Origin of the sequence: Pseudomonas sp. AS2.8 (genome assembly GCF_014190935.1) — a bacterium.
Classification (GTDB): Bacteria; Pseudomonadota; Gammaproteobacteria; order Pseudomonadales; family Pseudomonadaceae; genus Chryseomonas.
On the sequence record NZ_JACHVV010000003.1, the window covers coordinates 169,795 to 227,465 of the forward strand.

At 66.2% G+C, this 57,671-nt stretch carries 47 protein-coding genes (2 of these 47 only partly in view); 29 read left to right on the forward strand and 18 right to left on the reverse strand.

What is annotated here, in order from left to right; genetic code table 11:
- The 18 genes from FHR73_RS13205 to FHR73_RS13290 form a co-directional block, all read left to right on the forward strand.
- Window positions 1–884: the 3' portion of an undecaprenyl-phosphate glucose phosphotransferase gene (locus FHR73_RS13205; RefSeq protein WP_183631833.1), read on the forward strand. It extends 526 nt beyond the left edge of the window; 884 of the gene's 1,410 nt are visible here — the last part of the coding sequence; the start codon falls outside the window, past its left edge; the stop codon is at window positions 882–884.
- 154 nt (window positions 885–1,038) lie between these two features.
- On the forward strand, window positions 1,039–1,479 hold the full coding sequence (locus FHR73_RS13210; RefSeq protein WP_133860422.1) for a low molecular weight protein-tyrosine-phosphatase: 441 nt from the start codon (window positions 1,039–1,041) through the stop codon (window positions 1,477–1,479).
- 15 nt (window positions 1,480–1,494) lie between these two features.
- On the forward strand, window positions 1,495–3,711 hold the full coding sequence (locus tag FHR73_RS13215; RefSeq protein ID WP_183631835.1) for a polysaccharide biosynthesis tyrosine autokinase: 2,217 nt from the start codon (window positions 1,495–1,497) through the stop codon (window positions 3,709–3,711).
- 200 nt (window positions 3,712–3,911) lie between these two features.
- Window positions 3,912–4,787 (forward strand): glycosyltransferase family 2 protein, encoded by an 876-nt coding sequence (locus FHR73_RS13220; RefSeq protein WP_183631838.1) that lies wholly within the window; start codon window positions 3,912–3,914, stop codon window positions 4,785–4,787.
- Window positions 4,780–5,520, forward strand: a complete 741-nt coding sequence (locus FHR73_RS13225) for a WecB/TagA/CpsF family glycosyltransferase (protein WP_183631840.1) — start codon at window positions 4,780–4,782, stop codon at window positions 5,518–5,520. Before FHR73_RS13220 ends, FHR73_RS13225 begins: the two co-directional genes overlap by 8 nt.
- Before the next feature lie 84 nt (window positions 5,521–5,604).
- Window positions 5,605–6,882: a hypothetical protein gene (locus tag FHR73_RS13230; protein ID WP_183631843.1), complete on the forward strand. Its 1,278-nt coding sequence runs from the start codon at window positions 5,605–5,607 to the stop codon at window positions 6,880–6,882.
- A 55-nt stretch (window positions 6,883–6,937) separates the two neighbouring features.
- Window positions 6,938–8,209 carry a flippase gene (locus FHR73_RS13235; protein WP_260175701.1) on the forward strand — a complete coding sequence of 424 codons (1,272 nt, stop codon included), beginning with the start codon at window positions 6,938–6,940 and terminating at the stop codon, window positions 8,207–8,209.
- A gap of 59 nt (window positions 8,210–8,268) precedes the next feature.
- Window positions 8,269–9,303 carry a glycoside hydrolase family 5 protein gene (locus FHR73_RS13240; protein ID WP_183631845.1) on the forward strand — a complete coding sequence of 345 codons (1,035 nt, stop codon included), beginning with the start codon at window positions 8,269–8,271 and terminating at the stop codon, window positions 9,301–9,303.
- A 284-nt stretch (window positions 9,304–9,587) separates the two neighbouring features.
- The gene (locus tag FHR73_RS13245; protein WP_183631847.1) at window positions 9,588–10,700 is read left to right on the forward strand and encodes a polysaccharide biosynthesis/export family protein; all 1,113 of its coding nucleotides are present in this window, start codon (window positions 9,588–9,590) and stop codon (window positions 10,698–10,700) included.
- Window positions 10,701–11,029: 329 nt separating this feature from the next.
- Window positions 11,030–13,786, forward strand: coding sequence for a bifunctional glycoside hydrolase 114/ polysaccharide deacetylase family protein (locus FHR73_RS13250; RefSeq protein WP_260175722.1), 2,757 nt, complete (start codon window positions 11,030–11,032; stop codon window positions 13,784–13,786).
- Entirely contained in the window at window positions 13,767–17,363 is a 3,597-nt protein-coding gene (locus tag FHR73_RS13255) for a tetratricopeptide repeat protein (protein WP_183631850.1), read from the forward strand. Before FHR73_RS13250 ends, FHR73_RS13255 begins: the two co-directional genes overlap by 20 nt.
- Before the next feature lie 22 nt (window positions 17,364–17,385).
- The gene (locus FHR73_RS13260) at window positions 17,386–17,901 is read left to right on the forward strand and encodes a penicillin-binding protein activator LpoB (protein ID WP_183631853.1); all 516 of its coding nucleotides are present in this window, start codon (window positions 17,386–17,388) and stop codon (window positions 17,899–17,901) included.
- Window positions 17,901–19,274 carry a PelD GGDEF domain-containing protein gene (locus FHR73_RS13265; RefSeq protein ID WP_183631856.1) on the forward strand — a complete coding sequence of 458 codons (1,374 nt, stop codon included), beginning with the start codon at window positions 17,901–17,903 and terminating at the stop codon, window positions 19,272–19,274. The genes FHR73_RS13260 and FHR73_RS13265 overlap by 1 nt, the downstream gene beginning before the upstream one ends.
- Window positions 19,252–20,241: a HEAT repeat domain-containing protein gene (locus tag FHR73_RS13270; protein ID WP_133860414.1), complete on the forward strand. Its 990-nt coding sequence runs from the start codon at window positions 19,252–19,254 to the stop codon at window positions 20,239–20,241. Before FHR73_RS13265 ends, FHR73_RS13270 begins: the two co-directional genes overlap by 23 nt.
- Window positions 20,238–21,761: a GT4 family glycosyltransferase PelF gene (gene pelF, locus FHR73_RS13275; protein ID WP_183631858.1), complete on the forward strand. Its 1,524-nt coding sequence runs from the start codon at window positions 20,238–20,240 to the stop codon at window positions 21,759–21,761. The genes FHR73_RS13270 and pelF overlap by 4 nt, the downstream gene beginning before the upstream one ends.
- A gap of 1 nt (window position 21,762) precedes the next feature.
- Window positions 21,763–23,133: an exopolysaccharide Pel transporter PelG gene (pelG, locus tag FHR73_RS13280; protein WP_183631860.1), complete on the forward strand. Its 1,371-nt coding sequence runs from the start codon at window positions 21,763–21,765 to the stop codon at window positions 23,131–23,133.
- A gap of 80 nt (window positions 23,134–23,213) precedes the next feature.
- Entirely contained in the window at window positions 23,214–23,825 is a 612-nt protein-coding gene (locus tag FHR73_RS13285; RefSeq protein ID WP_183631862.1) for a hypothetical protein, read from the forward strand.
- 104 nt (window positions 23,826–23,929) lie between these two features.
- Entirely contained in the window at window positions 23,930–25,423 is a 1,494-nt protein-coding gene (locus FHR73_RS13290; protein ID WP_183631865.1) for an aldehyde dehydrogenase, read from the forward strand.
- Between the two features lie 48 nt (window positions 25,424–25,471).
- Here FHR73_RS13290 and gmk read toward each other — a convergent pair whose 3' ends face one another.
- Both gmk and FHR73_RS13300 read right to left on the reverse strand, forming a co-directional pair.
- On the reverse strand, window positions 25,472–26,092 hold the full coding sequence (gmk, locus tag FHR73_RS13295; protein WP_183631867.1) for a guanylate kinase: 621 nt from the start codon (window positions 26,090–26,092) through the stop codon (window positions 25,472–25,474).
- A gap of 10 nt (window positions 26,093–26,102) precedes the next feature.
- A complete protein-coding gene (locus FHR73_RS13300) occupies window positions 26,103–26,963 on the reverse strand; it encodes a YicC/YloC family endoribonuclease (protein WP_183631868.1) in 861 nt (286 codons plus the stop codon).
- Window positions 26,964–27,135: 172 nt separating this feature from the next.
- Between FHR73_RS13300 and rph the strand changes: the two genes are divergently transcribed.
- The 3 genes from rph to FHR73_RS13315 all read left to right on the forward strand — a co-directional run bounded on the left by rph (window position 27,136) and on the right by FHR73_RS13315 (window position 29,811).
- Complete coding sequence (rph, locus tag FHR73_RS13305) at window positions 27,136–27,858, forward strand: ribonuclease PH (protein WP_017639344.1); 723 nt, start codon at window positions 27,136–27,138, stop codon at window positions 27,856–27,858.
- A 13-nt stretch (window positions 27,859–27,871) separates the two neighbouring features.
- On the forward strand, window positions 27,872–28,234 hold the full coding sequence (locus FHR73_RS13310; RefSeq protein WP_017639343.1) for a DUF4870 domain-containing protein: 363 nt from the start codon (window positions 27,872–27,874) through the stop codon (window positions 28,232–28,234).
- A gap of 284 nt (window positions 28,235–28,518) precedes the next feature.
- Window positions 28,519–29,811, forward strand: coding sequence for a hypothetical protein (locus FHR73_RS13315; protein WP_183631870.1), 1,293 nt, complete (start codon window positions 28,519–28,521; stop codon window positions 29,809–29,811).
- Between the two features lie 85 nt (window positions 29,812–29,896).
- On the opposite strand, the gene garD is transcribed toward FHR73_RS13315, so the two are convergent.
- The 10 genes from garD to FHR73_RS13365 all read right to left on the reverse strand — a co-directional run bounded on the left by garD (window position 29,897) and on the right by FHR73_RS13365 (window position 44,009).
- Complete coding sequence (gene garD / locus FHR73_RS13320; RefSeq protein ID WP_183631872.1) at window positions 29,897–31,453, reverse strand: galactarate dehydratase; 1,557 nt, start codon at window positions 31,451–31,453, stop codon at window positions 29,897–29,899.
- Window positions 31,454–31,474: 21 nt separating this feature from the next.
- The gene (locus FHR73_RS13325; RefSeq protein ID WP_183631873.1) at window positions 31,475–32,833 is read right to left on the reverse strand and encodes an MFS transporter; all 1,359 of its coding nucleotides are present in this window, start codon (window positions 32,831–32,833) and stop codon (window positions 31,475–31,477) included.
- 166 nt (window positions 32,834–32,999) lie between these two features.
- Window positions 33,000–34,037, reverse strand: a complete 1,038-nt coding sequence (locus FHR73_RS13330; protein ID WP_183631874.1) for a LacI family DNA-binding transcriptional regulator — start codon at window positions 34,035–34,037, stop codon at window positions 33,000–33,002.
- Window positions 34,038–34,369: 332 nt separating this feature from the next.
- Window positions 34,370–35,410: a low specificity L-threonine aldolase gene (locus FHR73_RS13335; RefSeq protein ID WP_183631875.1), complete on the reverse strand. Its 1,041-nt coding sequence runs from the start codon at window positions 35,408–35,410 to the stop codon at window positions 34,370–34,372.
- Window positions 35,407–37,218 carry an aminopeptidase P family protein gene (locus tag FHR73_RS13340; RefSeq protein WP_183631876.1) on the reverse strand — a complete coding sequence of 604 codons (1,812 nt, stop codon included), beginning with the start codon at window positions 37,216–37,218 and terminating at the stop codon, window positions 35,407–35,409. The genes FHR73_RS13335 and FHR73_RS13340 overlap by 4 nt, the downstream gene beginning before the upstream one ends.
- Before the next feature lie 120 nt (window positions 37,219–37,338).
- Window positions 37,339–37,509 carry a hypothetical protein gene (locus FHR73_RS13345; protein WP_183631878.1) on the reverse strand — a complete coding sequence of 57 codons (171 nt, stop codon included), beginning with the start codon at window positions 37,507–37,509 and terminating at the stop codon, window positions 37,339–37,341.
- 118 nt (window positions 37,510–37,627) lie between these two features.
- Window positions 37,628–38,569: a LysR family transcriptional regulator gene (locus FHR73_RS13350; RefSeq protein WP_221191545.1), complete on the reverse strand. Its 942-nt coding sequence runs from the start codon at window positions 38,567–38,569 to the stop codon at window positions 37,628–37,630.
- Between the two features lie 219 nt (window positions 38,570–38,788).
- Window positions 38,789–41,842: an efflux RND transporter permease subunit gene (locus tag FHR73_RS13355; RefSeq protein ID WP_183631879.1), complete on the reverse strand. Its 3,054-nt coding sequence runs from the start codon at window positions 41,840–41,842 to the stop codon at window positions 38,789–38,791.
- Complete coding sequence (locus FHR73_RS13360) at window positions 41,839–42,909, reverse strand: efflux RND transporter periplasmic adaptor subunit (RefSeq protein ID WP_183631881.1); 1,071 nt, start codon at window positions 42,907–42,909, stop codon at window positions 41,839–41,841. The genes FHR73_RS13355 and FHR73_RS13360 overlap by 4 nt, the downstream gene beginning before the upstream one ends.
- A complete protein-coding gene (locus FHR73_RS13365; protein ID WP_183631883.1) occupies window positions 42,906–44,009 on the reverse strand; it encodes an efflux RND transporter periplasmic adaptor subunit in 1,104 nt (367 codons plus the stop codon). Before FHR73_RS13365 ends, FHR73_RS13360 begins: the two co-directional genes overlap by 4 nt.
- Window positions 44,010–44,316: 307 nt before the next feature.
- On the opposite strand from FHR73_RS13365, the gene FHR73_RS13370 reads away from it, so the two are divergent.
- Complete coding sequence (locus tag FHR73_RS13370) at window positions 44,317–44,544, forward strand: hypothetical protein (RefSeq protein ID WP_183631885.1); 228 nt, start codon at window positions 44,317–44,319, stop codon at window positions 44,542–44,544.
- A 125-nt stretch (window positions 44,545–44,669) separates the two neighbouring features.
- Here the strand turns inward: FHR73_RS13370 and FHR73_RS13375 are convergent, their stop codons facing one another.
- Together FHR73_RS13375 and gabP are read right to left on the reverse strand one after the other, a co-directional pair.
- Window positions 44,670–44,879 carry a DUF1127 domain-containing protein gene (locus tag FHR73_RS13375; RefSeq protein ID WP_133860393.1) on the reverse strand — a complete coding sequence of 70 codons (210 nt, stop codon included), beginning with the start codon at window positions 44,877–44,879 and terminating at the stop codon, window positions 44,670–44,672.
- 354 nt (window positions 44,880–45,233) lie between these two features.
- The gene (gene gabP / locus FHR73_RS13380; protein ID WP_183631887.1) at window positions 45,234–46,622 is read right to left on the reverse strand and encodes a GABA permease; all 1,389 of its coding nucleotides are present in this window, start codon (window positions 46,620–46,622) and stop codon (window positions 45,234–45,236) included.
- A 563-nt stretch (window positions 46,623–47,185) separates the two neighbouring features.
- On the opposite strand from gabP, the gene FHR73_RS13385 reads away from it, so the two are divergent.
- The 4 genes from FHR73_RS13385 to FHR73_RS13400 are packed head-to-tail and all read left to right on the forward strand — an operon-like array spanning window position 47,186 to window position 51,737.
- Window positions 47,186–47,917 carry a gluconate 2-dehydrogenase subunit 3 family protein gene (locus FHR73_RS13385; RefSeq protein ID WP_183631889.1) on the forward strand — a complete coding sequence of 244 codons (732 nt, stop codon included), beginning with the start codon at window positions 47,186–47,188 and terminating at the stop codon, window positions 47,915–47,917.
- Window positions 47,917–49,704, forward strand: coding sequence for a GMC family oxidoreductase (locus FHR73_RS13390; protein ID WP_183631891.1), 1,788 nt, complete (start codon window positions 47,917–47,919; stop codon window positions 49,702–49,704). Before FHR73_RS13385 ends, FHR73_RS13390 begins: the two co-directional genes overlap by 1 nt.
- Before the next feature lie 11 nt (window positions 49,705–49,715).
- Window positions 49,716–51,059 (forward strand): cytochrome c, encoded by a 1,344-nt coding sequence (locus FHR73_RS13395; protein WP_183631893.1) that lies wholly within the window; start codon window positions 49,716–49,718, stop codon window positions 51,057–51,059.
- A 57-nt stretch (window positions 51,060–51,116) separates the two neighbouring features.
- On the forward strand, window positions 51,117–51,737 hold the full coding sequence (locus tag FHR73_RS13400) for a DUF2268 domain-containing putative Zn-dependent protease (protein ID WP_183631895.1): 621 nt from the start codon (window positions 51,117–51,119) through the stop codon (window positions 51,735–51,737).
- Between the two features lie 2 nt (window positions 51,738–51,739).
- On the opposite strand, the gene FHR73_RS13405 is transcribed toward FHR73_RS13400, so the two are convergent.
- Window positions 51,740–52,654 carry a LysR family transcriptional regulator gene (locus FHR73_RS13405; RefSeq protein WP_183631897.1) on the reverse strand — a complete coding sequence of 305 codons (915 nt, stop codon included), beginning with the start codon at window positions 52,652–52,654 and terminating at the stop codon, window positions 51,740–51,742.
- 102 nt (window positions 52,655–52,756) lie between these two features.
- Between FHR73_RS13405 and FHR73_RS13410 the strand changes: the two genes are divergently transcribed.
- The 3 genes from FHR73_RS13410 to gpmA all read left to right on the forward strand — a co-directional run bounded on the left by FHR73_RS13410 (window position 52,757) and on the right by gpmA (window position 55,210).
- Window positions 52,757–53,746, forward strand: coding sequence for an aldo/keto reductase (locus tag FHR73_RS13410; RefSeq protein ID WP_183631899.1), 990 nt, complete (start codon window positions 52,757–52,759; stop codon window positions 53,744–53,746).
- 361 nt (window positions 53,747–54,107) lie between these two features.
- Complete coding sequence (locus FHR73_RS13415) at window positions 54,108–54,335, forward strand: hypothetical protein (protein WP_183631901.1); 228 nt, start codon at window positions 54,108–54,110, stop codon at window positions 54,333–54,335.
- Window positions 54,336–54,463: 128 nt separating this feature from the next.
- On the forward strand, window positions 54,464–55,210 hold the full coding sequence (gene gpmA, locus FHR73_RS13420; RefSeq protein WP_044341142.1) for a 2,3-diphosphoglycerate-dependent phosphoglycerate mutase: 747 nt from the start codon (window positions 54,464–54,466) through the stop codon (window positions 55,208–55,210).
- Window positions 55,211–55,477: 267 nt separating this feature from the next.
- Here the strand turns inward: gpmA and FHR73_RS13425 are convergent, their stop codons facing one another.
- The 3 genes from FHR73_RS13425 to FHR73_RS13435 all read right to left on the reverse strand — a co-directional run.
- Window positions 55,478–56,458 (reverse strand): YihY/virulence factor BrkB family protein, encoded by a 981-nt coding sequence (locus FHR73_RS13425; protein WP_183631903.1) that lies wholly within the window; start codon window positions 56,456–56,458, stop codon window positions 55,478–55,480.
- 126 nt (window positions 56,459–56,584) lie between these two features.
- Window positions 56,585–57,427: a galactosyltransferase-related protein gene (locus FHR73_RS13430; protein ID WP_183631905.1), complete on the reverse strand. Its 843-nt coding sequence runs from the start codon at window positions 57,425–57,427 to the stop codon at window positions 56,585–56,587.
- Window positions 57,424–57,671: the 3' portion of a hypothetical protein gene (locus tag FHR73_RS13435; RefSeq protein ID WP_311629954.1), read on the reverse strand. 790 nt of this gene lie beyond the right edge of the window; the window shows 248 of its 1,038 coding nt (coding positions 791–1,038); its start codon lies beyond the right edge, outside the window; the stop codon is at window positions 57,424–57,426. The genes FHR73_RS13430 and FHR73_RS13435 overlap by 4 nt, the downstream gene beginning before the upstream one ends.

Here is a 57,671-nt window from a genome sequence, read left to right on the forward strand (position 1 = left end):
GCTTCTATAGCGACAACCAGGACACCGGTGAAGAAGGCGTGCCCAGCCCGGCACTGAATGGCGGCCTCGACCAGCTCATGCAGGACGTCCGCTCCGGTCGGGTCGACAAGGTCTACATCACCCTGGGCATGGCCGATCAGAGCAAGATCAACTGGCTGGTCCAGGAGCTGAGCGACACCACGGCCTCGGTGTACATCATTCCGGACATCTTCATGTTCCACCTGCTGCACGCCCGCAGCGAAAGCCTGGACGGCCTGCCCAGCATCAGCATCTTCGATACCCCGATGGATGGCGCCAGCCATATCGTCAAGCGTATCGAGGACATCGTGCTGTCTTCGATCATCCTCGCCATGATCTCGCTGCCCATGCTGGCCATCGCCATCGGCATCAAGATCACCTCGCCCGGCCCGATCTTCTTCAAGCAGAAGCGCTACGGCATGGACGGCAAGCCGATCGAAGTGTGGAAATTCCGCAGCATGAAGGTCATGGAAAACGGGGCCAAGGTCACCCAGGCCACCAAGAATGACTCCCGCATCACCCCGTTTGGTGCATTTTTACGACGTACGTCTCTCGATGAATTGCCTCAATTCATTAATGTACTCCGCGGCGAAATGTCCATCGTCGGTCCCCGCCCCCACGCCGTCGCTCACAACGAGCAGTACCGCAAGCTGGTGCAGGGCTACATGCTCCGCCACAAGATGAAGCCCGGCATTACCGGTTGGGCTCAGGTCAACGGCTGGCGCGGCGAGACCGACACCCTGGACAAGATGCAGAAACGCGTCGAGTTCGATCTGGACTACATCCACCACTGGTCCTTCTGGTGGGACGTCAAGATCATCTTCCTCACGCTGTTCAAAGGCTTCATCAATAAGAACGCATACTGAGTCTGGCCGGGGCCGCTGGCCCCACTGCTCAGCACGACGATCTGGAGCCTGGACTCCTGACTCTAATTACATCGGCAGCGAGCAACTCCCGAGGGGATTGCTGGGCTATCTGCCGTCGATACCTGTTGTCCGGACAACAGGAAGGTTTTGAAGAATGATCAAGTCGATATTGGTTGTATGCGAAGGGAACATCTGCCGTAGCCCGGTCGCAGAAGCACTACTGGCCAAGGCCCTGGAAGGCCGTGACGTCCAGGTCGGCTCGGCCGGCATCAGGGCGCTGGTCGGCCATGGCATCGAGAAGACCGCTCAGGAGGTACTACTACGGGAGAACGGCATCGATTTCACGACCCACAAAGCTCGCCAGGCGGATGCAGAGATGCTGCGCAAGGCGGATTTGATTTTGACCATGGAAGAGTTTCACTCACGCTCCGTCGAAAGTATTGCTCCTGAAGTCAGGGGTAAGGTTTTTCTGATCGGGAAATGGTTGAGCAATCAAGAAGTACCAGACCCTTATCGCCTTTCTAAAGAGATGTTTCAAAATGTCCAAATACTTTTGACGCGCTGTGTAGACAGTTGGCTTCCATACATCAAATAGGGAAGAAGGAATTTCATGACCACGATGCCTCGCTTTACTCCCGAAGTTAAGAATGAGTCGGATATCAACTTCTCCGCACTCTTCGGTATGTTGATCGATTACAAATGGCAACTCCTGTCGGTAATCGGCATTTTCGCTGCGCTCGGCATTGGCTATGCCATCCTTGCCACGCCGATGTATTCGTCCAACGCCATGATCCAGATCGAAATGGAGAAGAAGGGCGTTACCCGACTGACCGACCAGTCCAGCGGCATGCCGCCGCCCATGCCCGAGGCGGTGACCGAGATCGAGCTGCTCAAGTCGCGCTCCGTGATCGGCAAGGCGATCGAGAACCTCAAGCTGGATATCGAGGTCAAGCCGCGCTATTTCCCGCTGATCGGCAACTTCGTCGCGCGCCGTTTCGAGCCGCAGAATGAAACCGACGTCGCCTCTCCCCTGCTCGGCCTGAACAGCTTTGCCTGGGGCGGCGAGAAGCTGGTCATCGACCAGCTGGAAGTACCGGACAGCAATCTCGACAAGCCGATGAAGCTGAAGGTCGAGGACAACCAGAACTTCACCGTCTTCAACGCCGACGACGAAGTGGTCCTGCACGGTGGCCTCGGCCAGCCGGTGAGCAATGCCGGTTACCAGATCAAGGTGACTACGCTGCAGGCTCGCCCCGGCACCGAATTCACCATCATGAAGAAGCGTTTCTCCAAGACCATCCAGGAATACCAGGGTCGCATCGTCGCCGGTGAACGCGGCAAGATGTCGGGCATCATCGGTGTCGGTCTGCAAGACGCGGATCCGCTGAAGGCCCAGGCCATCGTCCAGGAAGTCGCGGACATCTATGTTCAGCAGAACATCGATCGCAACGCCGCCGAGTCCACCCAGAGCCTGGAATTCCTGCGTGCCCAGATCCCGGTCGTGAAATCCGACCTGGAAAAGGCCCAGTCCGCGCTGAACTACTACCAGACCAACAAGAAGTCGGTTGATATCGACAGCGAGACCAAGGGTGTCCTGGAACAGACCGTTGCCCTGGACAACCAGATCTCCGAGCTGAACCTGAAGCGCACCGAGATGGATCGCAAGTTCACTCGCCAGCACCCGGCCTACCAGGCGCTGATGAGCCAGCTGGGCCAACTCCAGGCCGAGCGCGCCAAGCTGCAGAAGCGCGTCGAAGTGCTGCCGGAAACCCAGCAGGAACTGCTGCGTCTGAACCGCGACATCGAAGTGACCGGCCAGACCTATGCACTGATGCTGAACAAGGCCCAGGAACTGGAAGTCATTCGCGCCGGTACCGTGGGTAGCGTCCGCATCATCGACAACGCCAACGCCAACGTCGACGATCCGTCCGCCCCCAACAAGCCGCTGATCATCGCCGTCGCCATCATCCTCGGCGCCATCGTCGGCCTGGCCATCGTCTACACCCGCCACACCCTGCGTCGCGGCGTCGAGACCCCGGAAGCCATCGAGCAGATCGGTCTGCCGGTCTATGCCTCGATCCCCTACAGCAAGAACCAGGCGGACACCACCAAGGTACTGGGCACCAAGCAGCCGGGCGAATCCTCGCTGACCGCCATCACCCATCCGACCGATCTGAGCACCGAGGCGCTGCGCAGCCTGCGTACCAGCCTGCACTTCGCCATGATCGAGGCCAAGAACAACATCCTGATGATCTCCGGTCCCAGCCCGGGCGTCGGCAAGTCATTCGTGTCCTCGAACCTGGCCGCGGTGATCGCCGAATCCGGTCAACGTGTCCTGCTGATCGACGGCGACATGCGCAAGGGCTATCTGCACAAGCTGATGAACACCAAGCAGCAGGACGGTCTGTCCGATCTGCTGAGTGGCCGCATCGCCCTGAACGACGCCATCAAGAAGACCGAAGTCGGCAGCCTGGATTTCGTCTCCTGCGGCCAGTTCCCGCCGAATCCGTCGGAACTGCTGATGAGCCTGAGATTCACCACCGTGCTGAAGAAATTCAGCGAGCTGTACGACATCGTGATCATCGACACCCCGCCGATCCTGGCGGTGACCGAGGCCGGCATCATCGGCAGCCACGCCGGTACCAGCCTGATCGTCGCACGTTTCGGCGTGAACAGTGTCAAGGAGCTTGAGGCGACCAAGCGCCGCTTCGACCTCAATGGCATTCCGCTCAAGGGCGTGATCTTCAACGCCGTCGAACGCAAGGCCAGTAACTACGGCTCCTATGGCAACTACCACTACTCGTACGAGCAGGACGCCAAGAGCTGAGGCACTCCCCCGGCTGGACGGCTTGAACGCCGTCCGGCCAATCCCTTCAGGGATCGCGGCAGTATTCGTACAGGCGCGTCGAACAAGAAACTACCTCACACAGCGATTTCGAAGGGTTCGCTCTGAACCCGGCCACGCTTGGCAGCCTTGGATCTCGACGCTGTACCGGATTGATGATTCTGAAGAATAGGAACACGCCAATGAACGTAGTCATGGTGCTCAACTACAAGGCCCCCAACGAAACCATCAGTTGTGTGGAGAGCATCCTCAAGCACTGCCCGTCCATCGATCACACGGTGGTGGTGGACAATGATTCCCAGGACGGTTCCATCGACGTCCTGCAACGCTGGCAGGCCGAAAACGGCCTGAGCCAGGTCACCGTGCTCGCCAGTCCGCGCAACGACGGCTATGCCGGTGGCAACAACTACGGCATGCGCTGGGCGCTGGACAATCTGGCGGTCAAGCATTTCTGGGTCGTCAACAACGACGCCTACGTCAAGGACGATGCCTTCGCGCCGCTGCTGGCCGAACTGCAGCGCGCCCCCAAGACCATCGTCGGCTCGGTGATCCTGAGCTCCCAGACCGGTCGCCTGGAGTGCTATGGCGGCGGCATCCTCTATCCGCTGCTGGGCAAGTCCAAGCTGCTGGGCAAGGACATCGAGGTCAGCGAGATCTCCAAACTTGACCGTGAACCCGACTACATCATGGGCTGCAGCATGGCCTTCTGCGCCAGCCTGCTGACCGAGATCGGCTTCATGGACGAAGCCTACTTCATGTATTCCGAAGAGGTGGACTGGCAGCACCAGGCCAAGCGCAAGGGCGTCGCCCTTAAGGTTTCGCGCGAGAGCCAGCTCTATCATTACGGCTCCATGAGCTCGGGTGGACGCAGCGCCTTCTATCACTACTTCCGCAACCGCGCGGCGACCCGTTTCAATCGCAAGTTCCACGGTACCCCCTACGCACTGGTCTCCGCCGTGCTGCTGTCCGGCATCACCGTGCTCAAGGAATTCAAGAATCCGAAACTGGCCTGGTCCGGCGTCAAGGGCGCCTTCAAGGGAGCGACGATGCATGTCTAACCTACGCACCCAAGCCTTTGGTATCGACTTCTTCACCGGTACCAAGGACGAGTTGCTGAGCTCGATCAGCCAGGACATCCATCGGCCCTACAGCTACATCGTCACGCCGAACATCGACCATGTCGTGCAGCTGCAGAGCAATGCCGACCTGCGCGAGTCCTATCAGCGCGCCGGCAAGCGCATCTGCGACAGCCGGATCCTGATGCCGATCCTCAAGTCGCTCGGCGTCGCCGTGCCCGAGGTCATCACCGGCAGCGATCTGACCCTGAGCATCCTGCGCAAGGCCAACGACGAGCGCCTGTCGGTGGTGCTGATCGGTTCCAGCGAGACTGACGTCGGCAAGCTGCGCCGGATGTATCCGCACATCCAGCTGGCGCACTACAACCCGCCGATGGGCTTTATCAACGATCCGCTGGAGACGCAGAAATGCGTCGACTTCGTGATGCAGAATCCGTCGGAATTCATCCTCTACGCCGTAGGGGCGCCGCGTCAGGAAAAGCTCGCGCGGCAGATCGACAGCAGCAAGCGTACCGGCGTCGGCCTGTGCATCGGCGCCTCCATCCTGTTCGCCGTGGGCACCGTCAAGCGTGCACCGCGCTGGATGCAGAAAGCCAGGTTGGAATGGCTGCACCGGCTGTGCTCGGAGCCCAAGCGGCTGGCCAAGCGTTACGTGCACGATGCGCTGAGCATCCTGCCCATCTATCTCAAGGAACGCAGCAGTCGACGCACCTGAGTGGCTGCCCCGCAGCGTTCTCAGCCGCAAGGAAGATGACCACCGGACAAGCAGTCCGGTGGTCCCGTCTGGATGGGTAGGTCTATGAGCATTCTCCGTAAAAGTACCGTTTCCTTCGTTCTCCTGATCCCGTTGCTGATCCTGCACCTGGACGTGTTCGGCGAAAGCCCGCACAACCCGGTCGGCATCCTCTATCTGAACGAGCTGTATCTGGCCATCTGCATGGCCTTCACCTTCTTCTACCTGCTGACCAGCATTGGCACCCAGCAGCGCGAATTCAAAATCCTGATGACCTACGCCGTCTATTCGTCGGTGGTCTTCATTGGCTTGCCGGCGGTCTTTTCCTTCCTGTTCTACGGTCAGCCGCTGGTCTATGGCCTGATCGAGGAGCGGCGGATCCTGTTCTGCTTCGGCTTCGCCACCCTGATGTTCCTCGGTCGCAACATGACCGCCTCGCAATTCGAGAAGGCCCTGCTGATCACGGCGCTGCTGGCCGCCGTCATGGCCTGGATGTTCAAGTTCGGCGTGCTGCCGGACCTGCGTGACAAGCAGTCCTCCTTCGACCGCCCGGACCGTTCTTCCATCGGTGCGCCGGCGCTGTGCCTGGCCTACTTCTACTGCATCCAGACCTGGAACAAGGGCATCTCGCCGATCGATGGCTCGGCGCGCAGCAAGACCGTCCACATCGTGCTGGCCATGTTCTTCCTGCTGACCCTGGTGTTCGGTACCCAGACCCGTCAGCTGATCGTGCTGGCGCTGTGCTTCACCGTGTTCTGCCTGAAGAGCAAGTCGATCGTCTGGATCTGCGTGGCGGGGCTGCTGCTGTCGCCCTTCTTCATCTTCCCCGACCTGATGAAGGTGCTGGGGCTGAATCTGGACTTCTATGCCCAGTCGGTGCAGGACGGTCCTACCGACGGCGTGCGCGAGCAGACCCTCGGCTTCATCTTCTCGCACCTCAGCCAGAACCACTGGTTGCCGAGCGGCTCGCTGTCGCTGATGTGGAACAACGGCTTCATCCCCTATTTCGGCGAGTACTTCTTCCTCTCCGACGTCGGGGTGTTCGGCACGCTGTTCCGCTTCGGCTTCCTGGCCTTCATCATCATCCCGGTGTCGCTGTTCCTCTACTATCGCTGGGCGAAGATGCTGCACCCCGATACCGGTTTCGTGGTGACCGCCACCCTGGCCCAGCTGGTGATCTGGCCGCTGGCCGGCTTCTTCGAGTACCTCCAGGCCACCATCTGCTACCTGCTGGTGATCCAGGCGCTGCGCACGCTGCACCACTACAGCTCCGCGTCCGCCCAGGAGACCTACGTCAGCAGTCCCTACCCGCGCCCGAGCAGCCAGCTGGCTCGCCCGGTCTGATCCCTCGTGCCGCCCGGCGTCCGCCGGGCGGCCCCAAGGAGTTTTCACCCCCACGATGTCGATGATCAAAAACAGCACCTGGAACATCCTGGGTGTCGTCATTCCCAGTGCCATCGCGCTGCCCACCATGGGCGTGCTGTCGCGCCTGCTCGGTGTCGAGCAATTCGGCCTGTTCACCCTGGCCTTCGCCATTGTCGGCTACGCCACCCTGTTCGATGCCGGCCTGTCGCGCGCGGTGATCCGCGCCGTCGCCATGCACCACGGCGACAAGGGGCTCAACCGGCTGGTGATGGGCACGGCCACCGGCGCCGTCATCGGCCTGAGTCTGCTGGCGACGCTGCTGCTGTGGTTCGGCGCGGGCAAGGTGGTGAGCCTGCTGCACGTCTCGCCCGAGCATTTCGACAATGCCGTGGCCGGCTTTCGCTGGCTGAGCCTGTGCGTCCCGCCCTTCCTGCTGGCGACGGTCTGGTTCGCCTACCTCGAAGGCAACGAGCGCTTCGGCGAATTCAACATCCTGCGGACCTTCTCCAACAGTCTGCTGGCGATCGCGCCGCTGATCGCGGTGCTGATCGAACCGAGCTTTTCCGCCACCGTGATCGGCCTGGTGCTGGCCCGGGTGGTCTCCATGGCGCTGGCCTACTGGCCGCTGCACAAGGATTTCCCGGAAGGCATCCGCACCTTCAAGGTCGAGGTGTTCAAGGAGCTGCTGAAATTCGGCAGCTGGATGACGGTGAGCAACATCATCAGTCCGCTGATGGTCTATTTCGACCGCTTCGTGCTGTCGCACATGGTCGGTGCCAGCCGCGTATCCTTCTACACCGCCCCGGCCGAGGCGGTCTCGCGGATGCTGATCATCCCCAATGCCGTGGCCCGGGTGGTGTTCCCGCTGCTGAGCAAGAGCGGCGAGGACGCCGCGCGCCAAGCCAACAAGGCCTTCTGGGGCCTGTTGCTGATCAGCCTGGCGATGGTGCTGCCGATCCTGGCGCTGGCGCCCTGGATCATGACCGTGTGGATGGGCCCGGAGTACGGCGGCGATGCCGCGCAGATCCTGCGCATCCTGGTGGTAGGCTTCATCTTCAACGCCCTGGCGCAGATTCCCTTCGCCAAGATCCAGGCCCGCGGCCATTCGCGGACCACCGCGATGATCCATCTCGCCGAACTGCTGCCCTACCTGGGTCTGCTGGTGGTCTGCATCCAGCATTTCTCCATCATGGGCGCCGCCATCGCCTGGACCATCCGGGTGACCGTGGACTACCTGGCGCTGGAATACTTCGCCCGGCGCACGCCGCCGCTGCAACCCACGCCGGTCTATCAGCAGAGCTCCTGATAGGGAGCCCTGTCCAGACGAACTTACGCAACACACGAGAGGTGCTGTCCGTGTCACGAGTGAAACGTCGTATCGGTGGTGGCCTGCTGGCCACCGTCTTGTTGTCCGCGGCGCTTTATGGCCAGGCTCAGCCCGAGTCGGCGACAGCCAAGGTGGACCTCATCGGCATCAACATGTCGGCCGCCGGCTTCGCCGGCCAGGTCCTGCCCGGCGTGGAAGGCACCAACTACTTCTACCCCACCGAAGACTACTTCCGCCGCTATGCGGACAAGGGCATCCGCTTCATCCGCTTCCCCTTCCTCTGGGAGCGGGTGCAGCCCCAGCTCGGCGGTGAACTTGACCAGGCCCAGGTGGCGCTGCTGCAGCGGACCCTGGATTTCGCCGACAAGTACGGCATCCGCGTGATCCTGGACATGCACAACTACGCGCGCTATCGCGGTCAGCTGATCGGCTCGTACCAAGTGCCCTACGCCAGCTACGCCGATGCCTGGAAACGCCTGGCCCTGACCTTCCAGAAGCATCCGGCGCTGTACGGCTACGATGTCATGAACGAGCCCCACGACACCCAGGGCCTCTGGCCGCGGGCGGCGCAGACGGCCGTGGACAGCATCCGCAGCGTCGACATGAAGACGCCGATCTTCATCGCCGGCGACAGCTGGTCCAGTGCCCAGCGCTGGCCCCAGGTGAATGGCGACCTGCTGATCAAGGATCCGGCGGACAACCTGATCTACGAAGCCCACATCTATTTCGACGACGATTCCAGCGGCAATTACGCCTCGGGCATGAAGGGCGTCCACCCCATGATCGGCGTGGAAAGAACCCGCCCCTTCATCGAGTGGCTGAAAAAGCACAATTTGCGTGGCTTCGTTGGCGAATATGGGATACCTGCACACCCACAGTGGCTGGAAGCCATGGACAATCTGCTGAGCTATCTGGGCGAGCAGTGCGTACCCAGCGCCTATTGGGCGGCCGGTCCGGGCTGGGGCGACTATCCTCTGTCCATCGAACCGAAGAACGGCGCGGAAAAGCCGCAGACGGCCCTGCTGCAAAAACACCTGAGCAAGCATGACTGCCAAGTCATAGGACCTCGTTAGCGGAGATGTGACAGATTTCGAACGGCGTCACCTTTTTCCGCTCCCGAGGCGCTGAACTCGATGGCTAAAGGCCAGTCCTAGACCAGCAGACTCAGGTGCTCATACAACTAAAAGCTGAGACCTCGAGTTCTCTCGCACGCTGGACAGACGGGTCATGGGAACCCGGTCCACCGTCGAGGCTCGCCGCGTCTTGCGAAGGAACACCATGAATAACCGGCTCGTTGCTTCTACCTTCCGATTTATTCCTCTTGCTTACACTCAATCAGCAATCAAGGACGAATGACATGAAAACCAAATTTACCGCTCTGGCCTTGCTGTCCGGCATCGTCCTGCAGGGTTGCGCCTATTCCCCGGGTCAGTACCTGGACCAGGACGACCTGAAGAGCGATCCGAGCATCCAGGGCACCAAGGTCCAGCTGATCCCGATCACCAGCTCGCTGCTGATGAGCCAGGATTCCGCGGCCCTGTCCAAGGCTCCCGACCTCAAGCCCCTGCTGGACTACAAGCCGCAGGCTTACCGCGTCGGTGCGAGCGACCTGCTCTACATCACCGTCTGGGATCACCCCGAACTGACCGCTCCGTCCGGCGCCCAGCAGCAGCTGGAAGCCAACGGTCGCCTGGTACGTCCGGATGGCACCCTGTTCTACCCCTACGTCGGCACCGTGCGCGCCGCCGGCAAGACCCTGGAAGAGATCCGCACCGATATCTCCCGCCGTCTGGCCACCTTCATCGACAATCCCCAGGTCGACGTCAGCGTGCTGAAGTTCGGCAGCCAGAAGGTCACCATCTCCGGTGCCGTGAACAAGGGCGACGCCATTCCCCTGACCACCAAGCCCATCACCCTGGTGGAAGCCCTGGGTCAGGCCGGCGTGGCCAACGGCGGTGGCGCCGACCTGACTGGCGTGACCCTGGTCCGCGACGGCAAGGAATACCGCCTGGATACCGACAGCCTGAACCGCAAGGATTCCAAGCTGTACGGCATCTACCTGAAGGACGGTGACAGCCTCCACCTGCCCTACAACGATGCCCGCAAGGTCTACGTGGTCGGTGAAGTCCGCTCCCCGGCAGCGGTCAGCTACAAGATCACCAACCTGAACCTGATGGAAGCCCTGAGCCAGGCCGGCGGCATCCAGCAGGAAACCGCCAACGCCGATGCCGTCTACGTCATCCGTGGTCCGGAAGACCTGAAGGCTCCGGGCGCCACTGCCCAGGTCTTCCACCTGGCGGCCAAGAACCCCACCGCCTATGTGCTGGCGCAGAACTTCCATCTGCAGCCGCAGGACGTGGTCTTCGTTGGCCCGGCCGGTATCACCCGCTGGAACCGTTTCGTCAGCCAACTGCTGGGTTCCACCAACATCCTGTCCTCCAGCGCCAGCCTGAACAGCAGCTTCAAGTAAGGCCGCCTGTTGCCGTCATGCCGGTTACCGCCGTGCATGACGGCAATTCCTCTGACGTATCGCCACATCCCCCGCCTGCCTTCCCCGCTTCACCTCCTCCCTCAAAACGCTTGAAATCCGCTGCCTAGACGGCCTTGGCCGTGAACCGTTAGTTATTTCGATACCTGTTAGCACCTTAATTACTGCCGCTCGGCTTGGCGCAGGCAGTTTTTCGTCACGCTTTTGCGTAATGTAGCTAACCTGATACCGAAGTTGGGCACGTTTAAGGACTGGGTGTGGCGTCAGGCAAGGCAATTAGAGCAAGGTCCCGCTTCGGTTGGTGGCGCAAGCTGACAGTAGGGCTACTGGGCTACCTGTCCCTCCTGGGGACGGCCCTGGCGGCGCCCGCCAGCGTGGCATTCTGGTACGCGGAAAAACCGCCGGTAGCCGAACTCGCCCAGTTCGACTGGGTGGTGCTCGAACCCGGCCATGCCAGCGCCGCCGATGTCCGCGCCCTGCACGAGGCCGGTGCCCAGCCCTTCGCCTATCTGTCCATTGGCGAATTCGCCGGAGACGCGGCGGCCCTGGAAAAGGCCGGCCTCGGCGCGGGTGCCAGCCCGGTGGCCAACAAGGCCTGGGGCAGTCAGGTGATGAACCTGGCGTCGCCGGTCTGGCGTGCCCATCTGCTCGAACGCGCTGCCCAGCTGGCCCAGGCCGGTTACACCGGGCTGTTCCTCGATACCCTCGACAGTTTCCAGCTGGTGGCCGGAGACCAGCGGGAAAGCCAGCGCCTGGCGCTCAAGAGCCTGCTGGCCGACCTGCACCGCCGTCAGCCGTCGCTCAAGCTGTTCTTCAATCGCGGCTTCGAGGTGCAACCCGAATTGCCCGGTGTCGCCGCCGCCATGGCGGTCGAATCCCTCTACGCGGGCTGGGATGCCGGCAAGAAGACCTATCGCCCGGTCAGCGAGCAGGACCGCGAATGGCTGAAGCCGCGGATCGAGGCGGCGCGCAGTGCCGGCCTCCCGGTCGTCGCCATCGAGTACCTGCCGCCGGAGCAGCGCGACGAAGCCCGGCGCCTGGCCAAGCGGTTGCGCGACGAAGGCTATGTACCCTATATCACCACCCCCGACCTCAACACCCTGGGCATCAGCTCGGTAGCCCTGCAGCCGCGACGGCTGGCGCTGCTCTACGATGGCCGCGAAGGCGCCCTGCGCCAGTCGGCGGTGCACCGCTTCCTGGGCAGCGCCCTGGAGTACCAGGGCTATCGCCTGGACTATTTCGATGCCTCCAAGCCGCTGCCCACGGCCTGGCCTGGTGCGCTCTACGCCGGGGTCGTGGTGTGGATGACCAGCGGTCCGCCACCCCATTCGCGGGAATTCGGCGACTGGATCGGCCAGCGCCTGGATGAAAGGACGCCGCTGCTGATCCTCGGCGGGCTGCCGCTGGACAACGAGGCCCTGCTCAAGCGGCTGGGTCTGGGCGTCAGTCGCAAGCCGCTGCCCGACAACCTGACCCTCAAGGTGCTGGACCCTGCCCTCGCCGGCAACTTCGAGGCACCGGTGAAGTTGCGGACGCGTGACCTGCCCGCCGTGCAGACGCTGCCGGGTGGGCCGACCCCGGTGGTCAGCCTGAGCGGTCCGGGCGGGACCTTCGTACCCATGGGCGTGGCCTCCTGGGGCGGCTTCGCCTTCGGCCCCTATGTCATGGAAGACGGTCCCGAAGCCAGTCGCTGGATCATCGACCCCTTCCTCTTCACGGCGAAGACCCTGCAACTGCCGCCCATGCCGGTGCCCGATCCGACCACGGAGAACGGCCGGCGCATCGCCACCGTGCACATCGACGGCGACGCCTTCGCCTCCAAGGCGGAGATTCCGGGCGCGCCCTTTTCCGGCCAGGTGGTGCTGGAGCAGTTCATCCAGCCGCACCCCTTTCTGACCTCGGCCTCGATCATCGAAGGCGAGGTCGGCCCCAAGGGCCGCTATCCGGAGCTGACCGCGCAACTGGAGCCCATCGCCCGCCGCCTGTTCGCCGATCCCAAGGTCGAGGTCGCCACCCATACCTTCAGCCATCCGTTCTTCTGGCAACCGGCGGTCTCCGAGCAGAGCGAGAACTTCGAAGCCCAGTACGGGTACATGATGCAGATTCCCGGCTACGACAAGGTGGATTTCACCCGGGAGATCGTGGGCTCGACGCGCTATATCAACGAGCGCCTGACCACCCCGCAGAAGCCGGTGAAGATGGTCTTCTGGTCCGGTGATGCCCAGCCCGACGCGGCCACCCTCAAGCTCGCCTACGACAACGGCCTGCTCAACGTGAACGGTGGCAACTCGCACATCACCCGGTCGCAGCCCTCGGTGAGTGGTCTCTATCCCTTCATCCGCCCCACCCCGGGCGGTCTGCAGTTCTATGCGCCCATCATCAATGAGAACGTCTACACCAATCTCTGGCGCGGTCCCTATTACGGCTTTCGCGATCTGCTCTATACCTTCGAGCGCACCGAGCATCCCCGGCGGCTGCGCGGGCTGAATCTCTACTACCACTTCTACTCGGGCACCAAGCAGGCCTCGCTCAAGGTCATGGAAGAGATCTACCAGGGCATGGCCGCCGAGCATCCGCTGTCGCTGTGGATGAGCGACTACCTGGGTCGCCTGCGGGGCTTCTATACCGCCAGTCTGGCCCGGGAAGACGACGGCAGCTGGTCGATCAAGGCCCTCGCCGGTCTGCGTACCCTGCGCCTGGATCCGCGCCTGGGCTGGCCGGATCTGCAGCGCTCGAAGGGCATCGCCGGGGTCCGCGACCTGCCGCAGGGACGCTATGTCCACCTGGCCGGCGATCAGGCGCGGCTGGTCCTGCGCGACAGCCGCGATCCCACCCCCGCCCTCGAAGAGGCCAACATCCCGCTGCAGCAATGGGACTACCTGTCGCCGACGCGTATCCGCTTCGCCTTCGCCGGGCAATTTCCGCTGGAGATGACCTTGCGCGCGCCCTCGGCCTGCGAGGTGCGGGTCGGTCGCGAGCGCTACAAGGGCCAATCAGGCCAGGCCGGACTGCTGACGTTCAAACTTCCGCTAACACGAGTGAGTGACGGTGAGATCGTCTGCGGCTAAGAAAACCCGGCTCCTGAGCGGTTGGACACTGCTGGGGGTCGCGCTCCTCACCGCGCTGGTGCTGGTGCTGACCTTTCACGGCAAGCAGGTCTTCCTGCCCGGCGAAGAGCCGGCCGATCAGGTCTCCATCAGCTACGCCCAGGTGCTGCTCAAGGCGACGCCGGACGATACCGGGCTGCGCATGAAGCTGATCGACCAGCTGATCGCCCTGGGGCGCATCGACGAGGCGCGGCGTCAGTTGCAACTGCTGCCCGAGCCCCTGGCATCGACGCCCTTCTATGCCCTGGAACTGGACATCCTGCAGGCGGAAGCCCAGCCGCAAGGCCTGGCCGACGCCGATCGCGACCGCCTGGCGCAACGGCTGAGCGCCCTGGACGTGGCGACCCTGAGCACGCCCCAGCTGCAACGGGTGGCCGAGCGCGCCCTGCAACTGGCGGATCCGGCCACGGCGGCGCAGCGTTATGTCGAACTGGCCCGCCGCGATCCGCCCCGGCGCCAGCAGTGGTTGGAACAGGCGGCGCGCTGGAGCCTGGCCGGTGGCCGTCAGCAGGAGGCCGCGCGCCTCTATCTGCGCCTGGCCGATCTCGCCGACTCGGCCGAACAGCGCCAGGGCTACCGGCATCAGGCCTTCGATGCCTGGCTCGCCGCCGGCCAGGGTGCCGAAGCCGCCGCCCTGCTGGAACAGGAACTGCCGCGTCTGCAAGCCGATGCCAGCGGTCTGGCCTGGCTGCAGGCCGGGGTGGCCGCCGCCCAGGGCAGCGGGCGCCTGGATCTGGCCCAGCGCCTGATCGATCGCTGGCGCGAGTGGCAACCGGACGACCCGGCCGCCCTGGAGGCCGCCTACCGGCTGGCCCTGGGCCGAGGCGACACCGAACGCGCCTGGGAAGAGGGTCATCAGCTGCTGGCCCTGCGTCCGGACGATGAAAAATTGCTCGCGGAACTGGCCCAGCTGGGCGAATGGACCGGGCATATGGACGAAGCCCTCGACCTCTGGTTGCGCCTGCTGGCACGCCAGGACGATCCGGCCCGCCGCGACCACGCCTGGAAGCTGGCCGCCCGGGCGTTTCGCTTCGATGCCGTGGTCGAGTTGCTGGCCGAGGCGTCGCGGCAGCGCCCGCTGGACAAGACCGAACTGGATGCGCTGATCTTCGCCTACGAGTCCCTGGGCGATCCCGCCGCCGAGGAGCGCTGGCTGCGGGACTACATCAGGCGTCAGCCCAAGCAGCGCCTGGCCTGGGAGCGGCTGCAGCAGCTGCTGGCCCGTACCGAGCAGGGCGCTGCCGAAGCCGAAGGCTGGGCAGCGTTCGGCAAGCGATTCCCGCTGACCAACGCGGAGTATCTGACCTGGGCCGGCACCCTCTGGGAGCTGTTCAAGCCCGAAGAGGCCTGGAAGGTGCTAGAGGGCATGCCGGCCAAGCAGCAGCAGGGCGTCGACTACTGGCGCCTGCGGGCGGAACTGGCCTGGGAACTGGAGCGCGACGGCGAGGCCCAGCTGGCCTTCGAACGCCTGGCCGCCAGCGACAAGGGCCTGGCCGCCAACGACGAGGACCGGCTGCTGGCGATCTATCTGCGCACGGCGCCGCGCAAGGCCCTGGCCTTGCTGGAAAAGAGCTGGGAAAAGAGCAAGAGCCAGAGGCGCCTGACCGACGCCCTGCAATGGGCCGAGCAACTCAAGGACACGGCGGCGCTGGAGCGGCTGCTGGCCAGTGCCGCGCGCGAGCCGGCCTCGGCCGACAATCCCGCCGTCTGGCTGGCGCGCTCGGGTCTGGACTTCCAGCGTGGCCGCGTCGCCCAGGCCGAAGAAGGCTATCGCCAGGCGCTGCGGCGCTTCCCGGACGACGACAGATTCCGCGAACGGCTGCTGTGGCTGCTCATCGACCAGAATCGCCAGACCGAACTGGCCACCCTGTTGCGCGACTGGAAGGGCCGGGCCCGGGACAGCGACGTGCTCTGGCTGCCGTTCGGCAGTGGCCTGGTGCTGCTGGGTCAGGCGGAAGAAGCGCTCGGCTGGTATCGCCGCTACCTGGACGCCCATCCCCAGGACTGGCTGGTGCAGGCCGCCTACGCCGATGCCCTGGACGCCGCCGGTCACCAGGACGCGGCGCTGCGGCTGCGCAAGGCGGTCACGCCGCACCTGGCCAACGACGAGGTGCCGGCCACCCCCGAGCGCTATGCCACCTACCTGCGCCTGCTTTCCAGCCTGCGCGGCCCCCAGGCGGCGCTGGCCCAGGCGCGCGCCTGGCAGGATGGCTCGCCGAGCATGCTGCAACTCTGGTTCGACCAGTGGCTAGACGCCCTCAGCCAGAACAACGACGACGGCCTCAAGAGCGAATGGCTGGCCTGGGCCAAGGGTCGTGGCCTGAAGGTGCGCCAGTACGAGCAGTTGCAGGAGGTCCTGCGCAAGCAGAATCGCGGCGAACTGGAGAAGCTGCTGGCGGCCGGCGACCTGGATCCGGCGCAGCGCGTCGAGGTGCTGCAGCGCCTCGGCCATGCCGGCGACGCCCAGGCCGCGGCCCTGACGGCGGCCGGCGACGAGCCGCCGGAGGTCATCCAGCGGCAGCTGCTGCGCCAGGCCACCGAACAGGCCGAGCGCACGCCCAACGGCGTCCAGGCCGGCTGGGAGCGCCGCGACTATGGCGGCCTTATCGAACAGGGCACCGAGGTGCGCGCCGCCCGGCGACTCAGCGATGACGTCTACGCCGATGTCCAGCTCAAGCAGAATCGCGTGGAGAGCAGTGGCCTTAAGTCCGATGCCCTGGGCAACGAACACCAGATGCTGCTCAAGGTGCTGAAGAATCTGGCCGACGGCGGTCTGGAAACCACCGTCGACGCCAGCCAGCGTTCGGACAGCAATCGCCTCGGCCTGGGCGTCGCCCGCACCTGGCGTATCGACGGCAACACCGAGATCGAAGCGGCCCTGGACTGGCACCGGCAACCCGACGAGAGCGGCTATCTGCGCGCCCTGGGCCGGCGTGACAGCGTCAGCCTGGCGGGTCGCCACAACCTCACGCCACGCGACCAGCTGAGCTGGCGGGCGGCGCACAATCGCTATTCCAGCCGGGACGGCGATACTCTGGGCAGCGGCTTCGCCTTCAACCTGGAGCTGAGCCACATGATCTTCTTCGAAGGTCCCACCTGGCAGGTGCGCAGCGGCATCACCTACCAGCAGAACAGTGCGCGCAGCACCCTCCCCGCCAGCGTCACCCGCTACCTGCAGCCGCTGGCCGGCAGTGGCGAGAACGGCGAGGTCACCGCGGCCGACCTGGAGGCCCTGGGCGGCACCCAGCTCCTGCAGGATCGCTATGGCCAGCTCTATGTCGGCAGCAGCTGGCGCCGCGGCATTCCCGGTTCGCTCAACCGCACCCATCCGCAGTACAGCTGGCTGGTGGACACCCTGGTCGGCTGGCAGTGGACCGAGCGCGAATTCAACTACGGTTTGAATGTCGGCCTGGGCATGGTAGTGCTCGGCGACGACGAACTGGCGTTCACCGCCGGCTACCAGTCCGCGCCCCAGGGCAGCGGCGGTCAGGCCGGCAGCACCCTGGGCATTCAATACAGCAATCGAATCGGTCGCTAGGCCGCTTCAAGGGAGAGACCTCATGAACATCACGCGTCTGCTCGTCGCCAGTGTCGCCACCGTGCTCCTGGCCGGCTGCTCGAGCTTTACCCGTCCCAGCGGCGAGGCCCTGCCCAAGGATGCGCGCTGGGGCCTGGTGCCCCTGGCCAACTATGCCCAGGCGCCGATGGCCGGCGACCGCGCCGCGCAGATCCTGGTCAGCGTGCTCGGCGAGCGCGGCATCCGCCCGCAGGTCTACGACGACAGCCAGGGCGGCAATCCCACCGACGACGAGAAGGCCCGCCAGCGCGCGGCCCTGGACTGGGCGCGGCAGCAGAATCTGCAATACGTGCTCACCGGCAGCGTCGACGAGTGGCAGTACAAGAACGGCCTGGACGGCGAACCGGCGGTGGGCGTGACCCTCCAGGTCGTCGAGCCGGCCAGCGGCCGGGTGGTCTGGAGCAACAGCGGCGCCCGCTCCGGCTGGTCGCGCGAGAGTCTGGCGGCCACCGCGCAAAAGGTCCTGCGCGGCACCGTGCAAGAGCTGCAGTTGCGCTGATGGCCCTGCAATCCGTCCACAAGGACTACACCCTGGCGCCCCGCGCCAGTGGCCGCCTGTCCTGGCTGGAAACCCTGCTGGTCACGGCGGCCGCCCTGGGGCTGGGCTTCTGGCTGGTGCCGGAAGATCCCTTAATGGTCGGCCTGGCCTTTCCCTGGGTGGTCTTCGCGCCCATCCTGATGGGCGTGCGCTATGGCTTCATGCGCGGCCTGGTCAGTGCCAGCCTGCTGGTGGGGGCGCTGCTCTATCTGCATCGCCAGGGCTATCCGGCCTACGAGGAGATCCCGCCGTCCTTTATCGTCGGCGTGCTGCTCAGCGCCATGCTGGTGGGTGAATTCCGCGACCTCTGGAATCGCCGGCTGGAACGCCTGGACCTGGCCAACGACTATCGCCAGCTGCGCCTGGACGAATTCACCCGCGCCCATCACCTCTTGCGCATCTCCCACGACCGCCTGGAACAGCGCGTCGCCGGCAACGACCTCAGCCTGCGCAGCTCCCTGCTGGACCTGCGCCGCCAGCTGCGCGAGGTGCCCCGCGAGCAGGACGCCCTGCAGGCCCTGGCCGAACCCATCGTCGGCCTGCTGACCCAGTACGGCTCGCTGCGGGTGGCCGGGCTGTACCGGGTCGACGGCAATGGCCGGGTGGATCGGCGCGCCCTCGCCAGCCAGGGCGAGATGCCCGGCATCGATCCCGATGACCTGCTGGTGCGCCTCACCCTTGAGCGCGGCGAGACCCTGAGCATCCGCCAGGCGCTGCTGGAGCGCGGCGAGACCCAGCATTCGGCGCTGCAGGCCTGCGTACCGCTGCTGGACACCGAGGAGCGGCTGCTGGCGGTACTGGCCATCGAACAGATGCCGTTCTTTTCCTTCAACGAACGCACCCTCAATCTGCTGACCATCCTCGCCGGCCATATCGCCGACCTGCTGGGCAGCGATCACCAGGCGCTGGCCCTGGCCGACGACGATGCCCAGCAATTCTCCCAGCATCTCAAGCGTTCGCTGCGCGATGCCCAGCAGCACGCCCTGCCCGCCTGCCTGTTCTGCTTCGAGATGACCGAAGCCGACGGCGGCGAACGGGCCCTGGCGCTGCTGGAGGGCAGTCGCCGCGGTCTCGACCTGCAACTGCGCCTGACCAACCAGGCGGGCCACCCCTGCCTGCTTGTGCTCCTGCCGCTGACTTCCTCCGACGGTCTGGAAGGCTATCGCCGCCGGCTGCGCCAGCTGCTGGCCGAGCGCCATGGCCAGGACAGCACCCTGGAAAGCCTGGGCGTGCGCAGCCACGAACACGAGCTGCTGCCCAAGACCCGCGCCCAGGAGCTGCGCGTCTTCCTGTTCAACGAGTGTGGCCTGCATGAACAGCAAGTGGCTGTTTAGCGGCGCCTTCGCCTTCGAGGCCAGCAGCTGGGCGCTGCTGTTCGCCAACCTGCCGGTGGCGGCGGCGGCCCTGGCCTTCGTCACCGCCCATGCCGCTGGCAGTGCCCTGCTGGCGGGTGGCGTCTGGCTGCTGCTGCCCCGGCGCTATCAGCGCCCGCTGCCCTGGAGCCCGCTGTTCCTCTTCGCCCTGGCCTTCTTCATTCCGCTGGTGGGCGCGGCCGGGGTGATCGCCGCGGTCTTTCCGGCGCTCTACCTGCCGCGCAAGCGCCGCGAGATCGCCTGGGAAGCGCGCAGCGTGCCCAATCTGCCGTTCCGCCCGCTGGAGCGCCGCGAGGAGATGCTGTTTAGCGATGGCGGCCTGCAGGACGTCCTGCGCCATGCGCCCAGCACCGACAAGCGGCTGACCGCGCTGTTCGCCACCCGCCGCATGCCGGGTCGCGACGCCATTCCCATCCTCAAGCTGGCCCTGCGCGATCCGGCCGACGACGTGCGCCTGCTCGCCTATTCGATGCTCGACCAGCAGGAAAGCCAGATCAACCAGCGCATCGAGACCCAGCTCGGCGAACTGGCCAGCACGCCCGCGGAACGCCAGCCGGCGCTGCACGGCACCCTGGCCCGCGGCTACTGGGAGCTGGCCTATCTGGGCCTGGCCCAGGGCAGCGTGCTGCGCCACGTGCTCGGCCAGGCGCGGGAACACATCGAGCTGGCCCTGGCCGGTGAAGAAAACGAAGAGCTGCGCATCCTCGCCGGGCGCATCGCCCTGGAACAGGGCGAGCCGGAGCGGGCCCTGGAATTCTTCCAGGCCGCCGAGGCGGCGGGCGTGCCCCTGGCCCAGCTGGCGCCCTTCCGCGCCGAAATCGCCTTTCTGCGCCGCGATTACGCGGTCATCCCGGCACTGCTCGACAGCCTGCCGGCGGATCTCAAGAAGCGGCCGCCGTTCGCCGCCCTGGTGAAGTACTGGTTATGAAAGACGCCCCCGCCGCGACCGTGACGCCCGATGTCTGCCTGCTCCTGGAGGGCACCTGGCCCTATGTACGCGGCGGGGTGTCGAGCTGGGTCAACCAGCTGATCCTCGGCCTGCCGGAGCTGACCTTCTCGGTGTTCTTCATCGGCGGTCAGCGCGAGAACTACGAGAAGCGCCACTACGCCATCCCGCCCAACGTGGTGCACATCGAGGAGCACTTCCTCGCCGGCTCCTGGGTGCCCAAGGGCGCGCCCATCAGTCCGCGGCGCCAGGCGCCGGTGCAGCTGCTGCGCGATCTGCACGCCTTCCTGCACCACCCGGACGAACCCAGCGCCGCCCAGGGCGATGCCCTGGTGGACGCCTTCGCCCAGGGCAGCGTGACCCTGGACGACTTCATGTACAGCCGCGCCAGCTGGGAAGCCATCACCGAGGGCTACGAGCGCTATTGCACCGACCCCTCCTTCGTCGACTACCTCTGGACCCTGCGCGCCATGCAGGCGCCGCTGCTGATGCTGGCCGAGGCCGCGCGACGCCTGCCGCGGCCGCGAATGATCCACTCCATTTCCACCGGCTATGCCGGCATGCTCGGCGCCATCCTGCAGCGGCGCTGGGGCTGCAACTTCCTGCTCAGCGAGCACGGCATCTACACCAAGGAGCGCAAGATCGACCTGGCCCAGGCCAAGTGGATCGCCGAAGGCCCGGACGAGGCCCTGCGCACCGGGCTGGATGTGGACGTCAGCTACATCCGCCGGCTGTGGATCCGCTTCTTCGAGCGCATCGGCCTGCTCACCTACAAGGCCGCCGATCCGATCATCTCGCTCTATGACGGCAACCGCCGCCGGCAGATCCAGGACGGGGCCGAGCCGAGCCGCTGCCGGGTGATTCCCAACGGCATCAGCCTCACCCAGTGGCAGGACGCCCTGGAGCGCCGGCCCGAGGGGGTGCCGCCGGTGGTCGGGCTGCTCGGCCGGGTGGTGCCGATCAAGGACGTCAAGACCTTCATCCGCGCCATGCGCGGGGTGATCAGCGCCATGCCCGAGGCCGAGGCCTGGGTGGTCGGTCCGGAAGACGAAGATGAGGAATACGCCGCCGAATGCCACAGCCTGGTCACCAGCCTGGGCCTGGAGGGCAAGGTGAAATTCCTCGGCTTCCAGAAGATCGGCGACATCCTGCCCAAGCTCGGCCTCATGGTGCTGACCTCCATCAGCGAGGCCCAGCCGCTGGTGATCCTCGAAGGCTGGGCCGCCGGCGTGCCGGTGGTGAGCAGCGACGTGGGTTCCTGCCGCGAACTGATCGAAGGCTCCATCCCCGAGGACCGCGCCCTGGGCACCGGCGGCAGCGTGGTCGCCATCGCCGATCCCCAGGCCACCGCCCGCGCCATCCTCGCCCTGCTGCGCAATCCCGGTCGCTGGCAGGCCGCGCAGCGCACCGGCCTCGCCCGGGTCAATCGCTACTACACCGAGCCGCTGATGCTGGAACGCTATCGCGAGCTCTACCAGGACGCCATCGGGAGGGTCGTCTGACATGGCCGGCATCGGCTTCGAACTGCGCAAGATCCTCGCGCGCGACTCCTACACCGCCACCCTGCGCGCCTATGTCTACGCCGGCCTGATCAGTTCGGGCCCCTGGGTGCTGTCGATCATCAGCGTCATGCTGATCGGCGTGCTGGCCACCGGCATCGTCACCCCCAACGTGCTGATCCGCCAGTTCCTGGTCACGGTGACCTACCTCATGGCCAGCTCGCTGATCCTCACCGGCGGCCTGCAGCTGTATTTCACCCGCTTCGTCTCCGACCGGCTGTTCGAGGAGAAACAGACCAGCATCCTGCCGAATCTGGTGGGCATCCTGCTGCTGGTCACCCTGGTCGCCGGTGGCCTGGGCTTCCTGCTGCTGGCGACCCTGTTCGACCAGCCCTTCGCCTACCGGCTGCTGGTCCTGGCCAACTTCGTCACCCTCTGCGATCTCTGGCTGGTGATCATCTTCCTGTCGGGGATGAAGGCCTACAACCGCATCCTGGTGGTGATGACGCTGGGCTACGCGATCATGATCGCCGCCGCCTTCGTGCTGCGCTTCCTCGGCATGAACGGCCTGCTGATGGCCCTGCTGCTGGGTCATGCCGCGCTGCTGTTCATGTTTCTCTACGACATCATCCGCGAGTACCCGGCCGACCGCCTGGTGGCCTTCGACTTCCTCGACCGCAAGCAGATCTTCCTCAGCCTGCTGGTCACCGGGCTGTTCTACAACCTGGGCATCTGGGTCGACAAATTCGTCTTCTGGTTCAATCCGCTGACCTCCGACGCCGTCATCGGCCCCCTGCGCGCCTCCATCCTCTACGACCTGCCGATCTTTCTCGCCTACCTGGCCATCATCCCCGGCATGGCGGTGTTCCTGGTGCGCATCGAGACCGACTTCGCCGAATGGTACGAGCGGGTGTTCAACGCCGTGCGCGGCGGCGAGACCCTGCAGCACATCAGTCAGCTCAAGGAACAGATGATCCTGGCCATCCGCCAGGGCCTGCTGGAGATCTGCAAGGTCCAGGGCCTGACCCTGGTGCTGGTGTTCCTCCTGGCGCCGCAGCTCTTGGCCTGGCTCGGCATGTCGCACTACTACCTGCCGCTGTTCTACATCGACGTGGTGGGCGTGAGCATCCAGGTGGTGTTCATGGCCCTGCTCAACGTCTTCTTCTACCTGGACCGGCGCGACACCGTGCTGATGCTCTGCACCCTGTTTCTCGGCCTCAACCTGGCGCTGACCCTGCTCAGCATCGAACTCGGCCCGAGCTTCTTCGGCTACGGCTTCACCGTCTCCCTGGCCTGTTGCGTGCTGCTCGGCCTGCACCGCCTGGACCGGGTGCTGGACGACCTGGAGTACGACACCTTCATGCTCCGGCACTGAAGGCCGCCGGCACCGGACGAACGGTGTGACCCGCCCACCCTGGAGGCGTCCAACACAGCTCACCCCTGCAGGACCCTGCCATGAATACCGCCGCCTTGCGCCTCGTGATCCAGACCACCCAGGTGCGCGCTCGGGACAGTGGCGAGGCCAGCCGCACCTTTGCCGACCAGGCGGCGCGCACCGCCAGCGCCGATGCCACCCGCGGTCCGGCCCTGGAGCGCTTCGCCAGTGCCTATGTCGACAAGGTGCCCGACGCCCTCGAAGCCCTGCTGCTGCAGGCGCGGGCGGTGGCCTTCGAGGCGCCGCTGGCCGGGGTACTCGAACGCGCCCTGGCCGGTTTCGCCCCGGCGGCGCTGGCCCAGGCGCCTTCCGCCAGCCTGGCGCTGCTGGCCGCGGCCTATCGCCTCCACCGCCTGCTCGAAGGCCTTCAGCAGCGCCTGGCCGCCTGGTGGGGCGCCACCGGCGAATCCACCGCGCCCAGCCTGGGCAATCTCATCGCCCACCAGGTGCTGGGGCAGCTCACCGTCGCCGCCCTGGAAGACGCCGTGGAAGGCTGGCTCGATGACCTGGACGCCAGCGTCGAGGCGCCGCTCACCCAGCAGTGCTTCCAGCCCCGGCAACGGCGCGGCGCCCTGGCCACGGCCCGCCCGGCCCTGACCCTGAGTCGCCAACGCCAGCGCAGCGTTCGATAAAACGCACGTTTCCGTGCCTTTCGCGGCCGACTGTCAAATATATTGATAACCCTTCCGGCCCTGGTTTAGGGTGGCTGCTCACCGCCATTAGCGAGGAGTCACCCATGAGCTTGCCCAGCCGCGCCGAGTGGGAGCAGCGCTTCCAAGGTCTCACCCTGGAAGGTCGCGCCTTCATCGACGGCGCCTATGTCGACGCCGCCGCCGGCGCCACCTTCGATTGCCTGAGTCCGGTGGACGGACGCTTCCTCGCCAAGGTCGCCAGCTGTGACGCCGCCGACGCCGACCTGGCCGTGGCCGCCGCCCGCGCCGCCTTCCAGAAGGGCACCTGGGCGCACCTGGCGCCGGCCCAGCGCAAGCGCGTGCTGATCCGCTTCGCCGACCTGCTGCTGGCCAACGCCGAAGAGCTGGCGCTGCTGGAAACCCTGGACATGGGCAAGCCCATCGGCGATTCCCTCACCATCGACGTGCCCGCCTCGGCCAATGCCATCCGCTGGAGCGCCGAGGCCATCGACAAGCTCTACGACGAGGTCGCGCCCACGCCCCATGACCAGCTCGGCCTGGTGACCCGCGAGCCGGTCGGCGTGGTCGCCGCCGTGGTGCCCTGGAATTTCCCGCTGATGATGGCCTGCTGGAAACTCGGCCCGGCGCTGGCCACCGGCAACTCGGTGGTGCTCAAGCCCTCGGAGAAGTCGCCGCTGACCGCCATCCGCGTCGCCCAGCTGGCGCAGCAGGCCGGTATCCCGGCCGGGGTGTTCAACGTGCTGCCCGGTTACGGCCACAGCGTCGGCAAGGCCCTGGGCCTGCATGCGGACGTCGACACCATCGTCTTCACCGGCTCCACCCGGGTCGCCAAGCAGCTGCTGGCCTACTCAGGCGAATCCAACATGAAGCGCGTCTGGCTGGAAGCCGGTGGCAAGAGCCCCAACATCGTCTTCGCCGACGCACCCGACCTCAAGGACGCCGCCGCGGCGGCCGCCAGCGGCATCGCCTTCAACCAGGGCGAGGTCTGCACCGCCGGTTCGCGCCTGCTGGTGGAGCGCTCCATCAAGGAGGAATTCCTGCCGCTGGTGGTCGAGGCCCTCAAGGGCTGGAAGCCCGGCCATGCGCTGGACCCCGAGACCAACGTCGGCGCCCTGGTGGACACCACCCAGCTGGAAACCGTGCTGCGCTACATCGAGGCCGGCCATGCCGAAGGCGCCACCCTGGTGGCCGGTGGCAAGCGCACCCTGGAAGAGACCGGCGGCGTCTATGTCGAGCCGACCATCTTCGACGGCGTGAGCAACGCCATGAAGATCGCCCGGGAGGAGATCTTCGGCCCGGTGCTCTCGGTGATCACCTTCGACACCGCCGAGGAAGCCGTGCAGATCGCCAACGACACCCCCTACGGCCTGGCCGCCGCGGTCTGGACCCGCGACCTCTCCAAGGCCCACAAGACCGCCCGCGCCCTGCGCGCCGGCAGCGTCTGGGTCAACCAGTACGACGGTGGCGACATGACCGCGCCCTTCGGCGGCTTCAAGCAGTCCGGCAACGGCCGCGACAAGTCGCTGCACGCCTTCGACAAGTACACCGAGCTCAAGGCGACCTGGATCAAGCTGTAAGGCGATGCCCTCCTGGCGGTGCCCGGCAGGCACCGCCAACCCTTACACTCAGCCCAGCAGATCCACCAGCAGGTCGTCGTGGCGGCGCTGCTGGCGATCCAGGCGCAGCTGGCGGGTGCGGAAGATCGACTTGAGGTCTTCCAGGGCGCTGGCGAAATCGTCGTTGATGATCAGGTAGTCGTACTCGACATAGTGGCTCATCTCGCTCACCGCCTCGCGCATGCGGCGCTCGATGATCTCGGCGCTGTCCTGGCCGCGGTTGTCCAGGCGCTGGCGCAGGGCGGCCTGGCTCGGCGGCAGGATGAAGATCGACTGGGCGTGGGGCAGCTTGCGGCGGACCTGCTGGGCACCCTGCCAGTCGATTTCCAGGATCAGGTCGTGGCCTTCGGCGAGGGTGCGTTCCAGGGCCGCCTGGGAGGTGCCGTAGTAGTTGCCGAACACCTCGGCGTGCTCGAGGAAGTCGCCGTGCTCGAGCAGGTTGGTAAAGGTCGCGCAATCGACGAAGTGGTAGTTCACCCCGTCGGTTTCACCCGGACGCATGGCGCGGGTAGTGTGGGAGACCGACACGCGGATGTCGGGCAGGGCATCCAGCAAGGCCTTGACCAGGCTGGTCTTGCCGGCGCCGGAAGGCGCGGAAACGATGTAGAGGGTGCCGGGAAGGGCTGTCATGAAGGTCCGCCTATTCGATGTTCTGCACTTGCTCACGCATCTGTTCGATGAGCACCTTGAGATTGATGGCCGCCTGGGAGGCCCGGGCGTCGATGGCCTTGGAACCCAGGGTATTGGCCTCGCGATTGAGTTCCTGCATGAGGAAATCCAGCCGCCGTCCGGCCGCGCCGCTGCCCGCCAGGACCCGCCGTACCTCGGCCACATGGGTTTCCAGACGATCCAGTTCCTCGGCGACGTCGCTCTTTTGCGCCAGCAGCACCAGTTCCTGCTCCAGCCGGGACGGTTCGAACTCGACGCCCGCCTCGGCGCAGCGCTCTAGGATACGGCGCCGCTGCAGGGCCAGCAGCTCGGGAAGCAGCGCGCGCAGCGTCGCCACCTCCGCCAGCACCTGGGCCAGGCGTTCCTCGATCAGTCGCGCCAGTTCGCGCCCCTCGCGCTGCCGGCCGTCGAGCAATTCATCCAGCGCCGCCTCGAACAGTGCCAGGGTCTGGGCCTTGAGTTCGGCGCCATCCACCTCGGCACCTGCCAACACCCCGGGCCAGGACAGTACGGCCAGGGGATCGAGCTTGGCCGGGCGCGCGATCAGCGCGGCGATGTCTTCGGCAACGGCCACCAGCTGCGCGGCCCGGCGAGCATCGATGCGCAGGGCCACGCTCTCGTCGCGCTCCTCGCGCAACACGCACTCCAGCTTGCCCCGCGACAGGCGTCGGCGTAGCGCCTCGCGCACGCCGGACTCCAGATCGCGAAAGGTCTCCGGCAGCCGCAGGTGGGGCTCCAGGTAGCGGTGATTGACCGAGCGCAACTCCCAGCTCAGGGTGCCCTGGGGCCCCGGCCGCTCGACCCGGGCGAACGCCGTCATGCTGTGCACCATGGCAGGATCCTCGTCTGACGATGCGCGGACCTGGGGCGATCCAGAGCGACCACGCATGTAAAACGCACGATTCTAGCGCACCTGATCGGAGCGACCCAATGCATCCGTGTCGCATGAGCCGGACGCTCTCTATACTATGGACCTGATACCTACGCCTTACAGGAAGCCCGCAATGAAGCGTCCCAGTGGCCGCGCCGCCGATCAGCTGCGCCCCATCCGCATCACCCGTCAGTACACCAAGCACGCCGAGGGTTCGGTTCTGGTGGAATTCGGCGATACCAAGGTGATCTGCACCGCCAGCGTCGAGGCCGGGGTGCCGCGCTTTCTCAAGGGCAAGGGCCAGGGCTGGCTCACCGCCGAATACGGCATGCTGCCGCGCGCGACCGGCGAGCGGAACCAGCGTGAAGCCGCCAAGGGCAAGCAGGGCGGTCGGACCCTGGAGATCCAGCGGCTGATCGGTCGTTCGCTGCGCGCCGCCGTCGACCTGTCCAAGCTGGGCGAGAACACCATCTACATCGACTGCGACGTCATTCAGGCCGACGGCGGTACCCGCACCGCCTCGGTGACCGGTGCCTGCGTGGCCCTGGTCGACGCCCTGGGCGCGCTCAAGCGCCGTGGCAATCTCAAGGGCAATCCGCTCAAGCAGATGGTGGCCGCCATCTCCGTGGGCATCTACCAGGGCACCCCGGTGCTCGACCTGGATTACCTGGAAGATTCCGCCGCCGAGACCGATCTCAACGTGATCATGACCGACGCCGGTGGCTTCATCGAGGTGCAGGGCACCGCCGAAGGCGCACCCTTCCAGCCGGCCGAACTCAACGCCATGCTCGAACTGGCCCAGGGTGGCCTGCGCGACCTGTTCGAGCTCCAGCAAGCCGCCCTGCGCGGCGAGTAAGGAACCCCAGCCCATGCACGATCTCGTCCCCGCCCCCAGCGCCGAAGCCCGGCGCTGGGCCATGCTCTGCCACTACGCCGCCTTCCTGGGCTTCGTGGTGCCCTTCATCGGTAACGTGATAGGTCCGCTGGTGGTCTGGCAGTTCAAGCGCGAGGACGACCCCTTCATCGACCGCCAGGGCAAGGAGGCGCTGAACTTCCAGCTCACCGTCACCCTGCTGCACATGATCTGCTGGCTGCTGGTGTGGGTGCTGATCGGTTTTCCGCTGATGCTGCTGGTGGCCTGCGTGGCCTTCGTGCTGACGGTGATCGCCGGCATCAAGGCCAACCAGGGCCGCGACTACCGCTACCCCCTGACCTGGCGGATGGTCAATTAGCGGGCTTTTTGTGGCCTGCTTCTGATATCCGCGCTGAGGATTTCCAGTCGGCCCGGCGTCGTTTGACAGGCGCCGGAAGCCCTCCGCTATCATCCCTTCGGCTTACATCTCACGCCCTCGCCGCGACCGGTTTCGGTAGTCGCTGGCGGTAGCGTGCCCGCCTTTGCGCTTTTGCGTCAGCAGTCCGTCGATAACGCCAAGGTGGCGTGCCCCGACGGTCCTCGCTTCTTACGTCAGGACTGGTGGCCTCCGGCGCCATCGGCATCAAGACAGGGATGATCATCATGTCGGTTGCAACCGCCACCCCCTCCCCCTTCCAGCGTGTGCTCGAATGGCGCTATTCCACCCTCATGGTGTGGACCGCCATCGGCCTGCTGGTCGTCGAGACCTTTTCCGGCTTTCTGCGCTATGCCCTGGACATGGTCGGCGCCTCGGCGCTGGTCTATCTGCCCAAGATCGCCTGTCTGGCGCTGTTCGCCCTGCAGGTGGCGACGGTCAAGCTGCCCCGGGTGATCTGGGTCGGCCTGTTCGCCGGGCTGGCCTACGCCGCCCTCGCCCTGCTGCATGGCGGGACCTTCAACAACGTGCTGTTCTCGCTGTTCGTCTACAGCCCGCTGCTGTTCGGCCTGGTCTGCGGCCGCGAATTACTCAAGCAGCGGCGCCTGCTGGGCCGCGCCATGTTCCTGCTGCTGCTCGCCAGCCTGGTCGGCATCGCCCTGGACAAGTACACCTCGGTGCCCTGGAAAGGCTACAGCTACAACCTCGGCGGCAACGACATCGCCGGCAATACCCAGTGGGTCGCCGGTGAAGAGGACCGGATCGCCGGCTTCGCCCGGGTATCCAACGTGCTGGCGGCGCTGATCGCGGTCTACTGCCTGTTCCTCGCGCAATTCGCCCGGTCCAGGACGCTCTGGCTGGTGGTCGCCCTGGTCGGCTTCTTCGGCATCCTGCTCACCACCAGCAAGGCGCCGGCGGCGGCCTTTGCCTTTACCCTGGCGCTGATGATGACCCGCCGCTTCCAGTGGCCGACCTATGCGCTGATCCTGCTGGCGGTGGTAGGTGGCATGCTGCTGCCGGTGCTGAGCCTGGTCCGCGACTTCGATCCCCTGGTGGTGACGAGCGACAGCGGCCTGGCCTCCTTCTACGATCGCCTGGTCAACACCTGGCCGAATGTCGTCGCGGAGATGAGCCGTCATGGCTGGACCGTGGAAGGTGCCGGCTTCGGTCTGTTCGGCAGTTCCATGGCCGCCTTCCCCGTGCCGGGGATCGACCTCTTCGTCACCAGCGACAGCAGCGTGGTCTATCTCTGGTGCGTGTTCGGTGTGGTCGGCATCCTCGGCTATGCCATGCAGCTGCCGGTGTTCATCCGCCTGCACACCGCGCCCGACCGCCTCAGCCACACCCTGCTGGCCATCGCCTTCTGCCTCTGCCTGATCGGCTGGACCACCGACCTCTTCGATATCGGCGTCGGCAATCTCTTCGTCGGCATCATCCTCGGCTACGTGCTGATGCGTGATCCGGAAGACGACGGCCAGCAGCGCCTGCGGCCGGTCAGCGCAAGCGCCCTCGCCGACTGAGCGCGCCGCGACGCGACAGCCTGACCTCGCCACGCAAAAAAGGGCCGACCCCATTGGGATCGGCCCTTTTTCATTGCCGCCGGGATCAGGTCACCGGCGCCGGATTGAACAGCGCCAGGTCGTTGTGCAGGCGATGGCGCTCGGCCCAGGTCTGGCGGCGACCGCTGGCCACGTCCAGATAGCACTGGAAGATTTCCCAGCCCATCTCCTCCAGCGACAACCGCCCGCTCACCACCCGACCGGCATCGATGTCGATCAGGTCCGGCCAGCGCTCGGCCAGCTGGGTGCGGGTCGAGACCTTGATCACCGGCACCATGGACAGTCCGTAGGGGGTGCCGCGACCGGTGGTGAAGATGTGCAGATTCATGCCCGCGGCCAGTTGCAGGGTGCCGCAGATGAAATCGCTGGCCGGGGTGGCGGCGAAGTACAGGCCCTTGCCACGGATCTTCTCGCCAGGCGCGATGACCCCGGCGATGGGGCTAGTACCCGACTTGGCGATCGACCCCATGGCCTTTTCGACGATGTTGTTCAGCCCGCCCTTCTTGTTACCAGGGGTGGTATTGGCACTGCGATCGGCCATACCCCGCTCCAGGTAGCGGTCGTACCAGTCCATCTCGCGAATCAGGGCGTCGGCCACCTCGGGGGTGGCGGCGCGCGGGGTCAGCAGGTGGATGCCATCGCGCACCTCGGTGTTCTCGGAAAACATCACTGTGGCACCGGCCCGCACCAGCAGATCGGCGGCCACGCCCAGGGCCGGATTGGCGGTGATGCCGGAGAAGGCGTCGCTGCCGCCGCACTGCATGCCCACCACCAGTTCGGACGCCGGCACCGTCTCCCGGCGGCGCCCATCGAGCACCTGCAGACGCGCCTCGATCAGCCCCATGATCTGCTCGACCATGCCGGCGAAGCCGTTGGCCGAATCCTGCAGGCGGAACAGCCAGTCCTCTTCGTTCTGCCCGGCGGTGAGGTCATCGCCCGGCATCAGCTGGCTGGCCTGCAGCTTCTCGCAGCCCAGGCCGATGACCAGCGCCTGGCCGCCGAAGTTGGGGTTGCGGCTGATGTTGTGCAGGGTACGGATGGGGATCACCGCGTCCGGGGCGTTGATGGCCACACCGCAGCCATAGCTGTGGGACAACGGCACCACGTCGTCGACATTGGGGTAGCGCGGCAGGATCTCCTTGCGCACCCGCTCCACGCAGTGGTCCAGCACCCCCACCACGCACTGCACGGTGGTGGTCACCGCCAGGATGTTGCGGGTGCCGACGCTGCCGTCCGGATTGCGGAAACCCTCGAAGGTGTAGCCTTCCAAGGGTTCGCCGACCTGGCCGGGCGCGGTGGCCTTGGGCAGGTTGTCCAGTGCCGGCGGCTCCGGCATGCGCAACAGGGCTTCGGTGATCCAGCTGCCGGCGGGAACGTCCTGCAGGGCGTAGCCGATGACCTCGCCATAGCGCACCACCGCGGCGCCCGCCGCGAGAGCCACCAGGGAGACCTTGTGACTCTGGGGAATGGCCTCGACCGTGGTCAGGCCATCGGCGAAGGCGGTGCCGGCGGCCACGCCGGGTTCGTTGACCACCACCCCGACGTTGTCCTGGGGGTGGAGCTTGATGTAGCGCGGCGAATCACGGTGATCGATCAGGTTCATGTTCTTATCCTCTGCCGGGGCTCAGGCCCGGGCCGGGTCAGGCTGGGTCGCGCCCAGGATCTCGCCGTCGGCGGTACGCAGCTCGACGCGCTGGATGCGACCGACGATGAACAGGTAGCTGAACACCGCCACCAGGGCATTGGCGCCGACATAGACCAGCGCCCACTTGAAGGAACCGGTGGCGGCGATGATGTAGCCGATGACGATGGGGGTGGTGATGGAAGCCAGGTTGCCGAAGGTGTTGAATAGGCCACCGGAGAGCCCGGCGATCTGCTTGGGTGAGGTGTCCGCCACCACCGCCCAGCCGAGCGCACCGATGCCCTTGCCAAAGAAGGCCAGGGTCATGAAGCCCACCACCATCCAGTCGGCGTCGACGTAGTTGCAGAAGATCATGCTGGTGGAGAGCAGCAGGCCACAGACGATGGGCAGCTTGCGGGCGAAGGTCAGGGAATGGCCGCGCCGCAGCAGGTAGTCGGAGATCACCCCGCCGAGCACCCCGCCGATGAAGCCGCAGATCGCCGGCAGCGAGGCGATGAAACCGGCCTTGAGGATGGTCATGCCGCGCTCCTGCACCAGGTACACCGGGAACCAGGTCAGGAAGAAATAGGTGATGGCGTTGATGCAGTACTGGCCCAGGTAGACGCCGAGCATCATGCGATTGGTCAGCAACTGGGTGATGTAGTGCCACTTGGGGCCGCCGCCCTGCTGGCGGGCGCCGTTGTCCATGTCCACCAGGCCGCCGTTGTCGCGGATGTGTGCCAGCTCCGCGGCGTTGATGCGCGGATGTTCCTTGGGATTGTGGATGTACTTCAGCCAGACCCCGGAGAACAGGATGCCCAGGGCGCCCATGATGACGAAGACGTGCTCCCAGCCGAAGTGGAAGACGATACCACCCATGATCGGCGCGAACAGCGCGGTGGCGAAATACTGCGCCGAGTTGAAGATCGCCGAGGCGGTACCGCGTTCGGCGGTGGGGAACCAGGCGGCGACGATGCGCGCGTTACCCGGGAAGGACGGCGCCTCGGCCAGCCCGACCAGGAATCTCAGCATGAACAGGGTGGTGACCGCCCAGGCCACCGGCAGACCGCCGACCAGCCCCTGCAGCAGGGTGAAGAACGACCAGAAGAAGATGCTGCCGGCATAGACCTTCTTCGAACCGAAGCGATCCAGCAGCCAGCCGCCGGGAATCTGCCCGGCCACATAGGCCCAACCGAAGGCGGAGAAGATATAGCCGAGGGTGACGGCGCTGATGCCGAGGTCTTTCTGCAGGCTGGAGCCGGCGATGGCGATGGTGGCGCGGTCGGCGTAGTTGATGGTGGTCACGACGAACAGCATCAACAGGATCAGGTAGCGCACCCGGGTGGGTCTTGTGGCATCCATGGGGATCCCTCTTGCGTGATTATTTTTATTGAAGGCTTGGACCGGCGAATGATTGCGCAATCATAGCTGACTGCGACAATCGGCCTCAGCCCTTGCGTTTGCCCAAGACTAAGCCATGATTGCGCAACCATACAAGTACGACGTCTAACAAGATTAGGACCGGCGGTCAGGTCGTGGCGCGGTCGATAATGTGGAAACCGGTGTCGATGCGCAGCGCTTTCGAGGCCTGGTCGCCCTCGTTGAAACGCTGCAGCAGCGCCTCTGCCGCCAGGGTGCCCATGCGATCGCCCTCGACACTGACCGACGACAGCGCCGGGTGCATCTGGGCGGCGCTGGAGAGATTGCCGAAGCCCAGCACCGCGAGGTCCTCGGGCAGGCGCAGACCGCGACTGGCGGCTTCCGCCATGACGCCCTGGGCGACGGTGTCCGAGCTGCAGACCACCACGTCGAAGGCCTCGTCGCGGGCCAGCAACTGGCGCAAGCCCGCCCGCCCGGATTCCACCAGCGCGGGGGCTGGCAGGATCTCCAGCGGCGGCTCCGCCACGCCCAGCTCGGCCAGCCGCGCGACCAGGCTGCGACAGCGCCGCAGGGCGCGGGGGTCATCCACCGAGACCACGGCGAAGCGCCGATAGCCGCGGGCATGCAGATGCTCGGCCTGGGCGCGCCCCACGGCTTCATGGGAAAAGCCCACCTGCATGTCCAGCGGGTCTTCGCCCAGGTCCCAGGACTCCACCACCGGGATGCCGGCCTGGGCCAGGCGCTGGCGACTGGCGGCGGTGTGCAGGGTACCGGTCAGCACGATGCCATCGGGCTTGCGCCCCAGCACCGCGGCCAGCAGCTGCTCTTCCTGTTCGGCGCTGTAGCCGGTCAGGCCGAGCAGGGTCTGGTAGCCGGCCTGGGACAGCCGCGCCATCAAGGCCTGGACGGTCTCGGCGAAGATGGAGTGGACGATGGTCGGCACGAACAGCGCCACCAGGCGACTGCGATTTGAAGCCAGGCCGCCGGCCAGCAGATTGGGCACGTAGCCGGTGGCCTGCACCGCCGCCAGCACCTTCTCCCGCGCCGCCTCGCTGACGATCTCCGGTCGATTCAGCGCCCGCGAGACGGTGATCGGCGACACCCCGGCGACCCGGGCCACGTCGATGAGCGTGGGGGCAGCGGAATTGACCGCGGCAGAGAGGGCTTTGCTGGACTTCTTGGCCATGAATCGCAGGGGACGAGGGAGAGATCGGCCATGGTAACGGTTGGGGCGGGCGGCGTCCCCGATGAACACCGTCGCGTGGAAAACCGCGCAGCGTTTTCCACAACGAGCGGCATGGCGGCGGTGGATGAGGCTGTGCCCCTCATCCACCCTACGCATTCGCTTATCACGGCAACGAGGGTCCGCCAATGCGGCCGCTCTCACGAGCCGCCGTAGGTTGGGTTGAGCGCAGCGAAGCCCAACAGGTTTTGCTCGGGACCGGCCATGTTGGGCTTCGACGATAGAGCCGTCTCAACCCAACCTACAGCCTATCGCCACCCTGGCCGTGATACGCCCTACCCGCCCATCGCCGTCCGAATATCCGCCGCCAGCTCCAGCACCCGTGCCTCTTCGGTATCCCAGGAGCACATGAAACGCGCCCCGCCGCTGCCGATGAAGGTGTAGAAGCGCCAGCCGCGGCCGCGCAGGAATTCCAGCGCCGGTTCCGACAACTGCAGGAACACCGAGTTGGCTTCCACCGGGAACATGAAGTCCACGCCGGGCACCCCGCGCACCCGCTCGGCGAGCAATTGGGCCATGGCGTTGGCATGGCGGGCATGGCGCAACCAGGTGTCGTTTTCCAGCACGCCGAGCCAGGGCGCGGAGAGGAATCTCATCTTGGACGCCAGCTGGCCGGCCTGCTTGCAGCGGTATTCGAAGTCCTCGGCCAGGTCGCGGTTGAAGAAGAGGATCGCCTCCCCCACCGCCATGCCGCTCTTGGTGCCGCCAAAGCAGAGCACGTCGACGCCGGCCTTCCAGGTCACCTCGGCCGGAGTGCAGCCCAGGCCGGCCACGGCGTTGGAAAAGCGCGAGCCGTCCATGTGCAGGTGCAGGCCGAGGTCGCGGCAGGTGGCGCTGATGGCCTGCAATTCGTTGAGGCCATATAGGGTGCCCACCTCGGTGGCCTGGGTGACGGTCACCGCCCGCGGCTTGGGAAAGTGGATGTCGGCACGCTTGGTGGCGATCTGCTGGATGGCGCCCGGGGTCAGCTTGCCCTGGTGCGCCGGCGCCAGCAGCAGCTTGGAGCCGTTGGAAAAGAATTCCGGTGCACCGCATTCGTCGGTCTCGACGTGGGCGGTGTCGGAGCAGATCACGCTGTGGTAGCTCTGGCACAGCGCCGCCAGGGCCAGGGAGTTGGCCGCGGTGCCGTTGAAGGCGAAGAACACCTCGCAATCGGTCTCGAAGAGCTGGCGAAAGCGATCGGCGGCACGCGCCGTCCAGGTGTCGTTGCCGTAGGCGGTCTCGTGGCCGACATTGGCCGCGGCCATGGCCGCCCAGGCTTCCGGGCAGATGCCGGAATAGTTGTCACTGGCGAATTGCTGGGCGTTGCTGCTCATCGGGCAGTCCTCGCGACGGGTTCGGTGCGGGCCAGCAGCCAGTCGCGCGCGGCGCCCTCGACCAGCGGCAGCACGCGGCGGCGGACCTCGGCATGATAGTCATCCAGCCAGTCCAGCTCGTCGCTGCGCAGCAGCGCCAGATCCAGGCAGCGGGTGTCCAGCGGACAGAGGGTCAGGGTCTCGAAGGCCAGGAAATCGCCGAACTCGGTGGTTTCCGCGCGGGTGCACAGGAGCAGGTTCTCCAGCCGCACGCCCCACTGGCCGGGGCGATAGATGCCCGGTTCGTTGGAGGTGATCATGCCCTCGCGCAGGACATGGTGCGGGGTGACCGTGGCATAGAAGGAAATCGACTGCGGCCCCTCGTGCACATTGAGGAAGTAGCCCACGCCATGCCCGGTGCCGTGGCCGTAGTCGATGCCGGCGGCCCAGATCGGCTCGCGCGCCAGGGCATCGAGCATGGGCGCGGCGACGCCGGCCGGAAAGCGCGCCCGCGACAGCGCCAGCATGCCCTTGAGCACCAGGGTGAAGTCGCGGCGCTGGGCGGCGCTGGGGGTGCCGATGGGCACCACCCGGGTGATGTCGGTGGTACCGCCCAGGTACTGGCCGCCGCTGTCGATCAGCAGCAGGCCGTCGCCCTGGAGTTCGGCATGGGCCTCTTCGGTCGCCCGGTAGTGCGGCAGGGCGCCGCCGGCATTGAAGCCGGCGATGGTGGCGAAGCTCAGGGAGACGAAGTTCGGCCGGGCGGCGCGGGCCTCGCTGAGCCAGTCGTCCACGGTCAGCTCGGTGAGGCGCTCGCCGCGGGCCAGGGCCGCCTCGAAACGGGCGAAGAAGACGCACAGGGCCGCGCCATCCTCTTCCATGGCGGTACGCACCTGGGCCACTTCCGCGGCGGTCTTGCAGGCCTTGAGCAGGGTCGAGGGATTGATCTGCTCGCGCCGCTCGACGCCCTGGGGCGCCGCCTCGGCCAGCCCCAGGGTGACCCGCGCCGGGTCCACCAGCAGGCGACTGCCGGCCGGCAGCCGGGCCAGTTCGGCGGCGGCCTGAGGGTAGTCGGCCAGGGTCACGCCGTCCGCCACCAGGGCCGCGCGGAGCTCCGCCGGCACCTTGGCCGGATCGATGAACAGCTGGCAGCTGTCCTTGCCCAGCAGCAGATGGGCGAGGAACACCGGGTTGTAGGGCACATCCGCCCCGCGCAGGTTGAGCAGCCAAGCGATGTCGTCCAGCGAAGAGATGAAATGCCAGGCGGTGTCGGCCTCGGCCATTGCCTGGCGCACCTGGGCGAGCTTGGCGCTGCGCGGCTGGGGCGCATGGGGCGCCGCATGGGCGTAGACCGGCGCAGCCGGCAGCGCGGGACGCCCGTTCCAGATCGTCGCCAGCGGATCGAGGTCGGTCCGCAGCTGGATACCCTTGGGTTCCAGCACCCGGCGCAGAGCCGCCGCGGCGCCAAGCGACAGCACCTGGCCGTCCACCAGTACCGTGCCGCCCGCGGGCACCTGCTCGGCCAGCCACTGCAGGTGGGCCTGGGGCTGGCTGGCGACCTGCTTCATCAGGTCGATGCCACTGCCCGCCAGCTCCTGGGTGGCCTGCTCCCAGTAGCGGCTGTCGGTCCAGACGCCAGCGGCCTGGCGGGTCACCAGCAACAGCCCGGCGGAACCGGTGAAACCGGACAGCCAGGCACGGCCCTGCCAGTGTTCCGGCAGGTATTCGGACAGATGGGGATCGGCGCTGGGGATCAGGCAGGCATCGGCGCCCTGCTCGGCCAGGAAGGCCCGCAGGTCGGCAAGTCGTTGAGCGGAAGTGGCGGTCATGAGCACCTCGACAAGGTCAGGGGCTCAGTGTGCCGCAGATATAAAAAAGCCGCACCCGAAGGGTGCGGCGGAGAAAGACCAAAGGAGCAAAGAGGGGTGGTCTTTCGAAAGCGGAGCGGCTCAGCGACGCGCGTCGGCGGCGGGAGCGGCCTGATCGCCGTAGTGCTGCATGGCGGCATGATTCTGATCGACCAGCTTGTATCTCAGGCTGGGATTGTCGTCGGCAGCGGCGAACTGGGCGGCGGTCAGGGTGGCAAGGGTCAGCATCAGGGCGGACAGAGAACGTTTCATGGCGAACTCCTGAAAGGTCGTGTTCATCGGGGTACGGGACCATTCTAGGTAAATAACGCAGCCTAATAAATAGCATGCTAACTAAATCACTGTTACAGAACCTGCAACAAGCTCGGCCCTAGTCCTTGGCCCAGTAACGCTGGTCTTCCAGCACCCGATTCTCCAGTTGCAGGCGCTCGGGCAATTCTTCCTTGAGGAAGTCGATCCAGGTCTTGATCTTGGCGTCGAGAAAGCGCCGCGAGGGATAGAGCGCATGGATGTTGCGTTCGCGCAGGCGGAAGTTGGGCAGCAGCCGTACCAGACTGCCATCGCGCAGGTAGTTGACCGCGATGTAGCTGGGCAGCAGGCAGATGCCCATGCCCTGGCGGGCCACGCTGGCCAGGGCCTCGGCGACGTTGACCTGGAAGACGTAGCGCGGCGCGACCTGCTGCTCGCCGTCTTCGCCGGCGAAGACCCAGCGTTCGGAGAAATTCGGATCCAGCAGGCGCAGGCAGTCGTGCTCGGCGAGATCGGCCGGCACCTTGGGCGCCGGCCGCTGCGCCAGGTAGCTGGGCGCCGCGCAGACCACGCTGTAGACGCCACCGAGGCGCTGGGCGACGAAATCCGAATCGGCCAGTTCGGTGTCCAGGGTGATGGCGATGTCATGCCCATCCTCCAGCAGCGCCGGATGGTTCTGCGAGAGCGTCATGACGATCTCGACATGGGGATAGCGCGCGCAGAAGCGTGACACCAGGGGCGCCAGCAACTGGGTGCCGAGGCCGGTCATGGAATGCAGGCGCAGATGCCCATGGGGCTTGAGATGGGCACCGCTGGCTTCGGCTTCGGCCTCGCCGACATCCTGCAGGATGCGGCGGCAGCGTTCGAGGTAGCGCTCGCCCGCCTCGGTCAGCGCCAGGCGCCGGGTGGTGCGGTGCAGCAGGCGGGTCTGCAGGTGGCTTTCCAGTTCCGCCAGCAGGCGCGAGACCTGGGCGGTAGACAGGGCGAGGGTGTGGGCGGCAGCCGTGAGACTGCCCAGATCCACCACCCGGACGAAGATGCGCATGCCTTGGAAAATATCCATTATTGCCTTTTTCGCAATGGAGTTTCGTCAAGCCGTCACTTTATTGAAAAAGTAGCACGCACGATAGTGGTGCGGTGAGCTGCTGTGGATTCGACATTCTGACCGCGCGAATCCTTCCCTCCGGCAGTGGCTCCTTGGATAGCTCCTTGCGGCCTTCCGGCAGATGTCTCCCCTGGAGACCTCCGCCAGAGGGCCGTTTTTTTGCCCGGCCCTTTTCCCTCATCGCCCCTCGCGCCCCGGCTCGCGAATGCGATAGCTGGCGATGTACAGCGCCGGCAGGAACAGCAGGGTCAACAGGGTCGCCGCGACGATACCGCCGATCATGGCGTAGGCCATGGGTCCCCAGAACACCTCGCGGGCGATGGGAATCATGCCCAGGCTGGCCGCCGCAGCGGTCAGCAGGATCGGGCGGCGGCGGTGCCGGGTGGCTTCCACCACGGCGTCCCAGGGGGAGCGACCGGCCTGTTCGAAGGCATCGATCTGGGTCACCAGGATCACCGAGTTGCGGATGATGATGCCGATCAGCGCCAGCACCCCGAGGATGGCGACGAAGCCCAGCGGCTGGCCGAAGGGGATCAAGCCCAGCACCACGCCGATCAGGCCGAGGGGCGCCACGCTCGCCACCAGGAACAGCTTGCGGATGCTGTGCAACTGGATCATCAGGAAGGTGGCCATGAGGAACAGCATCAGCGGCACCACCTCGGCGATCGGGCCCTGGGCCTTGCTGCTCTCCTCCACCGTGCCGCCCACGGCCACCTGGTAGCGCGGCGGCAGTTTGGCGATGAAGGCATCCACGTCCGGCTGCAGCTGCTTGACCAGATCCGGCGCCTGGATCTCGCTGAGGATCGAGGCCTTGAGGGTGATGGTGGGCAACCGGTCGCGGCGCCACACCAGCGGCTGCTCCAGGGCATAGTCGATACGGGCGAAGGCCTTGAGCGGCACCGCGACGCCCTGGGGCGTCATGATCTGCAGATTCTCCAGGGTCTCCACCGAGCGCCGCTCGGCCTCGCTGGCGCGGGCCACCACGTTGACCAGGTAGATGTCGTCGCGCACCTGGGTCACCGGGGTACCGGTCACCACGCCATTGAGGATCTGCGCCACATCCTGGGACGAGAAGCCCAGCTGCCGCGCCTTGTCTTGGTTGACCTCGACCTTGAGCATCCGCGCCGGCTCGTTCCAGTCGTAGAGGAAGTCCCCCAGCTGCGGACTCTTGCCCAGCACGCTGGCCAGCGCCAGCGCCTGGCGGCGCACCTCGGCGACGTCCGGGCCGCTGATACGGTACTGGATCGGCCGGCCCACTGGCGGGCCCATCTCCAGCGGCTGGACGTAGCCGGACAGGCCGACGAAGTCCTGGCGCAGTCGCTGCTTGAGCTTGGGCAGGAGGCGATTGCGCGCCTCCAGGTCCTTGGCCACCAGGATCACCTGGCCGTAGAAGGGATTCTCCAGCTGCTGGTCCAGCGGCAGATAGAAGCGCACCGCACCCTGGCCGACATAGGAACTCCAGTGGGCCACGTCCGGATCGTCGGCCAGGGTCTTCTCGAATCTGTCCATCTGCGCGCGGGTGGCGTCGAGGGAGGCGTTCTGCGGCAGGTTGAAGTCGATCAGCAGTTCGGGGCGATCCGAGGACGGGAAGAACTGGTTCTGCACGAACTTCATGGCGAACAGCGCCGCGGCGAACAACAGCACCGTGAGGCTGATGGTCAGCCAGCGGTGGCGCATGGCGCCCAGCAGGAGGCCGTCGGACCAGCGCGCCAGGCGGCCGGGCTGGTCATGATCCTTCTGCTTCACCTTCTTCGGCAGGATGTGCACGCCGATCACCGGTGAAAAGAACACCGCGACGATCCAGGACAGCAGCAGCGCCACAGCGATCACCGCGAACAGGGTGAAGGTGTACTGGCCGGCGCTGCTGGAGTTGAGGCCGATGGGCACGAAGCCGGCCACCGTCACCAGGGTGCCGGTGAGCATGGGAAAGGCGGTCGACTCGTAGGCGAAGGTCGCCGAGCGGTGCAGCGACTCGCCCTCCTCGCGCTTGGTCACCATCATCTCCACGGTGATCATGGCGTCGTCCACCAGCAGGCCGAGGGCGATGATCAGGGCGCCCAGGGAGATCCGCTGCATGGTGATGCCGCTGTATTCCATGAAGACGAACACCAGCGCCAGGGTCAGGGGGATCGACAGCGCCACTACCAGCCCGGCGCGCACGCCGAGGCTGATGAAGCTCACCACCAGCACGATGATCACCGCCTCGAACAGCGCCCGGGTAAAGCCGCCGACGGCCTTTTCCACCACCTGCGCCTGGTTGGAGACCACGTGCACGCCGATGCCCACCGGCAGGGCGCCGGTCAGCTCCTGCATCTTCTCGGTCAGGGCGGCGCCAAAGGTCTGGATGTTGCCGCCGCTGCTCATGGCGATGGCCAGGCCGATCGCCGGCTGGCCGTTGTAGCGAAACAGCGAACTGGGCGGATCGGCGTAGCCGCTGCGGATGTCGGCCAGGTCGGTGAGGCGATAGAAGCGGTCGTCGATGCGCAGATTGACCGCGGCCAGATCGGCGGTGGAGCGGAATTCGCCGCTGGTGCGCACGCTGATGCGCTCGGCGCCGGATTCAATGGTGCCCGAGGGGGTCACCGCATTCTGCTGTTGCAGACTCTGCATCACCTGGCGCTGGTCGATGCCCAGGGCCGCCAGCTTGCGGGTGGAGAAGTCCAGGTAGATGACCTCGTTTTCCGCGCCGATCAGCTGTACCTTGCCGATGCCCGGCACGCTGCGGATCTCGCGGCGCACCTGCTCCACCTGGTCGCGCAGCTGGCGCATGCTGAAGCCGTCGCCGGTGAAGGCGTAGATGCTGCCGAAGACGTCGCCGAATTCGTCGTTGAAGGCCGGCCCCTGGATGCCCTGGGGGAATTCACCCTGGATGTCCGAGACCTTCTTGCGCACCTGGTACCAGATGTCGGGAATCGCCTTGGCCGGCGTGGTGTCGCGCAAGTAGACGAACACCGTGGACTGCCCTGGCCGGGTAAAGCTCTTGGTGTAGTCGAGGGAATCCAGTTCTTCGAGCTTCTTTTCCACCCGCTCGGTGACCTGGCGCAGGGTCTCCTCGGTGGTCGCCCCCGGCCAGCGGGTCTGGATGACCATGGTCTTGATGGCAAAGGACGGATCTTCCTCGCGCCCCAGCTTCATGTAGGAGAAGACGCCCATCAGCAGGGCGACGAACATCAGGTACCAGACGAAGGATTGGTGGCGCAGCGCCCAGTCCGACAGGTTGAAGCCTTTCATGGCCGCGCGCCCTCCTGATCCTTCACCCGCTGTCCCTCCTCGAGACTGTTCACTCCTGCCGTCACCACTCGCTCACCCACCTTCAGGCCCTTGCCGATCCACGCCAGGCCATCGGCCTCGCGCAGCACCTCGACCGGACGCTGGCGCACCTGCGCCTGCTCGCCCTGGCCTTCCACCACCCACACCGAGGTCCGGCCATCCTGACGCCGCAGCGCCTGGGTCGGCAGCGGCAGGCCCGCGGCCGGTGGCGACTCCAGCTCGCCCTGCACCAGGCTGCCGATGCGCAGCGCGGCCGGCGGCTCGTCCAGGGTCAGCCGTACCCGCCGGGTGCGGGTGGTGGCATCGGCCTGGGGCTCGATCTCGCGCACCCGGCCCTGAACCGCCACCTCGGGATCCAGGGCCATGCGCACGGTCAGGACGCGTCCCGGGGTCAGCTGGCCGATGGCCTGGGCCGGCAGGTCCAGGACCGCCTCGCGGACGTCCGGGCGGGCGACCCGCACCACCGGCTGACCGGCGGAGACCACCTGGCCAACCTCGGCCTGCCAGGCGGTGATCACCCCGTCGAAATCGCTCTGGAGTTCGGCATAGTTGCGCTGGTCGCGGGCCTGGCGCTCGGCGCTCCGGGCCTGCTCGCGGGAAGCTTCCAGGGTATGCAGCCGGGTCAGGGCCTGGTCCAGCTGGGAGCGCGAGCCGACCCCCTGGTCGAACAGCTGCTGCTGGCGCCGTGCATCGTTGCGCGCATCGCGCCACTGGGCCTCGGCATCGGCGGTCTGGCCCTGGCGACTGCGCAGGGCATTGTCCTGATCGGTGGGATCCAGCGCCGCCAGCAATTGGCCGCGACGCACCGGCTGACCCACGTCCAGCAGCCGGCGGGTCATGCGACCGCCGACGCGAAAGCCCAGCACGCTCTCGTAGCGCGCCTGGATGCTGCCGGCGAAGACCTCGCGCCCGGGTGGCGGGGCACCGAGGGTCAGGGTCGCCACCGGCCGGATCGGCGGCGGCGAGGCCTCGTCGTCGGAACAGCCGGCAAGGACCAGCAGCAGGCAGAGCGGCAACAGGGGCTTCATGGCCGCACCTCGTTGAAGGCGGAGCGCTCGGCGAGTTCGACCTTCTGCCCGGGACTGAGCGCCTGGCCACCGGCGACCACGATGCGGTCACCGGCCTTGAGTCCTGCGCTGACGATGATGCTGTCACGGGTGTAGCGCTCGATGCGCAGCGGCTGCAGGCTGACCCGGCCATCGTCATTGAGGCGCCAGGCGGCGGGCTGGTCGGTGGTGCCGTTCAGCGCCGTCCAGGGCAAGGCGAAGCCCTGCTCGGCCACGCCCTCCAGCTGGGCATTGACCACCGCGCCCAGGGTCATGGCCGCTGGCGGCCGATCGAGTTGCACCTTGATGCGTACCGTGCCGCTGCTGGCCACCGTCGGGGCGATTTCGCGCAGGGTGCCCTGGGTCGCGATCGCCGGTTGCGCCTGCAGGGTGACGGGCAGGGTCTGGCCGACCTTGAGTTCGCGGGCCAGGGATTCGTAGAGATCGAAGACGGCGTCGAGGTCGCCGCTCACCGCCAGGTCGAAGATCGCCGCCCCGGCCTGCACCACCTGCCCGGCTTCGGCGTGGCGGGCGGTCAGCACCCCGGCCGCGCTGGCGCGCAATTCGGTGTAGCCGAGCTGCTTGCGCGCATCGTCGCGCTGGGCCATGGCCGCCTGCAGGGCGCTGCGCGCACCGTCGAGGGTCGCCTGGGCCTGGTCGTACTGGCTGCGACTGGTGTAGCCCTTGGGCAGCAGCGCGGCCTGGCGCTCGAAATCGACGCGGGCCAGCCGCGTGCGGGCTTCCTGGGCCTCCACCTGGGCCTGGGCGGCGGCCAGGTTGTTGCGCAGATCCTGGGGATCGAGCCGGGCCAGCACCTGGCCCTCGCGCACGCGATCACCGACGTCCGCCAGCCGCTCGCTGATCTTGCCGCTTACCCGAAAGCCGAGCGGCGCCTGGACGCGCGCCTGGATATCTCCGGTGAAGGGGATGCGCTGGCTGTCCCGTATCGGACTCAGCTGCGCCACCACCACCCGTGCCAGTTCCTCGGTGGGGGGTTGCTCCTGGGAGCAGCCCGGTAACAGCGTTACCAGGGTCAGAGCAGCCGTTACCTGGCAGAGGCGAGCAAGGCGGAGAGCCCTCATGATTATCCTTGTCGGTGGAAGGGGCGCGATCTGCGAACTGACCACGCGCGCCGCAGGGGGTTCGTCTGACGAATTGTCAGGTGCCTGACGCCACTTGGGAAGCGTTACGCCGAGGGCTGGGTGCAAACGCCCGCGACCGGAGCGGCCACTCGCCCACAAATGTTCACAAATGCCCTGGAACCCGGCATTCCGGGCGGCAGTCAACTGAGACGTGCGCTGTGGACCTGTCCGTCTGCAGCTGATGCCCGCTGCCCCTCCGGCGCGGGCCCCATCAGATTCACAGGTTCATTTCGACGAGGCCGAACTCATGAAAAAGCTGCTGATCACCTCTACCGCTGCTGTGATGCTGTCGATGGCCACGGGTGTCTTCGCGGCCGATCCCTCCAAGAGCGCCACGGCCGTCAACGGCTCCGCCACCACCGAGGTGCCGGGCAAGACTACCGTCAAGGGGGGTGCCGACGGCGCCGCCGAGGTGCCCTTCAAGAGCGACAAGCCCAACAAGGTCGACGCCCGCAACCAGAACAACATGCAGTAACCGCCCACCTCTGGCGGTAACGAAAAGCCCCGGCATGCCGGGGCTTTTTGCTGTCTGCCGCGCAGACGGCAGACAAAACAAACCCCGCCGAAGCGGGGTCTGTGGAAACTGTGCAGCTGCCGGGCTTAGCGCCAGAACGGCTTGTGCATTTCCTGGTAGCGCTGGGCCTCGGTGATACCGGCGTCAGCCAGCATACGGGTATCCAGACGGGCCAGTTCATTGCGGCTGGCGATGCGACGCTGCCAGGTAGACAGGGTGGAGATAACGCGCAGGGCAGCGGGAACACGGGTGCTGGGCTTGGCGTTGTACAGCGAGGAACTGAAGGTGCGTTCCATGGTGGCTTTCCTTCCCGCTTGTGACGGGTACTGGTCATCGAATGGCGCCATTGTCTCGCCGGACGAGTGCTACCACCAGTAACAGTACAGGGAAAGGTTCGCGGATCACCTCAGGCACAATTGCAACTGTACTGCTGCAATTTGGGTCATTCTGTAACGTCTTGCACCATTGCAGTGCAAAATTTGGTTACCAGAGGGAACATCGCAAGAATCTGAGCTGTACAGTTGGCCGCTAGCCAACAAAACAGGAGTGCTGTTCTACCTGTTACCGCACCCGCTGTCCAGCCTGGGAACGCCCTCGTGCTCCAGAAAGAGGCGCTCCCGACGCCCGGCGACGTCGGAAGCCTCTCGCGATCAACGTACGGCGGCAGCCAGGCTCGGCGTGGCGGGCTGGCGACGGCCGACCCAGGTACCGATGGCCACGACCACCAGCGCCAGCAGACCGGTCGCCAGGATCTCGAAGCGATGGGCTTCGCTGAACAGCATCACGGTCAGGGCGCCGACGATGAAGACGATCACCGCCCAGGTCAGCCAGGGGAACAGCCACATGCGGAATTCCAGCTGCTCGCCACGGGCCATCAGCTTGCGTCTCAGGCGCAGCTGGGTCACGGCGATCACCAGGTAGACCAGCAGGGCCACGGCGCCGGAGGTGGACAGCAGGAAGCTGAACACCGCCTCGGGCATGGTGTAGTTGGCGATGGTGGTGAGGAAGCCCACGGCGGTACTGGCCAGCACCGCAGCCCGCGGTACACCGCTGCTGGAGGCCCGACCCAGCTTGGCCGGGGCATCGCCACGGCGAGCCAGGGAATAGAGCATGCGCGAGGCGGTATAGAGCGCCGAGTTCAGGCAGCTGGCCACGGCGACCAGCACCACGCAATCGACGATCAGCTTGGCGTTGGGGATCGACAGGACCTCCAGGGCACGCTGATAGGAACCCACCAGCGGCAGCTGGGCATCGTTCCAGGGCACCATGGACACCACCAGGAAGATGGAGACCAGATAGAACAGCGCGATCCGCCAGATCACCGAGTTGGTGGCCTTGCTGATCTGCCGCGACGGATCCTTGGATTCGGCGGCGGCGATGGTGACGATCTCGGTGCCCATGAAGCTGAACATGGTGGTCAGCAGGGCGCCCAGCACCGCGCCGAAGCCATTGGGCATGAAGCCGCCGGTATGGGCCATCAGGTTGCTCAGGCCACTGACCTCGCGACCCGGCAGGGCGCCGACCAGGGCCGCCGCGCCCAGGGCGATGAAGGCGACGATGGCGATGACCTTGAGCAGGGCGAACCAGAATTCGAACTCGCCGTACTTGGCGACGCTGAACAGATTGGTCACGGTCAGGATGCCGGTGATGATCAGGGCGAACTGCCAGGTGGCGATCGCCGGGAACCAGGCACTGAGGATGGCAGCGGCGGCCACCGCCTCCAGCGGAATCACCAGCACCCAGAACCACCAGTACAGCCAGCCGATGGTGAAGCCGGCCCAGCGACCGATGCCCTGCTGCGCATAGGAAGAGAAGGACCCGGTATCGGGCGAGGCGACGGCCATTTCACCCAGCATGCGCATGACCAGCACCACCAGGGTACCGGCCAGGGCATAGGCCAGCAGTACGGCCGGGCCGGCCGCGGCGATGGCATGACCGGAGCCGACGAACAGACCGGCACCGATCACCCCGGCGATGGACAACATGGTCACATGGCGCGGTTTGAGCGCCGGAGAGAGGCTGCATTCTACGTTGGACATAAGGTGTTACCTGACAACGGAAAGCCTCCCAAGTGCAACTTGCGCGCCACCCGGGCTGAAATCGGCACAAATTGAACGCAAAGGGTGCAACGCCTCGCGGAAAGCGGCGAAAAAGCGGCACTCCAGCGAGCTATCGCGCTAACCATCTGATGTGCAAAGCGATTTCTTTTATGCACGCCAGCGCGTTCGGCCTGCTTCGTTAGGTATCACCTTGTGCAACTTGCACTCTTATGGTGCTCGCAAAGGTGGAACCTTAGGTAACCAGACAGAACATGCACGACAACGCCCGGCCTCGCAGGGTGAGGAATGCCGCCCACGGCGGAGAGATAGCCGCTCCTGGAGCGTCGCGACGGATTGTCTCCACCTCAGGACCACCCTGGGCCGCGACCTGCGCGCTTTTCCCCCTCGCGACGAGAGCGATGGAACTTGCCGGGCCGCGTGGCCTCTGCACACCTGCGACAAAATGTAACCGCGGCCAGTGGATGTTGGTAATATTCCAACATATTAGCTAGCTAACCATAAGCCCTGCGGTTTCACGTCGGGCACCTGATGAGACCCTGACCATGTCCGCAGACGATTCCGTCCCGGCCCGCCGCGACTTCCTGCGCAAGTCCCTGAGCCTGATCCCCGTGGTCGCCCTGGCGGGCGGTGCAACCTCGGGCCTGGCCCTCGCCACGCCCTCCCCGGAAAACAAGCCGGGCAGCAGTCCGCGCGCCGACCACTATCAGCCGGTGTTCTTTACCGCCGAGGAATGGGCCTTCGTGCAGGCCGCGGTGGCCCGGCTGATTCCGGCGGACGAACTCGGCCCGGGCGCGCTGGAAGCCGGTGCGCCGGAATTCATCGATCGGCAGATGCAGACCGCCTATGCGCGTGGCGGCCTCTGGTACATGCAGGGTCCCTTCGCCGCCGATGCCGCACCGGAGATGGGCTACCAGAGTCGCCTGGTACCCCAGGACCTCTATCGCCTGGGCATCGCCGCGGTGGATCGCTGGACCCGCCAGCAGCACGGCAAGGTCTTCGCCGAGCTGGCACCCGCCGAGCAGGACGCGGCCCTCAAGGCCCTGGAAAGCGGTGACGCCGCTCTCGAGGGCGTGCCGGCCAAGCTGTTCTTCGCCCAGCTGCTGCAGAACACCAAGGAAGGCTTCTATTGCGATCCGCTGCATGGCGGCAACAAGGAACTGGTCGGCTGGAAGCTGGTGAATTTTCCCGGCGCCCGTGCCGACTTCATGGACTGGGTGGAGCGCGACGAGCGCTATCCGCTGCCGCCGGTCTCCATTCGCGGGGAGCGCGGTTGATGAGCAAGGTATTGCCCAGCAAGCAGGTAGTGATCGTCGGCTTCGGCTGGACCGGCGCCATCATGGCCAAGGAACTGACCGAGGCCGGCCTGGACGTGGTGGCCCTGGAACGTGGCAGCTACCGCGACACCTATCCCGATGGCTCCTATCCCCAGGTGATCGACGAACTCACCTACAGCATCCGCAAGAAGCTGTTCGTCGATGTCTCCAAGGAAACCGTCACCATCCGCCACAGCGTCAACGACGTCGCCCTGCCCAATCGCCAGCTCGGCGTCTTCCTGCCCGGCGATGGCGTGGGCGGCGCCGGCCTGCACTGGTCGGGGGTGCACTTCCGCGTCGATCCGGTGGAGTTGCGCCTGCGCAGCCACTATGAAGAGCGCTACGGCAAGAAATTCATCCCCGACGGCATGACCATCCAGGACTTCGGCGTCAGCTACGGCGAGCTGGAGCCCTACTTCGACTTCGCCGAAAAGGTCTTTGGCACCTCGGGCACCGCCTGGAGCATCAAGGGCCAGGTGGTGGGCGACGGCAAGGGCGGCAACCCCTATGCCGCGGATCGCTCCAGCGACTTCCCGCTGCCGGCGCAAAAGAACACCGTCTCGGCGCAACTGTTCGAGAAGGCCGCGCGGGACGTGGGCTATCACCCCTACAACCTGCCCTCGGCCAACACCTCGGGGCCCTACACCAACCCCTACGGGTGCCAGATGGGTCCCTGCAACTTCTGCGGCTACTGCAGCGGCTACGTCTGCTACATGTATTCCAAGGCCTCGCCGAATCTCAACATCCTGCCGGCGCTCAAGCAGGAGCCGCGCTTCGAATTGCGCAGCCAGGCCCATGTGCTCAGGGTCAATCTCGACAGCACCGGCAAGCGGGCCACCGGGGTGACCTACCTGGACGCCCAGGGCCAGGAGCTGGAGCAGCCGGCCGACATCGTCATCCTCGCCGCCTTCCAGTTCAACAACGTGCGCCTGATGCTGCTGTCGGGCATCGGCCAGCCCTATGATCCCAGGACCGGCGAGGGTGTGGTCGGGCGCAACTTCGCCTACCAGAACATGGCCACCATCAAGGCCTTCTTCCGCCAGGACCAGCACCACACCAATCCCTTCATCGGCGCCGGCGGCAATGGCGTGGCGGTGGACGACTTCAACGCCGACAACTTCGACCACGGCCCCCACGGCTTCGTCGGTGGCTCGCCCATGTGGGTCAACCAGGCCGGCACCCGCCCCATCGCCGGCGCGGCCAATCCACCCGGTACGCCGCAGTGGGGCAGTGCCTGGAAGAAGGCCCAGGCCGGCTACTACAACCATCAGCTGTCGATGGACGCCCACGGCGCGCACCAGTCCTATCGCGACAACTACCTGGACCTCGACCCCACCTACCGCGACGCCTATGGCCAGCCGCTGCTGCGCATGACCTTCGACTGGAAGGACAACGACATCCGCATGACCCGCTTCATGGCCGCCAAGATGAAGAAGATCGCCGAGGCCATGAGCCCCGAGCACATCAGTGTCGCGGTCAAGGATTTCGGCGGTCACTTCAACACCGCCAGCTACCAGACCACCCACTTGAACGGTGGCGCCATCATGGGTACCGATCCCAAGACCAGCGCGGTCAATCGCTACCTGCAGAGCTGGGACGTGCACAACGTCTTCGTGCCGGGCGCCTCGGCCTTTCCCCAGGGCCTGGGCTACAACCCCACCGGCCTGGTGGCGGCCCTGACCTACTGGTCCGCGCGAGCCATCCGCGAGCAGTACCTGAAGAATCCCGGCCCGCTGGTGCAGGCATGAGAGGCGCGTCCATGATCCTCCGTACCCTCGCGACCCTGCTCCTGGGCAGCGGCCTGGCGCTGGCGGCCCAGGCCGCCGAAGACACTGACCCGGCGCTGGTCAAGAAAGGCGAATACCTGGCCCGCGCCGGCGATTGCGTGGCCTGCCACACGGCGCCGGGCGGCCAGCCCTTCGCCGGCGGCCTGCCCATGCAGACGCCCATCGGCACCCTCTATTCCACCAACATCACCCCGGATCGGCAGACCGGCATCGGCGCCTACAGCTATGCCGACTTCGACGCCGCCATCCGCCAGGGCATCGCCAAGGAGGGCCATACCCTCTATCCCGCCATGCCCTATCCCTCCTATGCCCGGGTCAGCGAGGGCGACATGCGCGCCCTCTATGCCTACTTCATGCACGGCGTGACGCCGGTCGAGCAGGCCAATCGCGACAGCGACATCGCCTGGCCGCTGTCCATGCGCTGGCCGCTGGCGATCTGGCGCCAGCTGTTCGCGCCCGAGGTGGTGCAATTCCAGCCCGCGCCGGACCAGGACCCGGTGGTGGCCCGCGGCGCCTACCTGGTGGAAGGCCTCGGCCACTGCGGCGCCTGCCACACCCCGCGCGCCCTGACCATGCAGGAGAAGGCGCTCTCCCCCGCCGACGGCAAGGATTTCCTCGCCGGCAGCGCGCCCCTGGAAGGCTGGATCGCCAAGAATCTGCGCGGCGACCAGCGCGACGGCCTGGGCCGCTGGAGCGAAGCTCAGCTGGTGCAATTCCTCAAGACCGGGCGCTCCGCCGACAGCGCCGTGTTCGGCGGCATGACCGAGGTGGTGCAGCACAGCCTGCAGTACCTGAGCGACGCCGATCTGCAGGCCATCGCCCGTTACCTCAAGACCTTGCCGGCCAAGGATCCGCACGATGCGCCCTTCCAGGCCGACGGACGCGCCGCCGCGGCGCTCTGGCGCGGCGATGACAGCGCCCGTGGCGCCCAGGTCTATGTGGACAACTGCGCCGCCTGCCACCGCACCGATGGCCAGGGCTACGACCGGGTGTTCCCGGCGCTGGCCGGCAATCCGGTGCTGCGCACGGCCGACGCCAGCTCGCTGATCAACATCGTGCTCAAGGGCGGCACCCTGCCCGGCCTGCACACCGCGCCGTCGATGATCGTCATGCCGCCCTTCGGCTGGCGCCTGAACGATGCCCAGGTGGCCGACGTGGTCAGCTTCATCCGCGCCAGCTGGGGCAACGCCGCCGCGCCGGTGAGCGCCGCCGAGGTCGCCAAGTGGCGCACCGACGATACGCGCACCACCTCCGGCGATGACCTGGGTCAGGCCTTTGGCCACGGCCAGCCGGAGCCGCGCGAGGCGGGCAAGTAGCGGACAAAGGGGCGCGACCTCGTCTATAAGGACGGGCCGTGCCCCGGAGATGCCAGGATGCCTTGCGTACTACACCTGCTCAACGCCAGCGGGCGCCTGGATCCCTGGTGCGCGGTCCTGGAAGAGACCTTTGCCCACGCCTCGACGCGGATTGCCGCGTACCTGCCCGAACAGCGGGTCGACGTGGTGGTACAGGCAGGCGCCTGGGTGATCCCGGAGCTCGGCCTGAATGGCTACAGTCCGGACGCCGAGCGGGTGTTTCTGACCCTGGATCCCGACAGTCCGCACCTGCAGCGCGCCTTGCCCGACACCTTCACCGCGCTGCTCGGCCATGAACTGCACCATTGCCTGCGGCATGCCGGCCCCGGATACGGCACCACGCTGGGGGAAGTCCTGGTCAGTGAAGGCCTGGCCTGCCAATTCGAACACGAACTGACAGGCCAGCTGCCCTTCTACGCCCAGGCCGCGCCCCAGGAAATGGCCGGATACTGGGACACCCTGAACGCTGCCTTGCAGCAACCGTACGACCACGCCCGCTGGTTCTTCGGCAGTGGCGACCTGCCTCGCCATCTCGGCTATGCCCTGGGCCGCTGGCGCGTCGAGCGCTACCTGCAACGGCACGGCCTGACGGCTGCCGCCTGCGGACAGCTCTCGGCGGCCGCCTTCCTCGCGGAGTGATCTCACTGCCTTAGCCAGGCCGGATCGACCGCGGCGAACACCTCCTCCAGCCACGCGACCCAGGCGCGTACCCGCGGTGAGGTCTGGCTGGCCAGCGGGTAGACCGCCGCCAGCGGCAAGTCCGGCGGTGGCTGGTCGGGCAGGACTTCGCACAGCCGGCCGGCCGCCAGGTCCGCCGCCACGTGATAGCGCGGCGCCTGGATCAGGCCCAGCCCGGCCAGGGCGGCACCGACATAGACGTCGGCGCCGCTTAGGGTCAGGCGTCCGGGCTGATCCAGACAGCGCAGCTCACCCTCGCGCCGGAATTCGAAGGGCAGCCGACGACCGCTACGCTGGGAGCGGTAGTGCACCAGCTGGTGCTGGGCGAGATCCGCGAGGCTGTCCGGCCGGCCCTGGTGCGCCAGATAGTCCGGACTGGCACAGGTCACCTGCACCAGCCCGCCCAGCGCCTGGGCGGCCAGGCCCTCGTCGAGCAGGGGTCCGCTGCGCAGCACGCAGTCGATGCCTTCGCCGATCACGTCCACCGGTCGATCGTCGGCGCTGACGACCAATTCCAGCTCCGGATAGCGGCGGCAGAATTCCGGCAGCGCCGGCATCACCAGAGCCCGCCCCAGGGCACCGGGCAGATCGACGCGCAGCCGCCCGCGTGGCTGCCGCCGCCGCTGGCTGAAGGCGCCCTCGATATCGTCCAGCTCGGCCAGCCAGCCGACGCAGCGCTCATAGTAGGCGGCGCCGTCCAGGGTCGGGCTGACCCGCCGGGTGGTGCGATGCAGCAAGGTCACCCCGAGGTGGGCTTCCAGCTGCTGCACCAGCAGCGTCGCCATCGCCGGCGACAGCCCGAGATCGGCGGCCGCCCGGCTGAAGGAGCGGCGCTCGACGATCCGCACGAAGCCGCGCATGGCTGCCAATCGGTCCAAGATTCTTCAACCCCATCGAATACTGCCTGCCTTGATAGCAGCTTTGTTCAAGCATGCTCAATAGCGAGACTGGGCCTGTCTTTCACGAAAGGAGCGAACGTCATGCTGCAACGACAACTGGGCCGTAATGGCCCGCAGGTATCCGCCCTGGGGCTGGGCTGCATGGGCATGAGCGAATTCTATGGCGCCACCGACGAGACCGAGGCCCTGGCCACCCTGGACCTGGCCTTGGAACGCGGCGTGACCCTGCTGGATACCGCCGATGCCTATGGTCCCCAGCGCAACGAGGAACTGCTGGGCCGGGCCCTGCGTGGCCGCCGCGAGCAGGTATTCCTGGCCAGCAAGTTCGGTCTGGTGCGCAGTGCCGATCCCACCGCTCGCGGGGTAAATGGCCGGCCCGAATACGTGCGTCAGGCGGTGGAAGGCAGCCTGCGCCGACTGGGCGTCGAGCACCTCGATCTCTATTACCAGCACCGGGTCGATCCGGAGGTGCCGATCGAGGAGACCGTGGGCGCCATGGCCGAGCTGGTGCAGGCCGGCAAGGTGCGTTACCTGGGACTGAGCGAGGCCTCCAGCGCGACCCTGATCCGTGCCCAGCGGATCCATCCCATCGCCGCCCTGCAGAGCGAATTCTCGCTGTGGTCGCGCGATCCCCAGGAGCACGGCGTGCTCGCCACCTGCCGCGAATTGGGAGTCGCCCTGGTGGCCTACAGCCCGCTCGGTCGTGGCTTTCTCACCGGCGCCCTGAAATCGCCGGCGGACTTCGCCGCGGACGACTATCGCCGCCTGAGTCCGCGCTTCCAGGGCGAGAACTTCCAGCGCAACCTGGAACTGGTGGAGCGGGTACGCGCCCTGGCCAGCGCCAAGGACGTCACGCCCGGCCAGCTCGCCCTGGCCTGGGTGCTGGCCCAGGGCGAGGACATCGTGCCCATCCCGGGGACCCGGCGGCGCGGTTATCTGCTGGAGAATCTCGCCGCGCTCGAGGTGCAATTGAGCGCAGCCGAGGGCGCCGAACTGGCTCGACTCTTCACCCCGGAACAGGTGGCCGGTACGCGCTATCCCGCCGCCTGGATGCAGCTCGTCGAGCGCTAGCGACCACCAAGCCCGTCACCGACCGACGGGCTTGCACGGTTGGCATCGATCCTGCTAGCTTGATCGGGTTAGTACCAAGCTGACCCCAATCGCTGGACGCCTTTCCGCTCGTTGTAGCAGCGCGAAATAAGCGTCATCCGGATCGAATCGATCCCTCGATTGCTCAGGATCTGCCGCCCTGGCCTCTGAATCTCGTGCCCGGCCGGTTGCCTGCCTTCCCAAGTACTTACCTGCATGCCTGGGCGTCTCGTCCACACGCTGCCTTCCTCCAGCCAGAGATTCAGCCGTCGGCCGTTATGGGTACGAGGTTGCTGGAGTTATTTCACCGCGCCGACTGAGCGTGGATCCCAAGGATAGTTAGATGAACATTCAAAATCAGGCCACTGCGGCCATGCAACACCTCCAGGCGGCCTTCGCGCCGTTTCAATGCATCACCACCCCGGCTTCGCGCAAGGGCGGCTTCAGTTTCACCGTGATCGACGAGCGCGGTGTCGCCTGTCGCAGTGAGCGCCTCTACCCCGAGCAGTACAACGCTGCCGACGGTCTGGAGCGGGTCATCGCCCGTACCCGCCGCGCCCTGGTGGCCTGAAGCGCCACCCGAGTGCCGGACGCATCACGGTTTCCGTGATGCCCATGCCGGCCGCCTCCATCTGCGGTATGTTTGGCACAGCTTCGCGTAGGCGTGAGCCAAACAATGAATCCCAAGATGGAGGTCGCATGTCGCAAGTCGTATTCATCCGCCATGGCCAGTCGGCGTGGAACCTGGAAAACCGCTTCAGTGGCTGGGCGGATGTGGATCTGACCGAACAGGGGATCCGCGAGGCCCACGAGGGCGGTCAGGCGCTCAAGGACGCCGGCTTTCTCTTCGACGTGGCCCACGTCTCGGTGCTCAAGCGCGCCGTGCGGACCCTCTGGCACGTGCAGGAAGGCATGGACCAGATGTGGCTGCCGGTGGTGAGCGACTGGCGCCTCAACGAGCGCCACTACGGTGGCCTGACCGGCCTCAACAAGTCCGAGACCGCTGCCAAGTACGGTGAAGAGCAGGTACTGGTCTGGCGCCGCAGCTATGACGTGCCGCCGCCCGAGCAGAGTGTCGAGGAGCAGCAGGCCCTGGCCGCCGACCCGCGCTATGCCGGTCTGTCGCTGGACCAGGTGCCGCGCACCGAGTGCCTCAAGGATTGCGTCGAGCGCGTGCTGCCCTACTGGAACGAAGTCCTGGCGCCGGCCATCCGCAGCGGCCAGCGCGTGCTGGTGGTCGCCCATGGCAACTCCATGCGTGCCCTGATCAAGTACCTGGACAACATCTCCGACAGCGACATCGTCAGCCTCAACATCCCCAACGGCGTGCCGCTGGTGTACGAGTTCGACGAAAACCTGAAGCCCACCAAGCACTACTACCTGGCCGATCCGGACGAGGTCGCCGCCAAGATGGCCGCCGTGGCCAATCAGGGCAAGGCGAAGTAAGGCGTTTTCTTCCTGGTTCAATCGCGGTCATGGGGCGCCGTAGGTTGGGTTGAGCGTAGCGAAGCCCAACAGGCCTGACCTCGGAGTGGCGGCACTGTTGGGCTTCGACGATGAAGCTGTCTCAGCCCAACCTACGGTCCATTGCGACCATGACCGCGACAGTCCGCAAGCCCCGGCCTGCAGCGTGGAAAACTGCCTGGCGTTTTCCACAACCAGGTTCGCCGGTGAGCGGTGGATAAGGCTGGCGCCGTTATCCACCCTACGGCCTCAGGTGCGACGCTCCGGGCGCTTCACCACCCGCGCCTCGCCCAGCACGCCCTCTTCTCCCGCCTGGGCCGCCTGGATATCCTCGTCGCCTTCCACGCCGCCGTCACCGGGCGTCTTCTCGCCCTTTTCCTTGCCGTCGTCGCTATGGTGCTCGATCACCGCATTGATCTCCGCGCCAAACAGCAGTACCGCCGATGACAGGTAGAAATACAGCAACAGCACGATGATGGCGCCGATGCTGCCGTAGGTGGCGTTGTAGTTGGCGAAGTTCTGCACGTAGTAGCCAAAGCCCAGGGACGCCAGGATCCAGACCACCACCGCCAGCACCGAACCGGGGGTGATGAAGCGGAAGTCCTGCTTCACGTCCGGGGTGACGTAGTAGAGCGCCGCCACGGCGATCATCAGCAGGGCCACCGCCAGCGGCCAGCGGATCAGCGCCCAGAGGGTCACCATGTAGTCTTCCAGCCCCACGTAGGCAGCTAGCCAGTTCATCACCTGGGGCCCCAGCACCATGAGGGCGGCGGCGCTGAGCAGGATTCCGGCGAGGCCGATGGTATGCAGCACCGACAGCGGAATGCGCTTCCAGGCCGGACGGCTTTCCACCACGTCATAGGCGCTGTTCATGGCGGTCATCAGCGAGCGGAAGCCACCGGAGGCGGACCAGAGCGCGACGATGATACTGAAGGACAGCAACCCGCCCTTCTGCGTCTGCAACTGGTCGATGATGGGATTGACGGTGTCCAGCGCCGTGACCGGCAGCAGGTAGGCGGCCTGTTCGCGCAGGAAGGTGAAGAAGTCCGGCAGGTGCAGGAAGCCGATCAGGGCGATCAGGAACAGCAGGAAGGGAAACAGCGAAAACAGCATCTGGTAGGCCAGTGCCGCAGCATAGGTAGGCATGTCGTCGGCCACGAATTCCTGGACGGCACGCTTGATGAGGGTGAACGGCGAAACGCCGCGCAGGCTGAAGGCAAACAAGGACATAACGGCTCCTGACGAACGTTCCTCACGAAGGATTCCTGGCGCGGACCTGCACGGTCCGCACCCGGCGGCTTTGCAGGTCCGCCCTACCTTCAGAGTGGCAGCAGCCGGGTTGGTTGCGCCCCGCTGTCAGAAGCCGGAGCCCGAGGCATCCCGGCAGGCGGCGACCTCGGCGGCCGTGGGCGTCCTGAGTTCCTCTATCCCGCGGCTTTCATCGAAACGGATGAAGCCGGCGGCGGCGAATTCGCGCAGCCAGCCATCCATGGGCCACACCCCCCAGCGCGCCTGGAAGCGCCGGGCGTTCTCCAGAATGCTGGCGAAATGGTTGAGCGGAGGGTGATAGGTCGGGTGGTACTGGTGGAAGGCGCGCGCCTCGGCCTGATAGACAGGCACCCCCGTCTCGCGGGCGCGAAAGGCGAAGTCGGTGTCCTCGCCGCCATAGCCGCGATAACCCTCGTCGAAGCCGCCGATACGGCCGAAGGTGGCGCGGGTACAGGCGAAGTTGAGCGACCAGAACAGTGGATGGGGTATCGCTTCGCCAGGCGGACGCTCCCGGTGCAGGGGATGGACGACGCCGCAGGCGAGCAGCTCCTCCGGGGTCCAGGCACCTTCCGCGACGCCTGCGGGCAGGTAGTGGACGAAGCCCTGGTGCAGGGCCGCGGGGCGCGCGATCAGCGCCTGGCGATAGGCATGGAGCAATCCGGGCGCGGGGATGCAGTCCACGTCGAGAAACACCAACTCCTCGCCTGGCGCGGCGGCTACGGCGGCATTGCGCGCGGCGGCCAGGGGCAGGATGCCGTCGCCTTCCACGCCAAGCACCTGGATCGGAAAGCCTGGGCTGTGCAGCGCACGCGGCGGCTCGTTCATCTGCACCACCACCAAGGCCGCCGGCGGCGTCGGTGCCAATTCCAGTCCGCGGATGAGATTGGCCAGTTGCCGCTCGCGGCCTTTGACCAGGGTCAGGACGATCATGCCAGCACCTCCTGGGCGACCTGCCGGATACAGGCGGCGGCGCGCCGGGCGCCTTCGCCGGCGCTTATCGCCCTCCAGCGTCCGGGATCGAGGCCGCGGGTCCTGGCCAGCAATTCCGGCCAGGCATCGTCGGCGGGCCAGCTTTCGCAGGTGATCGCCAGGCCTTGGGCGGCCAGCAGGCGGCCGGTGGACAGTTGCTCGTCGAAGGGTCGGGCATCCGGCAGACAGAGGAAACGACAGCGCA

Coding starts and splice junctions, on each gene's coding strand:
- FHR73_RS13315 (WP_183631870.1), top strand. CDS start 28,519: ATGTCGGTTGCAACCGCCACCCCCTCCCCCTTCCAGCGTGTGCTCGAA.
- FHR73_RS13325 (WP_183631873.1), bottom strand. CDS start 32,833: ATGGATGCCACAAGACCCACCCGGGTGCGCTACCTGATCCTGTTGATG.
- FHR73_RS13415 (WP_183631901.1), top strand. CDS start 54,108: ATGAACATTCAAAATCAGGCCACTGCGGCCATGCAACACCTCCAGGCG.
- FHR73_RS13270 (WP_133860414.1), top strand. CDS start 19,252: ATGAACAGCAAGTGGCTGTTTAGCGGCGCCTTCGCCTTCGAGGCCAGC.
- FHR73_RS13220 (WP_183631838.1), top strand. CDS start 3,912: ATGAACGTAGTCATGGTGCTCAACTACAAGGCCCCCAACGAAACCATC.
- FHR73_RS13225 (WP_183631840.1), top strand. CDS start 4,780: ATGTCTAACCTACGCACCCAAGCCTTTGGTATCGACTTCTTCACCGGT.
- FHR73_RS13310 (WP_017639343.1), top strand. CDS start 27,872: ATGCACGATCTCGTCCCCGCCCCCAGCGCCGAAGCCCGGCGCTGGGCC.
- rph (WP_017639344.1), top strand. CDS start 27,136: ATGAAGCGTCCCAGTGGCCGCGCCGCCGATCAGCTGCGCCCCATCCGC.
- pelF (WP_183631858.1), top strand. CDS start 20,238: ATGAAAGACGCCCCCGCCGCGACCGTGACGCCCGATGTCTGCCTGCTC.
- gmk (WP_183631867.1), bottom strand. CDS start 26,092: ATGACAGCCCTTCCCGGCACCCTCTACATCGTTTCCGCGCCTTCCGGC.
- FHR73_RS13350 (WP_221191545.1), bottom strand. CDS start 38,569: ATGGATATTTTCCAAGGCATGCGCATCTTCGTCCGGGTGGTGGATCTG.
- FHR73_RS13245 (WP_183631847.1), top strand. CDS start 9,588: ATGAAAACCAAATTTACCGCTCTGGCCTTGCTGTCCGGCATCGTCCTG.
- FHR73_RS13330 (WP_183631874.1), bottom strand. CDS start 34,037: ATGGCCAAGAAGTCCAGCAAAGCCCTCTCTGCCGCGGTCAATTCCGCT.
- pelG (WP_183631860.1), top strand. CDS start 21,763: ATGGCCGGCATCGGCTTCGAACTGCGCAAGATCCTCGCGCGCGACTCC.
- FHR73_RS13390 (WP_183631891.1), top strand. CDS start 47,917: ATGAGCAAGGTATTGCCCAGCAAGCAGGTAGTGATCGTCGGCTTCGGC.
- FHR73_RS13430 (WP_183631905.1), bottom strand. CDS start 57,427: ATGATCGTCCTGACCCTGGTCAAAGGCCGCGAGCGGCAACTGGCCAAT.
- FHR73_RS13400 (WP_183631895.1), top strand. CDS start 51,117: ATGCCTTGCGTACTACACCTGCTCAACGCCAGCGGGCGCCTGGATCCC.
- FHR73_RS13210 (WP_133860422.1), top strand. CDS start 1,039: ATGATCAAGTCGATATTGGTTGTATGCGAAGGGAACATCTGCCGTAGC.
- gpmA (WP_044341142.1), top strand. CDS start 54,464: ATGTCGCAAGTCGTATTCATCCGCCATGGCCAGTCGGCGTGGAACCTG.
- FHR73_RS13290 (WP_183631865.1), top strand. CDS start 23,930: ATGAGCTTGCCCAGCCGCGCCGAGTGGGAGCAGCGCTTCCAAGGTCTC.
- FHR73_RS13425 (WP_183631903.1), bottom strand. CDS start 56,458: ATGTCCTTGTTTGCCTTCAGCCTGCGCGGCGTTTCGCCGTTCACCCTC.
- FHR73_RS13345 (WP_183631878.1), bottom strand. CDS start 37,509: ATGAAACGTTCTCTGTCCGCCCTGATGCTGACCCTTGCCACCCTGACC.
- FHR73_RS13340 (WP_183631876.1), bottom strand. CDS start 37,218: ATGACCGCCACTTCCGCTCAACGACTTGCCGACCTGCGGGCCTTCCTG.
- FHR73_RS13300 (WP_183631868.1), bottom strand. CDS start 26,963: ATGGTGCACAGCATGACGGCGTTCGCCCGGGTCGAGCGGCCGGGGCCC.
- FHR73_RS13230 (WP_183631843.1), top strand. CDS start 5,605: ATGAGCATTCTCCGTAAAAGTACCGTTTCCTTCGTTCTCCTGATCCCG.
- FHR73_RS13395 (WP_183631893.1), top strand. CDS start 49,716: ATGATCCTCCGTACCCTCGCGACCCTGCTCCTGGGCAGCGGCCTGGCG.
- gabP (WP_183631887.1), bottom strand. CDS start 46,622: ATGTCCAACGTAGAATGCAGCCTCTCTCCGGCGCTCAAACCGCGCCAT.
- FHR73_RS13265 (WP_183631856.1), top strand. CDS start 17,901: ATGGCCCTGCAATCCGTCCACAAGGACTACACCCTGGCGCCCCGCGCC.
- FHR73_RS13360 (WP_183631881.1), bottom strand. CDS start 42,909: ATGAAGCCCCTGTTGCCGCTCTGCCTGCTGCTGGTCCTTGCCGGCTGT.
- FHR73_RS13335 (WP_183631875.1), bottom strand. CDS start 35,410: ATGAGCAGCAACGCCCAGCAATTCGCCAGTGACAACTATTCCGGCATC.
- FHR73_RS13365 (WP_183631883.1), bottom strand. CDS start 44,009: ATGAGGGCTCTCCGCCTTGCTCGCCTCTGCCAGGTAACGGCTGCTCTG.
- FHR73_RS13370 (WP_183631885.1), top strand. CDS start 44,317: ATGAAAAAGCTGCTGATCACCTCTACCGCTGCTGTGATGCTGTCGATG.
- FHR73_RS13410 (WP_183631899.1), top strand. CDS start 52,757: ATGCTGCAACGACAACTGGGCCGTAATGGCCCGCAGGTATCCGCCCTG.
- FHR73_RS13385 (WP_183631889.1), top strand. CDS start 47,186: ATGTCCGCAGACGATTCCGTCCCGGCCCGCCGCGACTTCCTGCGCAAG.
- FHR73_RS13355 (WP_183631879.1), bottom strand. CDS start 41,842: ATGAAAGGCTTCAACCTGTCGGACTGGGCGCTGCGCCACCAATCCTTC.
- FHR73_RS13260 (WP_183631853.1), top strand. CDS start 17,386: ATGAACATCACGCGTCTGCTCGTCGCCAGTGTCGCCACCGTGCTCCTG.
- FHR73_RS13235 (WP_260175701.1), top strand. CDS start 6,938: ATGTCGATGATCAAAAACAGCACCTGGAACATCCTGGGTGTCGTCATT.
- FHR73_RS13375 (WP_133860393.1), bottom strand. CDS start 44,879: ATGGAACGCACCTTCAGTTCCTCGCTGTACAACGCCAAGCCCAGCACC.
- FHR73_RS13215 (WP_183631835.1), top strand. CDS start 1,495: ATGACCACGATGCCTCGCTTTACTCCCGAAGTTAAGAATGAGTCGGAT.
- FHR73_RS13285 (WP_183631862.1), top strand. CDS start 23,214: ATGAATACCGCCGCCTTGCGCCTCGTGATCCAGACCACCCAGGTGCGC.
- garD (WP_183631872.1), bottom strand. CDS start 31,453: ATGAACCTGATCGATCACCGTGATTCGCCGCGCTACATCAAGCTCCAC.